Genomic DNA, 57671 nt, shown 5'->3' with positions numbered 1-57671 from the left:
CATGTGGCTGCGCTTTGAGTATTTCAGGTATCACTTCATCCAGTAAGCTTTGTAGGCGCTCTGAAAAAGAAAACCGATGTGTTTGTTGCTCTGCCACCAGTTCAACGTCTCCACTGATCAGAGCCTCATCAAAGTAAACCGGCACCGAAAATTCAGCTAAACGCGCATCATTAAAGCAGTGGCGATCAGCCCCTGAGATCATAACTTTTGTTACTACATCGCGATTGCTAAGCAAGGTAATGGCTTTTTCAATCAGCTGCGCGCGTATTTCGGGGCGTACTTTTAGCTCGCAGTCAATAACGTGCTCTGCTAACCTGCTTATCATCAAGGCAAGGTCTTGTTTAAACTCATCATTAAAGTTAAGTAGTTCGTTATTCGCTTTGTCGAATAAAGTGTTAAAACGTTCAATAAGCTGTGTTTTTTGCGCTTCAAGACACTCAGCAACACGCAACTCTATTTGTTGCTCCATTTGCTGCTCTAATTCGCTTTGCTTATTGGCAGCCCCTTGCGCGAGCCCTTCTTCATAGCCCTGCTGTAAACCAACACGCTGAGCAGCATCTAAACGCTCTTGCAGCGTTTGATGTTGCTCATTTTTATTTAAAGTGGGAAACCTAAATGCTTGACTCATAGTTAGCCTGCAGTCTCTTCTTCAAATAAGCGATATTCAATATCACCTTGTTTGCTCATGTCTCTGACAATCGACATAATTTCTTTTCTGGCGGCAATCACTTTGCTCAGTGGTTGTGCACTTAATCCGTCAATTTGCTGTTGGTACACTTGCGCTAAACGTTTAGGTAGTGCACCTAAAACACGCGCTAAAAACTCACTGTTTACACCCTTTAATGACATCGTCCATAACTCATCAGGAATGTCATTAAGCAACAAGGTTAATGTCTCGTCTGTTTGCTTAATTAAGCTGTCAAAATCGTACATTTTTTCTTGTATTTCATCAGCCACGTTAGTGTTATGTTTTTTCATTAGTTCGATAATTTGGCTCTTATTACCGTTGTAACGATTCATAATTTCAACTGCTTTATCGACGCCATTGACCTGCGCGCCAACTTGGCGGCCAACAAATTCAATACACGATTCAAGCGTTAAGCGCACATCATCAATAACGTGTTCACTCACTTCACGAAGACTCGCAATACGATAAAGTAAGTCATCGTGCTTGGATTCTGGAAACAGCACAATAATGGCAGAGGCTTGCTCTGGCGGTAAAAAAGCCAAAAACAGCGCCTGCATTTGCACGTGTTCTTGCTCTAAAAAGCGCACGATAAGTTCAGGCGGGATCCACTCTAAACGACGTAAATCGTCATTCATGGCACCACCATAAATATCATCAAGCATAGTTTTGGCAAGCTTTCTACCGACGGCTTTATCGAGTGCTCGCTCTAAATACACACGCGATGCACCATTGACGCCACTTTCATTGCGGTAGCAATCAAAAAATTCACTCAAGGTGCCTGCAACATCCTGTTGAGTAACGTTTGAAATTTTAGCCATACGCTCAGAAATAGCCTGCACTTCACGGCGGCCTAATTTACGAATGACACTGGCGGCATTTTCCTCGCCCATACTTAGCAATAAAATAGCGGCGCGATCTAGCGCCGGTAATTGTGAGCCTTTATCAAGCTTTTCTTGATTCAATTTCAACTCCTTGTTCTACCCAATATTTTATTACCGACGTAACACGCTCGGTTTCTTTGTTAGCAAGTAACTGCATGTGCGCTATTTGTTCTTCAAAGTCATTGCCTATTTGCGGTAACGACATATTTTGATGTTCGCCTGCGCCTTCTTTGGCGGTTAAGTTTTCTATTTGCGATTTAGCATTAATGGCGTCATCAAGCGGACTGCTTTGTCTTTCTGTTGTAGAGGCTGATTTAACCTCATTATCAGCGGTTGCCATGGCGTTGTTTGCTTCGTTACTTTTACCTTTTATTAAGTGATTAACTAAAGGGCGCACACCAAATAAAATCAGCAATAAACTAATTAAAGTACCCACAATATAACGGGCATACTCTTTAAGCTCAGGCATTTGCCACCATTCAAGACCTTCACCTGGGGCTAGTATTTTTTGTTCTACAAAGGCAAAGCTAGTGATGTTGAATTGATCGCCGCGTGCGTCGTTAAACCCCGTGGCCTTTTTTACCATTTCACCTAATGAAGCCAGCTTTTCTTCGCTCCAGCCATCAGCTGTTCCAGCTACTTGCTCATTAATAAGTACCGATAAGCTCATGTTTTTAATGCGGCCTACTTCAAATTGGGTATGAGTTACCGAGCGACCATTTTCAAACTGTCGTTTACTCTCATTTCGTTGTGAAGTTCGCTCGTTGTTTTCATCTTCAGCTTGTTCGTTAGGCACAGGTGGCTCATTAGCTAAAGAGCCCGGAATACCAGCCGCCAGCTGATCTAGGGTGCTATCAGATTTAATAAACTCTTGTGTTAATACATTTTGTGGGTCAACCATTTCACGTGTTTCTTCAACCACACTAAAATCAACATCACTAGAAACCTGAATTCTAAAATTACCTTCACCCAAAATTGGCAACAACATAATAGATGCGCGTTGCTCTATGTTGCGCTCAACTTTTTCAATAAAGGCGAGCTTTTTATCGGTTTCTTTGCCTACTGGAGTGGTATCAAATAAGTCGCCGCTGAGTAATTTACCACGCTGATCTACCACCGACACAGAACGAGAATCAAGCCCAGGCACACTGCCAATAATCAGTGCAATAATGGCTTCCACTTGCTCTGGTTTAAGTTCGTGTCCTGGCGCTAAATCAACCATCACAGACGCTGCGGTTTTTTGCTCAGTACGCCCAACAAATAAGCTGCGCTTAGGGACTGCCAAGTGCACCCGCGCATTGCGTATGCCTTGCATGTTAATAATGGTGCGTGCCAACTCACCTTCCAAGGCATGCTGGTATTGCATAGATTCGATAAATTGACTGGTGCCCATAGACACTTTGTCGCTAATATTCTCAATACCCTCAGGCATAGAGGCTTTTATTCCTCTAGCCGCAAGCGTGATTCGTGCATCAGCCAGTTTTTCTTGTGGCACTAAAATATTACCGCTATCGGTATCGATGCGGAACGTGATTTGTTCTTTATCTAAAATTTCTAAAATATTGGCTTTATCGTAGCTTTCTTGATTACCGTAAAGCGGTACGTAGTTTTTAGCCGAGGTCCATAAAATAAGGACTATAGTAGCCGCTACTAATGTCGCTAGTAGAGCAATGGTCGCGACACTTCTGTCACCTGAGTTGCCGAAGTTTAATTTGTTGGAGAGATTAACCACTCTTTCTTTTAGGTTGCTCTCATTTTGCTCAGGTACTTTTGCTAATTCTCCTTTCATATCAGCCTCTACAGTGACATGCGCATGACATCATCAATGCCATTGAGCACTTTATTGCGCATTTCCATCAGCATAGAAAAACTAAGCCCCGCTTTTTGACTGGCGATCATTGCGCCTACCACATCTTCACTTTCACCAGTATCAACGGCTTTAACCATTTCACCGGCAATATTTTGTTGGGCGTTGATAGAGCGAATAACATGCTTAAAGTCTTCACTAATATTTACATTTTGATTACTGATAGCAGCCGGCTCTATGCTCTCTGGACCTGCAAGTTTTTGCATATCCATCATTTTGCCCAGCATCATTTGTTGACTTTCAATTGGCGACATTCTTTTTTTCCTTCAAATTATGCAATTGCATCAATATCAATACCGCATTCACGCATAGCGGCAATTTTGTATCTTAATGCTCGGGTAGTTACGCCAAGCGCCTGTGCTGTTTGAGTACGATGACCTTTAAACCGACTCAATAAACTGTATATATAATCAAACTCCGCCTGCTTTTTATTCTCCTTTAACTGCGTGGCACAAAAAGCCGCCGCTGCAGGTGAACATTGCGGTAAATTTAAATCTTCAACCTGAATTTCAACACCTCTGGCCATAACTAATGCACGTTGAATCACGTTTTCAATTTCCCGTACATTGCCCGGCCAGTTGTAACAAAGCATCACATCTTCTGCTTGTTTACTAATGTGAAACTCAGAGTTACCATATTTTTTGATAAAGTGATGAGCCAATGGAATGATGTCATCAACACGATCCCGAAGTGCAGGCCAACTAAGCGGTAATACATCTAAACGGTAAAATAAGTCTTCACGAAAAGCGCCTTGCTCAACTTGTTCACGCAATATGCGGTTAGAGGCGGCAATAATGCGTATATCTAATTTTATTTTTTGATGACTGCCGAGTCTTTCAACTTCTCGCTCTTGTAATACCCGCAGTAATTTAGCTTGTAAATCCAATGGCAGCTCAGTAATTTCATCCAGTAAAATAGTACCGCCATTGGCCAGCTCAAATTTACCTGCCTGAGCATTCACCGCACCGGTGAATGCCCCCTTATTAAATCCAAATAACATGGCTTCGAGCATATTTTCTGGGATTGCAGCACAGTTAACTGCAATAAATGGCTTATCTTTACGGTCTGAGGATTTATGAATAAAGTGCGCTAACTTCTCTTTACCTGTTCCCGATTCGCCGGTAATTAACACCCCTGCCGATGTTTGGGCAGCTCGATTAGCTAAACGCAGTACTTGTTGTGACTTAGTTGAAACAGCGATTAAATCTTCAAACCCATGCTTCATTGAATCAGTGTTTCTGATTGTTTTTTTAAGCTGCTCAGCAAAGAAAGGTTTTAAGAGATAATCAACAGCGCCACCGTTATTAATAGTTTTTGAAGCAATTTCACTTTGTGAAGAATCGACTAACGTCACAATTTGCGAAGTGGGACATGTTTTACGCAGTAATTTTACTAATTCAACCAGTTCGAGTTGTTGAGTATCCGCATCAACAAACACAAGCTCTGGCTTACTTATAAGGCAGTGGCTAACCGCATCGCTGATGGAGTTTGTATGCAGAAACTTAAAATTTTCGGCAAATACAACTTGCTGAATCTCAGGCGTTGGCTGCTGCTCACTGATCCATAAAAGGTATCTTTGACTCATATTTTTCCTTTGCAGTGCAATTAACTTGAGTGTCGGAAAAGACGAACTAAAACACGGCGATTAGACGATGCGCCCTGCTCCGAGTTTTTTATAATGGGATAACGTTGACCATGCGCTCTTACTTCTAACATGTCTTTGGGTAAGCCAAATTCAATAAGTCTGGCAGCTACGTCATCTGCTCTTTCTTTTGAAAGCAACCGATTTGACAGCGGCGAGCCCGTATTATCTGTGTGGCCATCAACTAGCACTTTACTTACGCGACTGTCTAAAGAAATGTAACGCACTAAATCTTTTAAAAATTTAAGATCTTTAGCCGTTGTTACTGTGCGCTGCCCACTGGCAAACTGTAATTGATGATCGCGTGCTTGCTCCCAAGAAAGCGGCGATAAATTAGCTAAACACTGTTGATAATCGGCAACTATTTCATCGCTATGGGTATTAGTAAAGGTCAGGCGAAGTTGTTCATCACCAAAGCTTACTAGCGTGTCTAACCAACCGCCTTGTTTAATCACACGAAGTAATGCGGTCATATCGGCAGAAAATTGCACCTTGTTATCTTCGACATTAGAGGATACAAAGTTCACGGCAGTAAGAATGGTATCTGCAGATTGCCAATCTGCTTTACGAGATAAAACGTGTAAACCTACTATTGGTTTATCTTGTAAAAGCCAAGTAAATTCCAATTGTTGAGTTTTTGCTGGGAGGGTTTTTACTTCAAGTAACGCATAATTATCAAAGCGCTGTTTGAGTGAACACGCAAACGGGTTACTATTTACTGACCAAATAGAGTTTTCGTAGTTTTGCACCAGGTTTTGCTCTGATGTGTGTCCCTGCGAGGACATAAACACAGCACAGGGCAATGCAAATTTAATCAGCTGAGTTAATCTATTCATGTATATTCCGTATAAAGTTAAATAGAACAATTAAGTTTTTTAAATCAATAGCGAAATACAACAAATACAAACACAGTATTAATGAATATCACTAAGTTAATGTAACCCCACGATCGTAGCGATAGCCTTAGACTGGGAGCTTTGCGTCCTATGCTTTCGCATAGTTTGCCATTTAATTTACTTAAGCATTATTTTAAACCAATATAAAAACTAGTAACTATGTACAATAAAAACAACAGACTATAGTTAAATATCATTAAATGCAAATATTACTATATAAAATTCATAGCCAGTTCATTTTATGCTCATTTTACAATCATTCATCCCAACGAACCGAGTATATCTACCCGAATGGTATCTGGAATTTCATTATAAGAAAGAACAACTAAGCTACCCTTAGTAAAGGTTTTTGCGTAACGAGCTAATAGCGGCCGAAGCTGCGGCACCACAATTAATGTAGGCGTTACCCCTCTTGATTTCATGTCTTCGACTATCATCGGCATTGTGCGTTGAAATTGCCCTAGTAAATTAGGGTCTACCGCAAAACTATCTAGTACAACTTTGCCAGCCTGCATAGCTTGATCAAGTGAGCTTTGTAAGGTGCTTTCTAGTTTTTCATCTAAGCTATAGGCACTGAGTTCATCACGATTACCCATCACCTGTTTTACCAATACTTTTTGCAGTGCGCAGCGTACGTCTGAAACCAGTAAAATCGGATCTTTAGTTACCTCAATACTGTCTATTAATGTGCCGGCGATAGTAACTATGTCTTTAATACTTATGTGTTCTTTTAGTAGTAAACGAATCACTTTTAGCTGTAAATTAGTCGGTAATGCTTTTTCGAAGGTTTCGGCTAAGCTAGGTGAGATTTCTTTTAGTCGCTCATTAAGCTTTTGTACGTCTTCATAACTAAATAACTCATCTAAATGTTCTTTGATCACTTTGCCGGTATGAGTAGCAATAATGGTGCCTAAATCAACCACTGAGTAACCCATATTCAATGCTTGGGTTTTACTGTCATCTTTTATCCAAACAGCCTCAAGCCCATAAGCAGGATCAGTGGTTAATTCACCATCTAAGCTGCCGTATACATCGCCGGTGTTTAACGCGAGTAGTTCTTTGGCGTTTACATTAGCACTTGCAACAGGCACACCGGCTAAGTTTACTTTGTATTCTTGTGGGTTTAATTTTAGGTTATCTTTTATTCTGATCTCCGGTAATAAAAACCCAAGTTGCTCAGAGAGATTTTTACGCACACCTCTTAAGGTTTTTACCAGCTCTTCCCCTTTGTCTTTATCGGCTAAATAAACCAAACGAAAGCCAAGCTCAACCGACAACTTATCAACATGAGAAATATCTCCCCATTCTAAGTTAGCCTGTTGCTCACTTAAAATAGTGTCGGTCATTTGTTCGGCTTCAATTAAAGAGTTATCGGGGAGAGAGCGTTGTAATCGCCAAGCAACATAAAATAATGGCGCGGCAAACCCTAAAAAGGCGACAGTGGGCATCCCAGGCACAATACCAAGCGTAACCATAATTAAAGCAGCAGTAAAAATAACACGTGGAGAGGCAAGTAACTGCTTACCTACTGCTTCACTTACATCGCCTTCATCGTTCATACGCGTAACAATAATTGCAGCAGCAACCGCGAGTAATAACGAAGGAATTTGCGCAACTAAGCCATCACCTATGGTTAACAGTGCAAAACGCTGAAACGCTTCGGCTAAGCTTAAACCATGTTGAAAAGCACCTATTGAAACACCGCCCAACAGGTTGATCACTAATATAATTAAGCCAGCTATAGCATCACCGCGTACAAACTTAGATGCACCATCCATAGAGCCATAAAAATCGGCTTCTTGGGCTATAGTACTGCGTCGCTCTTTTGCTTGCTCAGGGCCAATTAATCCGGCATTTAAATCCGCGTCAATTGCCATTTGTTTACCGGGCATGGCGTCTAGAGTAAAGCGTGCAGCCACCTCAGAAATACGCTCACCGCCTTTGGTAATAACCACAAAGTTAATCACCATTAAAATAACAAACACCACAATACCAACGACGTAGTTACCGCCTATAACCACTTCACCAAACGCTTGAATAACGCGACCTGCCACATCTGAGCCTTCATGGCCATGCAGTAATACCACACGTGTTGAAGCAATGTTTAGGGTTAAACGCATCAAGGTGGCGACTAACAAAATAGTCGGAAATACAGAAAAATCGAGCGGCTTTTTAGTAGACACAGCGACTAACAATACAATCACCGACAATACAATGTTAAAGGTAAACAATGCATCTAATAGCCATCCTGGTAATGGCAAAATAACCATCGACAAAACAGCTAACAACAAAATAGGAATAGCGGTATAAGGTTGAGTAAAACTGCGCCAGTTCAAATTATAACTCCAACATCTAAGGTTTCTGTAAGTTTTTAGGGATTGTTAATTCAGGTAAAGCTGCAGGTGCTTGCCCACGTCCTTGCTTGTATGCTTTTAATTGCAATACATAGGTCAGTACATAGGCAACCGCACTGTATAAGCCGTTGGGCACTTCTTGGTCGACCCGAGTCGAAAAATAAATAGCCCGTGCTAATGCAGGGATTTCTATTATTTCTTTGTTATTCATACGGGCCACTTCGCGAATTCTCAGCGCCATTTCATCTACGCCTTTAGCGACAACATAAGGGGCTTTAGCCGCTTCTTCACTGTACTTTATTGCCACAGCATAATGAGTAGGGTTGGTGACAATCACATCGGCAGTGGGAACACGCTCTTCAATTTTTCTATTCGATTGCTGATATTGTATTTGCCGAATTTTATTTTTTATCTCAGGGCTACCGTCTGAAGATTTACGCTCTTCTTTTACTTCTTGGTGGGTCATTTTTATTTTATCGGCAATCTGTTTTTGCTGAAAAGGCACATCAATAACTGCAATAAAAAGTAGTAAAGTTACCGTGATCATTAACGATAAAAATAACAACTCAATGCCTTGGCCTATCGCCACTTTTATATCTAAGTTTTGTAACATCATCAGCTGCATCCACAGCTTAGTTAAAAAGGTATATAAGCAAATCGCCAGTAAGGTTATTTTTAGTATTGATTTAAGTAGCTCAACTAACGACTGTTTACCAAACATTTTGCCTAACCCGGTTAGTGGGTTGAGCTTGCTCATTTTTAGCGCCACGAGTTTTTTTGAAAACACAAACCCGCCAGGTAAACACCCAGTGATCCACATTGCGCAAAAGCTTAATAATAAAAACGGCGTAAGGGTTGATAGCATATTCATAATGGCCTCGCCCAACGCGATGGGCATCATTTTTTTATTATTTATAATCGTATGATCCAGCACCATAGTACTGTTCATTAAGTTAACAAATAAGCTGTAAAATAAATTGGCAAACCACAATAACCCAGCAATACTGACCATTAATAAAATAGCGGTATTGAGCTCTTTTGAGCGCGCGACTTGGCCGTCTTCTTTGGCTTTTTTTAGCCGTTTCTCTGTGGGTTGTTCTGTTTTTTCTTGCGAGCTATTTTCAGACATACCGCTACCTCATCGCTTGTGCAAAGGTTGTTAGTACATGATACGTTAGCCTTGAAAACGCACTTCCTGTGTACTCTAAGGTCATAAATACGCAGAAAAACCCCATCAATAGCGACATAGGGAAACCCAATACAAAAATATTTAATGACGGCGCCGCCCTACTTGCTACACCAAAGGTTAAGTTAACCAATAACATGGCGACTATCCCTGGTAGCGACAGCAATAAAGCAGAGGAAAACATCCACGCAAACAACATAATAATCGCCTGAATATCAAACTCATAAATACTGCGACCAATCGGAAAGCTATGAAAGCTCTCTACCATAACTTGTAGAGTTATTAAGTGACCATCTGCGGCAAAAAACAGTAATGCACACATAATCCAAAATAACCGTCCCAATAATGCCACTTGGTTACCACTACCGGGGTCCATAACAAGCGCCATTGATAAACCCATCTGCATGGATAAGATCAGCCCTATCATTGCCATTACTTCAAACAAAATACGCAGCGATAACCCCATCATTACCCCAAAAATAATTTGCTCGAAGGTTAAGATGGCGGCATCTAAAGAAAACAAGTCAATAGCAGGTGCAAGTGGTAACTGCGGAGCAACTAAAAAAGCCAACATCATAGACACTAAAATACGAGAGCGCGGCGTTACTGCCGGATTGTCAAATACCGGCATAGACCATAAAAGTGCAGAAAAACGTACAAATGGCCACCAAAGCGTGCCCATCCAGCTGACTAAGTCAGTAGACGTTAAAGCAAGTAATGAGCTCAACCAAATACTCCAGGTAACATAAATTTGAGCTTATCAAACCAATCAATCAAAATTTGTAGCATCCAATGCCCCGCAAACACTACCATTAATAAGGTTAATAACATACGTGGTAAGAACGTTAGGGTTTGCTCTTGAATAGAGGTCGCACCTTGAATAATGGCCACTACAATACCTAGAATTAAACCCGGCACAATTAAGACTAAAATCAGTTTTATTATGGTATAAACCGCGCTTGAAATAAGCTCTACCGACATTTCTGGGGTCATGGTGACATTCCAAATGTTGCTGCCAGCGTACCCGCTATCATTGACCAGCCATCGGCAAGTACAAACACCATGAGCTTGAACGGTAAGCTAATGATCAGCGGTGATAGCATCATCATACCCATAGACATCAGCACACTACTGACAACTAAATCTATAATTAAAAAAGGAATAAATAACATAAAGCCAATTTGAAAAGCGGTAGTAAGCTCACTTAGTACAAAGGCAGGCATTAATACTTCAAACGGAATCTCTTGCGCGGTGAGTGTGGTTGGCTCATTGGCAATTAATAACACTTGGCGTAATTCACTTTCGCGAGTTTGCCTAAGCATAAAAGCACGCAAAGGCTTTTCTGCGGTGAGTAAAGCTTCTTCTAACCCTATGGTTTGCTGCTGAAAAGGCGTATATGCATTTTGGTAAATATCCTGCCAAACTGGTCGCATAATCAACATGGTGAGCATCAGTGAGATGCCAATCAAAATTTTATTCGGTGGGCTTTGTTGTAACCCCATAGCTTGGCGCAAAATTGCCAATACAATGATGATTCTGGTAAACGACGTTAAAACCATCAGTAGCGCAGGTAATAAACTCAATACCGTCATTAATAAGAGTATTTGCAATTTAACGCTATAGTCTTGCCCGTCGGCCGTATCTTTTAGAGAAAACAGCGTAAGTTCTTCCGCATTTAGCCAGCTTGGTAAAAACATCATGATCAACAGTAGGCTAACTTTAAAAATTACGCGTTTATTCATTTGTTTATTGATCCTTTGCGGTATCTGTTTGAGCAAATTTCAAACCATACTGCCCTTCAACCATTACCACTTCTGCTTTAGCAAAAAATACCCCATTCACTTTTACATCAAGCGCTTCACCAGCTACTTTGTCTAGCTTAAGCACATCGCCTTCTTTGGCTTGGCTAAGCTCGCCTAAGGTAATTTCAGTACTTGCTACTTCAAGAGTGACGAGTAAAGGAACATCTTGAAAAAATGACATATTTCCTTCGTTAGTTTTGTTAACAGATTTATCATCAAATCCATCAAAAGCATCAAGCTCTAAGCCCGCCAAGGCGCTATCAAGGTTCTCGTTCATAATTTAGTTACTCGTTGTATTGTTTGATAATTGTGTGATTTGAAATGCTAAGCCAGTCTCTTGCTCAACAACTTGGCCTTTAAATATTTGTTTATGACCTAGGTTAAATAGTGCAGCTTCATTAAGTTCAATGGGTAATACCCCGCCGGCTACACAGGCCTTTAATTGCTTTAAAGTGACTTTTTTCTTCGCCATTTCAATCTGACCTTGCACCGCAAACTGTGTCCACATATCAGTATTGAGTGTTTCGTTATTTGCTGAATCTTGCTCGCTATCAGCTGCGCAAAAAAAGCTAATTGGCAGCCATAAAAACCAACTTATTACTTGGTTTTCTAATATAAACCGCACTTTAAAGGCTAAATATTGTAATGCTTCAGGTAAGGCATGAGACTTTTGTATCTCACCTAATAACGCTGAGCGTTCTCTAAATAATAAGCCTTGAATGCCCTGCACTTGGCGCTGTAGTAAGCGACCACAAATACGGCTTTCTGTTGAGCTTAATTCGTTATTCACCTCATCAGAGACTTGCTCTGTGCTGTTCACATTATTAAATTGCCCACCTAAGCATAAATCAGCTGTTTTATATGCACTTTGATAATCAAGCGCTAAATAGGCCTCACCTTGAGAAGGGGCAAATAAAGGGCAGGCAAGAAATATCCTTGAGGATTCTTTAAACCAACTGTTAATAACCGAATGCGAACAAGGCGAAATTTCTACATCAAAACGGCTGTCGTTAAATAATTGGGCTAGCTCTAACTCCAAAGTTTTACGAATATTAACGTTTATGTGCGCTGCTTTTTGTTGTGCTTGTTCATATGCTCTTTGCTCAAGCGTGAGTGCAAATGGCGTAATATGCTCAGAATCTTTCGCTTTAATTAACTTTGTTTTAGCGTTTAACGTTTTACTCATACCACTGTTTTTCCTGATTCATTTATATTCAGCTTATGTTCGTTTTTTTGCTTTTTTCAATTGGGCTTGTAGCTGTAAACGATTAACAATATCGCTGCGTAAGCGCTCATTTTTGCTTATCCACTCAACCCCTAAAAACATTAATTTTTCACTCACTGCACGGCGATACATCACTTTGCCAGCCAATCGATTGGTTTTATCAAACACCACAATAATTTTATTGGGGATCGTCTTTTCAGCAGGTACTAATAACCCCACACCGCCCACGCTAATATCTTTTGCCACACCATGGCATAGTGAAATATCAATAAAACAACGGCGTAATAACTGCACGCCCACCCCGCCAAGCTGAACTGACTCAGGCTCGTAATTATCTTTAAGGTTTAAGTTCCACCTTTTGTAACTTCGTTTAGTGTCTGATTGGTTACTCATAATTCTCTTCAAGGCGTAGCACGGGTTTGTTAGCCGTTGCCGCACCAGCCGCTTTTTTTATCGGATTGTTAATGTTGCTATCATCAAATAATTGGTTAAATTTATCCTGCGCATCTTTAGTTAAGATCAGCAATTCAACACGTCTGTTTTCGCTGGCTTTTTTATTTTCTTTGTTAATTGGCCGATTTGATGAAAACGCATTTACTTGAAGCACCTGACTGGATGGCATTCCGCCCATGGTCATTACTTTTCTTGCTTGCTGCGCTCTATCGCCAGAAATGTCCCAATTACGAGAGCTGCCATCAACAAATAAGCTGGCATCGCTGTGCCCAGAAATAATGATTTTGTTGTTAATGTCTTTAACTAATCCGCCAAGGTATAGAAACAGATCTTCAAAAAATGGAGTCATTTGCGACTTTGAGCGTTCAAACATTTGGTGGTGCTTATCGTCTCTAATGATCACTCTGAGCCCCAAGGGCACTTCTTCAACTAGTAAGTTATTTTTTAGTAACTCTTCTTTACTGAGTTCATCAATACTTTCCAGTAATAAGCTCAGCTCAGATGAAGCTTCAAATTGGCTATCAATCGCTGAATTTAACTTCTCGCCTTGCCCTGCTTTAGGCTCAACGGTGCCATCGGGCACTTGTAATACTTCACTCATTCCAGGTTTTGGAGAGTCCGGAGGCGTAATTCCCGACTCTAAGTGCTTAATTACAGAAGGAGATCCCCCTAAATCAACGGGGAATGGGCTGTTTTGAGGATCAAAAATAGCGGGGCCACCATCAAAAATTGAGTGAGTTCGCATATAGTGTGCTATTTCTTCACGCTCAGATTCATTGGTGATCGCCATGATCCACATCACCATAAAAAACGCCATCATCGCCAAAGTAAAATCGGCAAAGGCAACCTTCCAAGCACCACCATGAGGCTTTTCGGTTGCTCTTCTACGAGAGCGTTTGATGACGATTTCTTGATTTTTGTTTTCCATCATTAAGCCGCCTTGTTAGTGATCCACTCTTCCATGGTGGTAAAGGTCGGTTTAATTTCTTCATTAATTAATTTTCGGCCTGAATCAGTCGCCACAATAGGCACATGCCCTTTAGCATGCGCCACTAACATGGCACGCACACACTCAAACATTGCCACTTGTTTTTTTACATACTGCTCCATCGCTGAGGCAAGCGGTGCAATTAAACAGTAACAAGCAAAAATACCAATAAAAGTACCCACCAACGCCGCTGCTACATGGTAGCCAATTTCACTTAAAGGTCCATCAAGATGCTGCATGGTAATAATAATGCCGCCAACCGCTGCTAAAATACCAAAACCTGGCATAGCTTCAGCTATATTAGCAAGTGAATGAGAAGGTTTAAGACGTTGCTCTTCAATGGTATAAATCTCTTGCTCTAACATGGCATCAAAGTCATGAGAGTTGATTTTTCCCATACTAAATAAACGTAAGTTATCGCAAATAAAAGTAACTAGCTGTGGGAACTCATACACTTTAGGGTAGGCAAGAAAAATAGAACTGGTTTCTGGGTTTTCAACATGCTCATCTAATCCTTTAATGCCTTTCACTCTGGCTAAGTCTAATAAAGAGTAAATAACAAGTAGTAAGTCATGGTACAGCTCAGACGTATCGGTTCCTTTACCACTAATAAATTGATACTTTAATTGCGATAGCATTTCTGTCAGTACATACTTTGAATTACCCACAATTAACGCCCCAAAGCCTGCGCCAAAAATAATTAAAAACTCGTATGGCTGCCACATAGTGGCAATGTTGCCGCCCGCAAACGCAAAACCACCTAATACTGTTGCAAGTACTACTATTAACCCTATAACTCTTTGCATTCTTTATTCCTTAGGTATTAGATTTTTTGAAGCGCTTGTGTAAGCGCTTCAAGTGCTTGTTTATGAAGTTGGCAAACACGTGCCTCGGTTAAATCGAGCGTTAACGCTATTTCTTTCATATTCATTTCGTGCATGTAATATAATTGCAAGAGCAGCTTTTCTCGGGTATTGAGTTTGCTCATCGCCACTTTTAGCATGGCTGCTGTCTCTTCTTTGTCGTGTGTATGTGCAGAGGTAAGCGCTAAATTTGGGTTAGCTTCCAATAGCGCTTCAAGGCTATCAAATGCTTCAGCTTGCTCACTGTAATGCAGTTGAATAAGCTCTTTATGGTTAATTCCTAACGCCTCACACATTTCGGTGTCTGTTGCATCACGACCGAGCTTTTTTTGCAGTGAACGGCTCATATCACGAAGCTGATGAGACTGCTGCCTTAACTGTCGTGGGCGCCAATCGACACGCCTAAACTCATCTAACATAGCACCACGAATACGCTTAAACGCAAATGCAGCAAACTTCTCATCTAAATCCCGACCATAGCGACGAATAGACGACAGCAGCGCAATAATACCTATTTGATAAATATCATCATTATCGACAATAACACCCACTTGAGTGCGCATGTGCGCAGCCGCTCGATTCACCAAATAAGAGTACTGCGATAATAGTTGCGTCTCTTTTTGTGGCGTTAAGGTGACTGGTGGTTCTGTTATTAACTCGCCCCACTCTTCTTGCAGCATCATAGCGATGGCCTATTGAATGAAGACGTTCGTAATAAGTACGTTATCCAATCGAACAGATACCGTATTCGCTAACACTAAATTAAACTGCTCTAATAAGTTTTTTTGAACCGCATCTATATCTTTAAAAGCGGCTTTTGCTTGGCTATGACTCATATTGGCAAACTGTTTTACCAGTACATTTCTTACAAGCGGCTCCATCGCCTCTGTGCCTGTGTTGTATACAGATGGTGAAGTAACAAGTACCAAGTCGAGTACTAAATAGCGGGCAATTGAGTCCTCTGATACGCTTATAATAAAGCGCTCCATTTCGTGGTATTCAACTTTTGTTATATCTGCTTGCGGACCTTCTTTTGATGAATCACTGTCGTTAAAAAACTGTCCCGCAAAAAAGGCAGCCGCAATAAGTGCAATTACAGTTAGGGCTATTATTATTTTTTTCACTTTTATCTCTCTTAATCCAAGGTAGTTATACTAATAAATCCAACCAATCTAATGGCGATTTAGGCGTGCGAATGCTGTTGTCATCATCAATTGAAGGCATCTCAGTATGATTATTTGCAATGCCGCTATTGTCGCTTTGCTGTTGAGGTTGCTGCTGTTTATCACTCAAATTAACATCCACTGTACTGTTTGAGTTTTGCGACAAAGACTGACGTAACTGCTCTAAAGTTTGCGCTATGGCATCTCTAACCTGCGCATTACTCGTAGTTAAACTGACTGAGGTTTTATCCCCTTCGATATTAATAGATATTTCAATACTGCCTAGGTTTGGAGGATCTAATCTAATTTGCGCGCGCTGAAGTTGCTGGCCTATTTGCAGCTTTACCTTGTCGCCAAGTACATGCAATAAGCGCTGCCCCCATTCACTGGGAGCCTCTTTTAATTTTTCTTTTTGCCACTCAAATGTTTCTGGCGCGGTGGCGGCAGATGAAAAAGCATTCACTAATGCTGATTTTTGACTGCTGCCTTCACGAGATTCAACGTTGAGAAGTTTCGATTGCGTGTTTTGAGTCAGTGCAGCAAGCTCGAGCTTACTGAGCCCAATACTCGGTTGTGCAGCTAGTTGCTCATTGGTTGGGCTACTTGATTGCGCGTGTCTATAAGTATTCAACACTACCGAAGGTTGATTTAATCGATTCAAAAGCGCTTGCGAATACAATGTTTGTGGTACTTTGGCTAAATCGAGTGTATTTAATTCTTTATTAACGGGTGTATTCGCTGGCGTTACATTTATAGCTGCAGCAGGCACAGTTAAAACATCACTATGCACTGTCATATTTTGTACAGACGCAGTTTTAGCTGACTCTTGAGTTATAATGCCTTCTTCGTGCAGAGTCTCTAAAGGCTTACTCTTTAACTGCTCATCAATAACAAGTTGTGCTGGTGGTGTTTCCACTGCTGCAGTGCCGTTATCAAGAGCAAGGTTACTATTTGAGTTGAGTAAATTTGTGACAGGCGCGTTTATTTTACTGCTATCAAGATTATAATTTGCAGTGTTTAAAAAGTACGGGTTTATTATTTCTTGTGTTTCTGTAATGGCATCTTCTTGCACTAGTTGTTCTGAGCTTTCTTGAGGTTGTTCACCTTGCACATTTTGCTGTTTTGTTTGCTGTTGCTTTGAAGAAAGCGTAAACGGCTCAAGCTCGCTCTGTTGTTCTTGCGCATCTGCAGGTGTACTGCTCTTTAAGATGGTTGGTTTATTAGTGGCACTGCCAAAGTCAGTCTTTGTCGCCATAGTATTTGCTTGGATACTCATAGTGACTGTCCTTGTTGTACTTTTTTATACGCAATTAAACCTTCTTTATCTTCCTGGTGGCGCTGCATTTGTACTTTAATGGCCGCTTGTTTTTGGCTCACTAGGTCGATTAAGTCAACGTAACGTGCTTTTAAGTTATTTTGTTCAGCCTTCATTGAACTAAAGCAAGGCATATTTTGCAGCTCATTATAAAATGCAAGCAGCTGCTTATCGGCTGATTTAACCTCATACCAATTACTCTCATGGATAGCATCTTCCATGGTGCTAAGTAATTGTTCCATTTTTTGCGCTGCGTATTTTTGAGAGTGTTCCATTAGCAATACTAAATTCATTATAAGTTCATGTTTCATTTAGCAATAAACAAGCCAACTTTAAGCCATTGTTTTATAACAAAAAATAAAATAAAAACCCAAAAAGCGGAAGCGGAACTTCCACATCGGAAGGAAGTGATATGTTATTAATAATGAATTGAATAATTATTTAGGCAGTGGGGGGAGATATAAAAAAGCGGTGTTAAAAATGAAAAAACCAGCTATTGGTAGCTGGTTTAGATTTGTTTATTGTGTACCTAAGCCTTGCCACCCTTCTTGCAAGTTGGTCATCACTACACGGGTGGAGTCAATATAGCTCAAGTCATTTTTTATACTGGCTTGCAATAATGCTTGCCCACAATGCTGATAAAGGTTTTGCATGTTTTGCGCTACTTCACCGCCTTTTTCAAGATCTAATGAGGCCTCAAGCCCGCCTAAAATGCGCATTAGCTTTTCAATACTTTCGGCTTTTTTATCGTATCTTTTTTGTTTTATGTGGCCTGTGACTTTTTCAAGCTCATCTGAAAAACCATCAAATAACATCAATACTAATTTATGAATATCGGCACAGGCCGCTTTTGCATCTACTGATGTACTTTTATAGGCTGAAAAGCCATCATTTAAATCTAACATCTATGTTTAGCTCCCAAATTGACCCATTGTAGATTCTAATTGTGCAATAGTCTGTTGCATTTGTGTAAACTGCGACAAGTAGCGTTGGTACACTTGCTCCATAGACACTTCATGATCTTTTTGTTGCCTATTGACTATATTTAAGCTCGCTTGCAATGACTGCTTTTTATCCGTCATCAAACCATAGCTTTTAGTGAAAGGCTCAACGCGGGTTTCTAGCTTAGACAATAAACCGTTTTCACCTGTGAGCATGCTGGTTAACTGCTCAGGATTAGTAGCCATAGCTTCTTCAAGTTTTTTATTATCTATTTTTAAGTTACCGCTACGATCAAATTCAATACCCACAGAGAACAAGGTTTTACCTTCAAACGTACCCTGAAAATCGTTGCGTAAAGAGCGAGCAAGGCCGGCAGCCATATTATCTCGTTTTAAGTACTGGTTACTGGTAATGCCATTGGTGAGCGAATTAAATTTATCCACAAAACTTTGAATGTTTTCTTTAGAGCTTTCTTGATCTTGGGTAATTGATATATGAATTGGCTGATCGCCCAGCGACTGCGCCTGCGTTAAATCAATCGTTACCCCATCAATAACCGTATCGAGTTTATTACTGCTTGAAGTGATTGTAAGTGCTGAGTTAGCCCCTAGTTTGACAATCGCATCTTGCGCTAAGGTTAACTCTTGTTTGTTTGTTATAGCATTGGTGATATCACTGCCATTGGCATCCGTACCTTCAGTAAAGCTCACCCCCACCTGATTAGCAGCACCCGACTCAGCACTGGTTAAAGTTAAAAAGGTTTCTGTGCCAGAGCGCACAACAGAGGCTTTAACACCGCTATTATCAACATGTGAGTTGATGGCATTAGCAACATCAGTTAATGATGCATCGGCGCCAAGGCTTGCAAAGTCAACACTAAACGCACTGCCTGCCAAATCAATACTCAACTCACCATCCGTGGTTAAAGCTTTAGCCGGATCAAAACTCAATGCCACTTGGTGTGCTTGTGCTAATTGCTCGACAAATACATCGTACTCACCGCTGGCTGCTGTGCCGCTTGCTGTTACTGCTAATGCGGATGAATTGCTCACCGTAGCGGTGTTAGCAAACAAGCTACTGGTATCTTTAAGATTGGTTTGTAAGTCATCAAAAAAGTTTGATAAATTACTTTTCAGGCTATCAAACGCCTTAATTTGATTGCTAAAAAGGCTACTTTTAGTACTTAATTGCTGATCTTTAGCGCTACGCTCAATTTGTGTATATTGTGAGGCTAATTGCCCAGGATTTATTCCTATTGCAGAGCTCATTTTAATCTCCAAGCATTTTAGTTATAAGCAAAAAAATCTAAAGTAAATATTTTTACTTATGACTATAAACAATAATAGCTACACCTTAGGTGTAGCTATGCATACTTAATTGATTAATCACTATTAACGAAGTAGTGAACCAATCATTTGTGTTGTGCTGTTAGCTGTGCTCAGTACCGAGATACCAGAGTTCATTAGCAATTGTTGCTTAGTCATGTTTGATGTTTCAGCAGCAAAATCAGCGTCCATTAACGTACCTACAGCAGCTTGAGTGTTTTGCTTCATGTTAGATACGTTAGTCATTGTATGGTCAAGACGGTTCATTGATGCACCAAGCGTTGAACGTGCAGTACCAATTTCGCCAACTAAAGTATCAACAAATCCAATCTGCGCTTGTGCTGTAGCAACATCAGTGAATGCAGCAGCATTACCAATAGCTGTTGTCACATCGCCTAGCTCTGTAGAAATATCTACTGCCAAGGTTTCAGTAGTACTTGAGCCTACCTGAAAAGTAACCGCACCAGCAAACTTACCACCAGTAAGTAGCGCAGTGCCATCACCAAACGACGTATTAGTCATGATATTTGTAAGCTCAGCAGCTAGTGCTGTGTATTCTGCACTTTGTGCAGCCCACTCTTTTGCACCGTTTGTATCACTTGAACCTTGAGTAGCAAGTTCTTTCATGCGGTAAGCAATGTTAGTCATTTCATCAAACGCGCCTTCAGCTGTTTGCATCATAGACATGGCGTTGTTACCGTTATAAATTCCTGCTTCTTGGCCACGTACTTGTGCGTTTAGACGTGAAGCGATTTGTAGACCAGCCGCATCATCTTTTGCAGAGTTAATTTTAAAACCAGAACCTAAACGCTCAAGCGCTGTAGATAAATCGTTGTTGCTACGACCAAGTTGGTTTTGGATTGACATTGAAGCCATGTTTGATTGAATTGATAAAGCCATGTTTATTTCCTCTTTGAATGAATAGCTAAAGTAATTAGTGAACCTAAATCACCTTCTAATAACTAAGAGCGACCATATTTTTAATTACCTAAACTTTTTTCTAATTATTTTTATATTTTTTTAAGCAATGTGTTCAAAGCGGGTAAAATAGGCATTTCCGTTGGCTAAAAGCAGATAAGAGGAATCGCAGAAATAAAAAACGATGCAGCAATACTAGCTTGCTGCATTAAAAAATTAGGTGAGTGAGTATTGCACCATATTACGGGTAATGTTTGCCTGCGACATAATCGCAGCTACACTATTTACCCCAGGGTTTTGCATATGCTGTTTAACCCCTAGACTTAAAGCAAGTAGTTCATCAGTGTTAGCTAATGAACTAGCAGAGTCAAGCTGCTCTAGTTGGCTTTGTAATTGTTGTTTTTGTGCCTGAATTTTTATTAAATTCGCTTTTAAATGGCGCTGCGCAGTTTGGATTTGTTCACGATGCTGTGCAATAGTGGCATTTTTATCCGCTATTTTAGCAAGTTCATTTAGTGGGTTATCTAAATCATTAAGCTGCAACGAAATCGGATTACCCGCCGCAACGCGCACACCTTGACCACTCATAACCCAAGGCTCTAAAAGTGGGGATGCATTATCCTTTTGCGCACTAAAAAGCAGACGGTTTTCACGATTAAGCTCAACATTTATATGATGTGGTGCAAACGCATTTTGAATGGCAGTTAAATTGGTTTTTTCATCTTGATAGGCTGGTATCTTTAAGCTTAATGATTTGCCCGAGCGACCCATCACTAACTGGATATTTTCTTCATGTGGACGTGCGCTAAGCAGGTCTATATTTGCATTAAGCTGTTTGCTAATAGCGCGATTTGGATCCGTTATTTTCAGCTGGGTATCAAGTCCTGAGCCTTTTTTATTTGCTGTGTTTTGTAATGACGCTATTTGCACTTTAATTTGCTGTTGTTGCATAGGTTGTGGCTGAGTGTTAGCAGCTTGGGTATTTAATTGTTGTGCTAATTTTTCAAGCCCCATATACAAATTACGAATAGTGCTTTCGCTTTGTTCGGCTTTTGCTAGCGCTTGACTCAGTGCCCCGCGCTGCGCCCAGCCAGTCAGTACTTTAACTTGGTCCTCTCTGGCAACAATTTTGTTTTTCCACAAATTGTTAGCAGAATCCTTTGTTGATGTAACGAGTGCATCCGATTTATTGGTATTAACCAAGTCAATTGCTTGCGCTTTTTCGCTACTTTTAACCAGCATAGTTAGTTCCTGAAAGTATTATAATTTTAAATGTATGAAAACAATGAAAGTTTACTTACTGTCGAGTAAACCTGCATCGATGATTCATACGCCGCCATAGATTCATTCATCGAAATAAACGCTTCTGGATAATCTACAGCACTCAAATCGTCCTGCAAGTTAACCGTAAATGTGGTGATATCTAGATTACTGGTAGTAATCGAATCAAGCGACGCCATAGTAGAGCCTATGGTGGTCACTTGGCTACTAATAGTACCTAAAAAGTCAGCTAATTTATCTATCATCACCCGTGATTGATTGCCAACACCACCTGCTGGCGGATTATTTACATCAACAAGATAGTCTTGCATGGCATTTAAAAAACCTGCACCAGGATCTAAATCATTACCTACGATATTGTTTTTTACACTTGAGTCGTCAGATACAGCGACTTCTCTGACAATATCGTCACCGGCATAAACATAATTACCCGTCGCATCAATTTGAAACGGTTTTTCATCGGTTTTACTACCCGAAAAATAATATTGTCCATCGCTGTCGGTTGCATTTAGTAAATCAACAATTGCCGGAAAAGCCACACTCATTTCTTGGCCGAGTGCTTTAATTTCTGCCTCGCCCATTGAACCATCAGCTGCGGTGGTAATTAAACTTTGCAATGAATATATTTGGTTAACAATACCGGTTAGCTGTACTTCTTGTTGACCTAATGAAAAGTTAACTGCATCCATATTGGTTTTGTATTGCTCTAACGATTTTATTTCTGAACCTAGGTTCATGATCATTACAGTGCCAAGCGGATCATCTGAGGGCTTGAGAATACGCTTATTGGTTGCTAACTGAATTGATTTTTCGTTAAAGTTTTCAGTATTACTTTGAATGTTTTTGATTGAATTTAAATGAAACTGATGACTACTAACTCGCATAACATTGCCCTTTTAAAACATTTGCAGTAAAGATTTAAACATTTGATCTGCTGTGCTGATCACTTTGGCATTGGCACTGTACATTTGTTGAAAATGCATTAAGTTTGCCGCCTCTTCATCAAGGTTCACCCCGCTGTAGCTATCGCGCGCAGCAATGGCGTTTTCACTTAAATTAGTGGCGGTGGTAATGCTATTTAAGTTTTGCTTACTAGTAATAGCAAGATCCCCCACTAATAACGTAAACTTATCGCCTTTTCCTGCCATTGAAGCAACAATATTAGCAATATTAGAATTATCACCAGGTCCTGAGGTACTACTGTCTTTAAAACCAAGTTTATCAGTGGTGATCGCAGGGTTAATCTCAATCGTCCCTAATGGGTTTAATGGGTTGTATGTAAACAGTGCTTCACCGGAGTCGTTATTTAAATCAAAACCACTTTGTAATGCACCGTTCATATCATCGGCAAGGTCGGCAACTAAGCTATTTAAGGTTGCAAGAGTTGGTTTTATTACATCGTTATCAACGCTTATTAAACCACCAAATTGACCACCAACGTTTTTATCAAGGGTGAATTCTTGACCAATAAAGTTACTCGTTACTGTTGTTCCATTTACTGAGATTGATGCCGCTTTACTCCCTACCACCAGCGGGGCACCACTTAAGGTACTAATATCAATAAAGCCATTATCTCGCTCAACAATAGATACGCCAATATGCCCTGATAACTGGTTTACTAGGCGTTCTCGATTATCTTTTAACTCTGCGGTTGATTGCTTGTTTGCTGTTGCTAATCCAATGCTACTGTTAATTTCGGCTATTTGCTTAGTAATAGAAGACACATTAAGCGCCACATTACTCATTTGTGCATTTAACTTTGTTGCTTGTCCTGCCAAAGCGCCATTAATTTGCGCAATATCTTGCATAAAGCCCTCTGCAGAGGATAAAAATTGTTGCCTGAAAGCCTGTGAATCAGGCTTGGTTGCTGCAGCATTGAGTGCATCTGTTAGGCTTGCAAGGGAGTTATTTAAGTTTAAAGAGTCGGTACCAATGATTTGCTCAATAAAACCTAGGTATGACTGTTTGTTTTCATAATAAGTGGTATCAGAATTAGTGCGCCAAATATCGTCATTTAAAAAGGCGTCAACAACCCGATCAACAGACGCCACCTCAACCCCGCCTAAATATACATTAGAGGTTTTAAATTGAGCTTGCTGACGCGAATAACCCTCAACGGCTGCATTCGCGACATTTTGCCCTGACACAGTCAGCGCAATATTTGCAGCATTGAGGCCGCTTAACGCGTTATTTAACATAGACATAATTAACTACCTAATCGTATTAGCATTCAATGGCTGAACAAATGCCGATCCCGCATAAATATCATAGCTTTGGGTTGGCTCAACGCTTTCAGCACCTTTATGTTGATCATTAGCGACCAAACTTTGGCTATTCTTAAATGTATTTTCTATGGGGGCAATTTTCTCATCAAACTGCTTAACAATTGCTTCGGCTAAACCCAGTTGATGAGTTGACGCTAAATGCTGCGCGGTTTGAGCATTATGCATATCTCTAAATTGCGCTTGCTCGTTACTATTAAAAAAACCATTGTCACCGGCCATAGTTTTGGTGGTGCTATCCATACTTTTTAATACCAGCTGTAAAAAAATGGCTTCAAACTGCTCTGCTGCCTGTTTAACGCCAGCTTCACTATTGCCGGTAATATTTTCTAGATGAGTGGGGTCTATCGCTAATGACTGAGATAATTGGGTTGATGACTCTATTTTCATGGCTATTTCCTTTAAATAACTAATAGCTCGGCTTCTAGAGCCCCAGCATTATCAAGTGCAATTAATATCGACATAAGCTCGGCTGGCGTTGCGCCAAGTGCATTTACCGCTTTTACAATTTCATCTAATGAGGTGCCTTCAGGCCACAACAGCATATTTTTTTGTTGTTGATCTACCGTGATATCACTTGATTGCGTGGTCGTAGTTTGGCCATTTGAAAACGGCCCTGGTTGCGACACTTGCTCTTGTTCACTTATGGTAATGGTTAAATTGCCATGGTTAACCGCAGCCTGATTAACTCGCACTGTATTGTTCATTACGACAGTACCTGTGCGGCTATTAAATACAATTTTTGGGCGCTCAGAACCTTGCTCTACAGTAATATCTTGTAGCATCGACATAAACGTGTTGCGACTATTGGCATCGCTTGGCGCACTAACCACTAAGCGCGCCCAGTTTTCAGCAGTAGCTACATCAGGCCCAAATACTTTATTGATAGCACGTACAACATTGCGGGCAGTTTGATAATTTGGAGCTTTTAAATTAAGAATTACATCGCTTTGACTTTCATACATAGCCATAACACTGCGCTCAATAATTGCACCATTAGGAATAAGCCCTGAAGTAGGCACATTAACAGTCACCGAGGAGCCACTTTTACCGCTAGCATTAATGCCGCCCACCACTAAATTACCTTGTGCTAGCGCATACACTTTGCCATCAACCCCTTTTAACGGGGTCAACATTAAGCTGCCACCATGTAAGCTTTTTGCATCGCCTAATGAGTTCACAGTTACATCAATGGCTTGGCCTGGGCTTCCCATAGGCGGCAACGTAGCATGGACAGCAACAGCCGCTATATTTTTTGATTTTGGTAATCGCTCTTCATCTACAGAGACACCAAATTGCTTTAGCATATTACTTAGCGATTGGCCGGCAAATTTTACTTGGGCTTTATCACCCGACCCCGGCAAGCCCACTACTAAACCGTAACCCACCAGTTGGTTTTCTCGCACACCTAGCACATCAACAATATCTAATAATGGACGTGCTTTGGCGGTCACAGTTGCAGGCGCTAATAGGCTAAAAAAGCACACTAGCATTAATAGTAAATATTTCATTAAAACCTCAGTAATCCCTTAGAACGGGTTTAAGAATCGGGTAAATAAAGTGGTAAACCAACCTGGACGATTCGCATCTGCCAAAGTGCCTTTGCCGGTATAACTTATTTGTGCCTCTGCAATACGAAGCGACGAAACACGGTTACTTACATCAATATCGCCTGGGCGAACCAACCCTTCAATTTCAATGTATTCATCACCTTGGTTGAGCTTAATTTGCTTACGCCCTTTAATAACCAGCGACCCATTAGATAAAACATGATTAACCCGTACAGTAATAGCGCCACTGAGGAAGTTTTGCTGGCTGGCACTGCTTTCACCGTCAAACTTAGCACTCGAGCCTATACCCAAATTAAAATCAGCTACATTGAGTGCACCAGCTACTGGCACCGAAACATCCAAGTCGGTACTTTTATCTAAACTCGAATCGGCACTTTTACTCGATTGCGTGCGCTCGTTAAGCACCACAGTTAAAATATCGCCAACCCGGTAAGCACGTTTATCTGCATACAAAGAAAACATATAGTTATCTTGAAATAAGCTACCATCTTGCTGATTCAAACCCTGTGCATAGGCATCTTGGCTTATTTCATAGTCTTGAACTGATTTTTGAGTGGTGTTTTGTGGGCATTTCACTTCCCCATACACCACTTCGCATTCCACCATTTGGGTTTTTGATGGGGTATTGCTACAACCAGCAACACCCAAAAGCAGCAAAAATAATGTTAACTTATTCATCATAATCATACGTTTTGGTTTATAAAGCGCAGCATTTCATCTGCCGCAGAGACCACTTTAGCGTTCATCTCGTAAGCGCGCTGTACGGCAATCATGCTTACCATTTCATCAACAACGCTCACGTTTGAGCCTTCAATAGTAAATTGTTGCAAGCCACCAAAAGCATCTTCACCGGGGATCCCCTCAACAGGTTCACCGGATGCTGCTGTTTCGCGGTACAAATTGCCACCTAAGCTTTGTAAGCCTGCAGGATTTGCAAAGTTAACTGTTAACATTTGACCTAACTCAACCGCTTGCGCATCCTTACCCACTACCGCAGTAACGGTGCCATCGGTGCCAATACTTACTTTAGTGGTGCCCTCTGGTAGCGCAATATTTTGTGCCAATGGTAAGCCGTTGCTGTTTACCAGTAATGACTCGGAGTTAAGCTGAAACTGACCGTTACGGGTAAATAATAACTCGCCGTCAGGGCTTTCAATTTGAAAGAAGCCTTGCCCTGCAATGGCCACATCTAACTGGTTACTGGTTGTTTCAAAACTGCCTTCAGTAAATTGCTTTTGCGTACCGTTAATACGAACGCCGGTTCCCACCTGAATCCCAGATGGCAGCTGATTAAGCTCATCTACTTGCGCGCCAGGCTGTTTTTGTACTTGGTAAAATAAATCTTCAAATACCGCTCTGTCTTTTTTAAAACCGGCAGTGCTTACGTTCGCGAGGTTATTCGATATTGTTGTCATTCTTAAATCTTGCGCTGCAAGACCGGTTTTACTCACCCATAATGCTGAATTCATGTTTGGCTTCCTATTTATCCACGTCCGCTGATGAGTTTATTACCGCTGGTCGCTAATTCGTCAGCAGACTTCATCATTTTTACATTCATCTCAAATTGGCGGCTAATATTCATTGTTTTGATCATTTCAGCCACGGCATTCACATTAGAACCTTCTAAAGCACCGGTTCTTACTGTAATTGTTTCGTCGGCTTCAAGCGGCTGTAAATCGTTAGCTCTGAGTAAGCCATCAGCACCTTTAATTAAGTTTGCATCGGTACTGGCTAATTTAATTTGCGCATCTTCTGCAATTACACCGCCGCCAATGGGGGTTAGGTTGATCATGCCGTTTGAGCCAATTTCAATATCACCAAACTCAGGAAGTTGAATATCGCCACCGTCACCTTGCACACGTCGGCCATTAACAGTAATAAAGCCATCGGCATCAACCACTAAGTTACCCGCACGGGTATAAGCCGGTTCACCGTTGTCATCCATCACTTCTAAATAACCGCCGTTGCTCAGTGCTATATCAAGATTACGGCCAGTATCCATGATTGGCCCTGACGATAAGTCAGTAGTTACTGGTGTTAGTTGCGCGTGGTAACGAGTACGAAAGCCCTCGCCTTGTACCATCATTGATTGCGCTTGCTCTAAGTCGGCCTTAAAACCTACGGTGCTAACATTTGCTAAGTTATTTGCAGCAACGCGTAAGGCGGTATTATTAAGTTCAGCACCCGAAACGGCGGTATAAATTAACTTTTCCACGCTCAGCTTCCTTAGGTGTTACTAAATAAAATTTGCATCATTTCATCAGCACTGCTGATGGTTTTAGCATTGGCTTGGTAATTTTGTTGAAATGACATTAAGCCAACCAGCTGTTCACTAATATCAACATTTGAGCCCATAAATGAACCCGACAGTAATTTACCCAATGAGCCACTTTCTGGCTCGCCATAAAGTGCAGAGCCTGACTCTTCAGTTTGATACCACACGGTATTACTGCCTTGCTCTAAGCCATCAACATTCGCAAACGAGGCAAGTACAACCTGACCTTGTAATTTAGATTCACCGTTAGTAAATGTTGCAAATACACGGCCGTCGTCTTCAACTTTCACACCAGAAAACGCCCCTGAGGTATAGCCGTTGGCATCATTTTCGTTAACACTAAAACTTGAACCAAACTGCGTTGTACCATCGAATTTTAGGTTTATAGCTAAAGCGGCAGCACCAGTACTTATTTCAGCATTTGTTGTTGCAGCAGCGCCCGCAACACCAACAGATAAGTTGACAGCTTTTACATCCGGTGTTGTCGAATAAGGGATCATTTGACCGTCAGTATCAAACTTTATAGTTAAAGTACCAGCGGCCACTGTAGTAGCTGTACCTGTTCCATCATCAACCGATTGAGTTCCTATTGTTGCACCCGTTGCAGCTAATTGCGCTTGAGTTAAAGGCTTTCCATCTAAGAAAAACATCGCTTGCCATTCGTTGCTACCCGTATGGTTAAAATACTGAGTCATTACATGGCTGTTACCTAAGGAGTCGAATACTTCGGTAGATTGAGAAAAGTTATATTGGCTACCATCTTTAGGATCAAATAGCGCAGGAGCTGTTGGATAAGCAATCACGTCGCTAGAAGAACTTAAGTTACCGTTAAAGTTAATATTGGTACTGGCTTGTGCTTCTATGTTTGAGGCTTCAATTTTTAAATCAGTTAATACACCCGGTACAATTGTCGGATCACCACCATCAACCTGAGACACGCCAAAACCTTGCAGTTTGCCGCCGTTGGCATTAACAATATTTAAGTCGTTATCTAACTGAAACTGGCCTGCTTGGGTGTAAGCTGTTCGGCCGTTTTCTGATATGGCAAAAAAACCTTGGCCATCAATAGCAATATCCAGCGCATTACCGGTGCGCACAATTTCACCACCGGTGACAAAATCTTCTTTAACATTGGCAACTTTAACGCCGCCGCGTTGACTGCCGTTATACACTGCGGCAAATTCTGCGGTGTTATTTTTATAACCAGCAGTACCCGAGTTAGCAATATTATTACTGGTTACTTCTAATCCTGTTTGGGTACTTTTAAGACCACTTAATCCTATATTGAACATAGACATATTATTTATTCCTCTTATTTATGCCACTTGATTAATTTCAGTGATACCAAAATTACCCAAACCATCGACTTGTAATAAAATATCTTCTAACGACTTACCTACAGAAACACGCTCAACCTCACCGCTTAGCCAAGTATCAAGCTGCTTTGGTACCTCTTCAGTAGTGGCATACGCTCTCACTGCATACGCACCGGCTTCTTGGTTTTCAAATTCAAAACGCAATGAACCGACTCCAGAATAAGGCAGTTGTTTTTCTTCAACTAGCTCACCTTCTTGGTTATAAAGTTGCACAGTGACAGAGTCTGCCGCTTCCCCTAAATTAACCATGCCAGAGACACTGCCATCTTGTTCAAGGGCAATACTGCTTGCTTGTACATCAACCGTTTGGCCAACCATATTAGTGGCTTCAAGCACCGCTAAGCTGCTCACATAATCCAAACCATCGGCGGTGTTTTGGCGAATGCTTTGTAACGACTCAACATTAGAAAACTCCGCAAGCTGGCTCACATATTGGGTGCCGTCCATAGGTTGTAATGGATTTTGATTGCTGATTTGCGCAACGAGTAACTCTAAAAACATGGTCGACATTTCATCTGCTGAACTATTACCGGCAATATTCGTGGTGTTTTTTGCCCCGTCGGCTGCGCTTGGAACGGCTGAATTAACTTGCATAAAATTATTGTCCTAACTTAAGAATGCTTTGCTGCATGCTATTTACACGCCCCATAACTTCAACAGATGTTTGGTAGCTGCGACTTGCAGACATCATGTCGGCCATTTCTTCAAGTGCATTTACGTTGGAGTAAAATACATAACCATCGTTGTTAGCAATTGGGTTATTTGGCTCGTAGCGCTGCTCTACCGCACGATTTGACTCAGTGATCCCTAATACATCAACCGAGGCTGAAATTGATTGGCTGTCTTGTGTTTGTTTGTACAAAGCAGAAAATACTGGTTTAAGTGCCTTGTAAGCGTCGGCTTCTGAACCGGCTGCGGTATCGGCATTGGCTAGGTTAGATGCAATGGTATCGAGGCGAATAACTTGAGCGCGCATGGCGCTGCCGCTAGCGTCATAAATTGAATTAAAAGACATTATGATTTCCCTGAAATAACTTTATGTAAGCCATTTATTTTCATATTTAAGAAGGTCAAACTGGTTTGAAAATCCATACTGTTGCTGGCAAATTTTGCTTGCTCAATATTTAACTCAACAGTGTTGCCATCACTTGATGGTTGATAAGGAACGCGATATTTAAGTTCATCCGTTTGTACACCAGCAAAATCAACATCTCTGTTTTGCGAAAAACTGGATGAAACACTTTGCATAATTTGACGGTAATCTACATCTCGAGATTTAAACCCAGGCGTGTCAACATTAGCCAAGTTACTGGCAATGACTTCTGCTCTGTCTAACCTTAATTTCATTGAAAAAGGGTGAACACCTAACGCTTTATCAAATAGTTCCATTGTTGCCTCTAATTTTTGTTTCTTGTATGCTTTCGCGCTTCGCATACACTTTCTACCTTGTGTATAACAACCTTTATGCCAACTTTTAAAGGTATATTTTTTCAATGACTTACATAAAAAAAGAGCAAAAAACAGCCCAGCACACGGAAGCTAAACTTCCCCAAGGGAAGCGTTGGCTTTTCCGCTTACTTTTAACTATTGGACTTCTGCCAGCTCATGCTATGGCCATCCCCATTAATTTTGATAAAGAAATTCGGCAGTTTTTGCACAGTGAAATTAAGAGCTATTTGCGCTCAGTTAATTCGCAAAGTCAGCGACAAGATATAGAATTATTTATTCCTAAAGGCAGCGAAAATTTAAGCTGTGATGAATTGCAAATCACTCGCTCACAAAATCACACGCCACCTGCAGGCAGGGTGAGTATTTCTGTATCTTGCCCATCGCCTGCTTGGCGTTTTAGAGCCAGTGCCAAAGTAAGTGTGTGGATAAACCTAGTAGCTGCCAAGCACACTTTAAACCGAGGTAAAGTGCTTAATAAGCAAGACTTAGAATATAAAAGCGTGGATTTAGGTAAGCACCGCCACCAAGGCGAAACCGATATTGACCAGCTAGTTGGACTCACCGTTAAACGCGAGATTGATAAAGGCACGGTGGTCTCCACCCGATACCTAGAAAAGCAGTATTTAATCAATAAAAATGAGCATATTTCACTGCAAATAAATACCGCAACTTTCTCGGCCAATGTTAAAGCCATTGCTCTTGAAGATGGCCAGCTTGGTGAGGTTATTAATGTAAAAAATTTATCATCAAAAAAAGTTGTTCAAGGCAGAGTAATTGCGCAAGGTGTGGCAGAGGCGGCATTTTAAAAAATGTCGAAATAAAAGTTAAGTAATGCTTGTACTTGGTCGCTGATATAAACTAAGCAATATAAATTCGATAAACGAATTAGGTAATAAACAATGAATATAAGTGCAATAACAACCACTACGGTTGATCAAAGCCAAAAAACAAACCAGCGTTCTTCACTGGATGCAAAACCAGAGCAACAACCTGTAGCGACTAAACAAGAGCAAGCAAACTCAGTGAGTGCATTAAGTAAATCAATAGACTCAACATTTCAAGATTTAGCTGCAAAACCAGACGTTGATATGGATAAAGTAGCCATGATGAAAGCGGCAATTGCCAGTGGTGAATTTAAAATTAACATTGATGAAACCGTTAACGCTATGGTTGAACTTCATAAAAAATGAAAACTGTAAAAGAGTATATTGTAAGTCTGCAACAAGACATTACTAAGCTAGACGCGTTAATTGAATTACTTGAAACGCAATACGAATTGCTAAGCCAACGTAATGTGCAGCTAGAAACACATAATAAAAAAATGCTCGGCTTTTTAGAAAGCTTAAATGAATCGCACAACCAGCGCGATGGCTTTTTGGTGAGTTTAGGCTTACAAGGTGGCAAAGAAGGTTTAGCACAATTAACCGCGCTTCTACCTGTTGATATAAACACCCTTACTACTAAGCTATTGCATCAGCTTGAGCTAAAAACTAAAACCTGCAAAATAATGAATGAACGCTCAGGGCAATTACTCTCAAGCCAGCGTCGGTTGTTACAGCGCTTAACTGGCGGTGAAAACAAACAAGCTTACCCAGAAATGCCTTTATAAATACGTTACATAAAGGCATTTTCTTGTTTAGTCACTTTGCGCTATATTTTTACTTTACTCCTATTATTACCTTTTAAAACCCTATCTTGAGTCCAAAAATAGTTGTTCCGCTAAAACTTAGTATTATTAGCTTTTGTGCAACTTTGCGGCTAATTGTATTTATAATAAGCAAATAGCGGCTAACGTCACCTTTATTAGACTAAAGAATGATTGCTGCTGAATCTGCTGATTTTATGACCTTTTCGCTATTCTGCATGACAAGATCACACTGTAAAAACAAAACAATAAACCACTGAATTTAAAGACCTTTTAAATTTAACAAGCCAGTTACAACACATCCCTTTGCTATTTTTGTTAACATTTACAAAGCGTTAAACTGGGCTATGCACGACCTTTTGCCTAATTACAATATGTAGCAAGCTGTTTTACCCTGCGCACTCAACGTTCATTTGCTTTGTAAAAGCTGTATTTTTATTTTGAGTTAGCAACTAAGTTGCAGGAGAAGTCATGACCACCAAGCCGCTAGATGATAATTCATCTGATGCTATACCAGGAGCGGATACTCAAACCGCGTCCGATAGCTATGAAAATCTTCATAAACCCAGCTCTGAGTTTGAAAGCCGCGACGCTTATCTAGAGCACGAACTGCAAATTATGCAGCCAAAACGCTGGCGTCCAAATTTACCGTTTAGAGATTATCGCTTTGAATTTGAAGACACCATTCCAGCAATGGCCGCTACTATAGGTAAAGTTGTGATGGTTGCAGCCATTGCTGCCACGTTTGCAGGCCCTTTGGGGTTAAGTGATGGCTTTGTACTTGAAAACGTACGCTACGAACTTTTAATTGTTTCGTTATTTATTTTACTATTTTCTGGCTTTATTTTACCGACCGCTAACTTAGCGGGTACTCATGGCCCACTCATTCCATTAATTCCTATTGTGGTTGCCGCAGGCGGACACCCTATGGCCTTTGGTTTGCTCATAGGAGCCTTTGGATTGATATTAGCATTTAGTAAAGGCGGCAGTCTCATGGCCAAGCTCACCAGTAAAGGGGTGTGTGGTGGCCTACTCCTCTATTTAGGCTTTGTGGGTACCATTTCTCAGGTTAAAAAGCTGTTTGCATGGGCTGAAGAAATTCAAATGACCCATATTGCCTTTATTGTAATCTTAGCCACAATTTTACTTTATGCTTTACTGGAGCATTACAAAAAACGCTGGTTAGCCGTGCCACTGAGCTGTTTAATTGGTGGTTTTACTGCTTTTGCATTGGGCGCACCGTTTGAGTTTCATACGGCACCGGGCTTACCAAATATGAACCCTATGTACTGGTGGGGTGAAAACACTGGTTGGATGCTTGGCTTACCAACAGCAGAAAGCTTTGTAGTTGTTCTTCCTTTTGCAGTTTTAGCGGTTGCTATGTGGTCACCTGACTTTTTAGGCCATCAAGTATTTCAAAAAATTAGTTACCCAGAGCGTACTGAAAAAGTACAAATGAATATTGACGATACCATGCTTAGCGCATCAACAAGACAAACCTTTGGCTCGCTATTAGGCGGTGCTAACTTTGCGTCATCTTGGGGCACTTACATTGTTCCTGCTGCTATTGCAAAACGCCCTATTCCTGCAGGCGCAATTTTAACTGCGTTATTTTGTATTATCGCGGGTGTTTGGGGCTATCCAATGGACTTAGCTATTTGGCAGCCAGTATTGTGTGTTGCATTAATTGTAGGGGTGTTTATTCCACTACTTGAAGCGGGTATGGAAATGACCCGTGAAGGTAAAACCACCCAATCAGCCGCCATTGTGGTGTTTGCATCAAGCCTAGTAAACCCTGCATTTGGTTGGTCACTAACTATGCTACTTGATAACTTGGGCCTTATTGGCTGTAAAGAAAGAAGTGCTGATTTATCGCGAATGAGTCGCTGGGTCATCCCACTTATAATGTTTGTATTATTAACCGGTGTAATGGCAATGGTAGGTATGCTACCAGGCATTCCTGCGCTAATGCCAAGCTTTAGACATTAATTCCTTTATTAAACAGCAAAGCGAGCTTTAATAGCTCGCTTTTTTATTGTACTTATAAAAAACCAGCACAGTGTACTTGCAATAATCCCCCTTGAAGTAACAGCCCTGAAGTAACAGTCCCTGAAATAATTACAAGCCATCCTGCAGAATTTTTATAAAACTCGCCACCAGCTAAAAAACCTTATGTATCAAAAAACCATAACCAGTTGATATATAAATGAAATCAAACATTTCACTTTCTGGTATAGGCTTTGCACCCTTATAAGTGAACGTTAAAAATCATTTTATTAGTAACGCTTTTAAAATGAAAAATCATCACTTTTAATAAGGAGCTAACTATGAATAGCGATCGTATCGAAGGAAACTGGAAAGAACTTAAAGGTAAAGCGCAGCAAAAATGGGGCGATCTTACCAACGATGATTTAGATAAAATTGAAGGTAGCCGTACAGAGCTTGTTGGTAAAATTCAGCAAAAATACGGTAAATCCAAAGATGAAGCCGAGCGCGAAGTAAATGACTTTGAGAAAGGTCATTAATATAAAGCGTGTTAACAGCTTTACTTGCTAATAAAAAACCGCCAATTGGCGGTTTTTTTGTTATCTCAAGCTTAACTATTTTGCCAGCGCTAGTTTTACTGCTGCTTCGGCATGTATTTTGGTGGTATCGTAAAGTGGAACCTGTGTATGTTGTGGCTTTACCAACAAGGCGATTTCAGTACAGCCTAAAATAATGGCCTGTGCGCCTTGCTCAAATAAGCGCTCTATAATACGCACATAATCGGCTCGCGAATCGTCATCAATAATCCCTTGGCATAACTGCGAATAAATAACCTCGTGCACACGCTTTCGCTCATTAGGCTCAGGTATTAATACCTCAATGTTATGCTTATTGGTTAAACGCTCTTTGTAAAAGTTTTGCTCCATTGTAAATTGCGTTCCCAACAATCCTACTCGCGTAATGTTATCGTGCTTTAGTTGCTCGGCGGTGGCATCGGCGATGTGCAAAATAGGAATGGTAATATTATTGGCAATTTCATCGGCCACTTTATGCATCGTGTTGGTACAAATAAGTAAAAAGTCGGCACCACCAGCCTCTACAGATTTAGCCGCCTCGGTGAGAATATTGGCTGTTTGTTGCCAATCGCCCTGGTGCTGCATTGCTTCAATTTCAGCAAAATCAACACTCACCATACAAATTTTGGCACTATGTAGCCCACCCAACGAGTTTTTAACGCCTTCGTTTAAAGCTTTGTAATAGCTGGCTGTTGACTCCCAACTCATACCACCCAACATACCGATTGTTTTCATAAAATAGCCTTGTTTTTATTGTATCAAGAGGGCAACCGAAATACTGAAGCGATGTTCTAGATAAATCCTAAGAAAAAACATTATCTTTTCTACTTTAAGGCTTTAGCTGTCAGTATCGACCCATAGAGCTATAGGTTTTTTATCTAAAGTAAACTTTAGTAATGTTGATTAATGTATTAAAGTTAGATTTGCACCTTTTCTCTGTTATAAGCTCGTGACACCAAACTCTTTGCAGATATTCAAAAACTCATTATTATGCGTACTTGTTAATATTTTACTATCAGTGTGTGAACTGTAATCAAGAGCTGTAACTGCACCATAAGTCTCATATTTTTCAACAATATACTCTTCTTTTTTCAAAGTTGATGTAACAATCACTTGCTTATCTAAGTTCTCAAATATTTCAATCATTTTTAACTCTTTAAAGCTCGATAGTTCTCGATCTCTAAATGAATCTATAATAATTGGAAATTTATGTTTGAAAACAACATATAACGCATAGATTTTTGAGAAATAAAATTCTTGCTCTTCGCTTCCAGAATAATTCACTGAACGCTTAGTAAATAAACTTGTAAATGTTTGAACTCCGGTTTCATCTATTACAGAATAGATTTCGTTCATAATTTTAACGATCTTATCTACTAATTCTTTCTGCTGCTTAGAGAAACCTTCTTGCTTTGTACTAGAATCTTGTATTTTCTGAGTTAACAAACTAATCTCTTTCAGTGTATCTGAGCGCTCTTGATCCAATCCACCTGTATCTTTAAGCTCATCTTGAAATAATATTAAATCTCTTAGCTCTGGTGATACTTGAGTAAGTTCGTTATTCAATTCTTTCTGAATAACTGATATTTCATAATCGATTCGCGAGACAGCTTCTTTTTTCATTATAATATTATTTTCTAATGAAAGAAGAATTGACCGTCGAACTTCTTTATTACTGATATCAAAATTAACATTCTTTGATTTGTAAGTAATATTTTCACTACCACACTCATCACAATGTACTTTCCCAAGACTAATAGCTAGATTCAAAGAGTTTAGCTCTGCCTCTAAATTTTTATGGTTGTTCAGCCTAGTATTTTCGGAATACCTTTGTTTACGAAGCTTAACTACATTTTCATTTAGCTTTTTAAGGCGTAACTCTTGTTCTTTAAAGGCTTTGAAACTTTCAGAAGACTTAACATTCTCAAGAACAGCCTTATTAATATTAAAACGATCAATTTCTTTTGATAGTTTTGCTTCTTTAATTCTAAGCTGCTTTAAATCACCTTTAAATTTTTTTATTTCGTCACTAGATAGTTCAGTTCCAGCAATGCCATTAAGTGCATATAACATCTCAATAAAGTCAGATTTATTATAATATCCGCTATTAAAAATATTTGATGTATCTCGTTTATCTTGTCCAACAAAGAAAATTTGCAGGAAAAGGCTTAAGTCAACTATTTTGGGTAATCCTCGATGTACAATTTCTGGCAGTTTAAAAATATTTTTATCAAAAAAGTATTTAAACTCGGATGCAGACTCGAGAATATTTAATTGGCTATCGACTAAAACTGTAAATGTATTATTCCTTCTGAGAATTTTAAAGGTATTATTATCTAATTCAAATTCAAGGAAAAAGTAATAAGTTGAATTATCAAACCCTGCTGGAAAAATTGGCTCATTTCCTAGTGCATACATAATTCCCTGTAACACTAAGGTTTTCCCTTTGTTGTTATCGTTACTAAAAATAATGTTTAAATGTTCGCCAAAACGACTCTCAATAAAAGAAACCGAATCACTACCAAAAGCAAATTTCTTAATTTTCACTGATTAGACCATCCTTTATTATTGCAACAAGAAATTTGATTGAATCAACACTCATATGCTCTGTTTTTTGTATTAAGCTGGTATCAATCTCTCCGATTACATCTAAGACTTTTTTTGAGCGCTCTTTAGATAAAGAATCAAAAATAGCAGCGAATAATCGCCAAAAATACTTTTGGTTATTCTTATCAAAAAATGCTCGACTAAGCTCTGCATTTCTTTCAAAAACGTGGTCTTCTATATCATCCTCATCAATATATCTTGTAAACACAGCATAGCTACTAGGAAGACTTTTTCTAGTTGAAAATACATCCCCACCAACTAGCCTATTTAAAACGAATACTTGAAGATCTTGGCTTGTTAGGTGTCTTTTTAGCCCTAATACCTCGTTGGGTCTTTTAATTTCAATATTTTCGATATCAGAATTTTTGAGAGCGGTTTGCTTATCCCTAATTTCCTTGAATATTGCGGTGTAAAAATCATCCCCCTTTATATTAGAAGATTTAAACTTCATAATACCTTTTATGTAAGTACTTTCTTTAGATCTATCTTCAACAAATAGTACTTTTTCTAGAAAGTTATTTAGCTCTACATTTCCATCTAAGTTTGCCTTAGACCTTAGTCCTTCAAGTACTTTAATTCGTTGATTTTCTTTGAAATTACTGATTCCGTAATTTTTTAAAGATGTATTCTCAAGGTAACGCTCATGCAGCCTTGGCATGAAAAACACAAACTCTTGGAAGAAGGGACTAAATTTAGAAGTATAATTTTCGTATAGAGTTATTAAATAGGTACCAATTTTAAGAGGGGTTAAATTCTTTTCACCTTTCGATTGGACGTCCCATAGATTCTCTTTATCACACATACCTGCAACATCATTAAAACAATCAACGGTCAGTACGGTAATATCCGCGTACTTTTTTGTATTTGCAGCCAAATATAAAAGTGACTTTGTCTCAAAGACCGATGCTTTTAAATTGTTGCGCTCAGTTTTTGTAAATATATAAGTCACGTCAATGGACTCATATCAACAAGTGAGTATAGGTCTCGCATAAACTTAATAGTCCTTTCCAACGACATCATTCAATCCTTTTTTATTGTTTTTATAGCGAACAAAGACTTATCTTGAGTCTAACCTCTTAAATATAAAATTATAATAACCTAAAGGTATTATAATTATTTTACATCCACGTATAAAAACAATGTTAAGATAAATGTATAAACGATATGCCTCCTATTTCAGACCAAAACATTAACAAGTAACAATAACTGTAATAACTTCTATTGAGTAGAGCTGACAAACTTTTACAGATTAAAACGCATTTATTTACTGACGATAGGTACAGGTGGCCTATTTATTTCATCTATAGCCATGAAATAAATAGTCTCATACAAAAAACGAGCCTAATTTGGCTCGTTTTTCTTTTACTGATTGCTGACAGCTAAAAACTGACCGCTTCAACTTTTTACTGCTGCTCTTTTATTCTGGATCATACCCCAAGTTAGGCGATAACCACCTTTCGGCTTCTGCGAGCGTCATATTTGTTCGCTTAGCGTAGTCTTCTACCTGATCCTTTTGTACTGCCGCTACCGCGTAGTATTTCGCTTGTGGATGTGAGAAATACCAACCTGAAACAGCAGCCCCTGGCCACATGGCGTACGAGCTGGTGAGCTGCATACCAATACGTTCTTCGGTATCGAGCAACTGCCAAATTTTCTTTTTCTCGGTGTGCTCTGGGCACGCTGGGTAACCCGGTGCTGGGCGAATACCTTGGTAGTTTTCGCGAATTAGCTCATCGTTAGGCAGGTTTTCATCGGGTGCATATCCCCAATACTCTTTACGCACTTGCTCGTGCAGGTATTCGGCAAAGGCCTCAGCAAGCCTGTCGGCAACCGCTTTTACCATTATTTTATTGTAGTCGTCTTGCTTGGCATCGAACGCGTCAGCAAGATCGTCTTCTTCTAAGCCACCTGTTACCGCAAACGCACCAAAGTAATCTGGCGTACCTTTTGGCGCAATGTAATCGGCTAAACAGTAATTAGCAAAGTCGGTTTTTTCGGTTTGCTGGCGCAAATGGCACGAAGTAGTTAATAGCTCTTTGCGGGTTTCGTCGGTGTAAATTTCTATGTCATCGCCCACGCGGTTTGCAGGGAATAAACCAATTACACCTAGTGGTTGCAAAGTTCCTGATTTTTCAAGGTCGTCGAGCATATCGTTGGCGTCTTTAAACAAGCTCTGTGCTTGTTCACCCACTACTTCATCCTCCATTATGCGCGGATACTTACCGGCGATTGACCAGGTCATAAAGTACGGCGTCCAGTCTATGTATTTGCGTAAAGTCGCGATTGATACATTTTTAAACTCGGTCACGCCCAGCTTTTTCGGCACGGGTGGCGTGTAGTTATCCCAATCGAGCTTTGCTGCATTATCGCGGGCGCGCTGTATGGTAACCGGTTTTGAGCGCGGCTTTTTGCGTGCTTGTTGTTCGCGTACTTTGTCGTACTCGGCGGTGGTTTTAGCTAAAAATTCTGCTTTATACTCTTTTGATAATAAATTAGACACCACACCCACGGCGCGGCTGGCGTTATTTACATACACCACGCCTTTGTCGTACTGCGGCTCTATTTTAACTGCAGTATGCGCTTTTGAGGTGGTTGCCCCACCAATCATGAGTGGTAGCTCAAAGCCACGACGTTTCATTTCTTTGGCAACATGTACCATTTCATCAAGTGATGGGGTAATTAAGCCCGAAAGGCCTATAATATCGGCTTTTTCGTCAATTGCTGTTTGCAGTATTTTTTCGGTAGGTACCATTACGCCTAAGTCGATTACTTCGTAGTTATTACATTGCAGTACTACGCCTACAATGTTTTTACCTATATCGTGCACGTCACCTTTTACGGTAGCCATAACAATTTTACCGTTGGTCGCGCCTTCCTCTTTTTCGGCTTCAATGAATGGGTCAAGGTAGGCGACCGCGCGTTTCATTACACGGGCCGACTTAACCACTTGGGGTAAAAACATTTTACCCGCGCCAAATAAATCCCCAACCACGTTCATGCCATCCATTAATGGCCCTTCAATCACGTGAATAGGTTTATCAGCGCCAGCACGGCATTCTTCTGTGTCTTCATCTATAAAAGTGGTAATGCCTTTAACTAGAGCGTGTTCTAGGCGTTTTTCAACAGGCCATGTTCGCCACTCTAAATCTTCTACGCGTTCAGCTTGTGCCATGCCTGAATATTTAGGCGCAAGTTCAACAAGGCGCTCACCTGCACCTGGATCGGTATTAAGAATTACATCTTCTACGGCTTTGCGAAGTTCCTCGGGGATGTCGTCGTAAACCGCAAGCTGCCCTGCGTTTACTATGCCCATATCCATACCCGCTTTTATCGCATGATATAAAAATACCGAGTGAATCGCTTCGCGTACCGGGTTATTACCTCTAAACGAAAACGATACGTTTGACACCCCACCTGACACTTTACAATGGGGTAAATTTTGCTTAATACGGCGGGTGCCTTCAATAAATTCTACGGCGTAGTTGTCGTGCTCTTCTATGCCGGTGGCAACGGCAAATATGTTGGGGTCGAATATAATGTCTTCTGGCGGAAAGCCAATTTCGTCGACCAAAATACGGTAGCTGCGCTCACAAATTTCAAACTTACGATCGGCAGTATCGGCTTGACCTTCGGTATCAAACGCCATTACAACAGCGGCGGCGCCAAAGCGTTTTATAATTTTAGCTTGGCGAATAAACGGCTCTTCACCCTCTTTAAGTGAAATGGAGTTAACAATGGCCTTGCCTTGAATACACTTTAAGCCTGCTTCTATAACTTCCCACTTTGAGGAGTCGACCATTATAGGTACTTTAGAAATATCAGGCTCTGAGGCAATTAAGTTTAAAAACTTAACCATGGCGGCTTTTGAGTCCAGCATGGCTTCGTCCATGTTGATATCAATAACCTGTGCGCCATTTTCTACTTGTTCGCGAGCTACATTAAGGGCTGTTTCGTAGTCTTCTTCCATGATCAAACGTTTAAACATGGCCGAGCCAGTTACGTTAGTACGCTCGCCGACATTGGTAAATACTGCAATTTGTTGGGTCATTGGCGGCTCCTTAATTTAAGTTACAGGCTTCTAGGCCTGATAAACGCATACGCACTTCAAGCTCTGGTAATTTTCGTGGTGCTGCGCCTTCAAGCCCTTTGGCAAAGGCACGAATGTGCGCAGGCGTAGTGCCGCAGCAACCGCCAACAATATTAATAAAGCCCGATTTACCCCAATCTATGATCTCTTTTGCCATGTCGTCTGCTTCTAAATCGTATTCTCCAAACTCATTAGGTAAGCCCGCATTAGGGTGAACAGAGACAAAGGTTTCGCACACGCGCGATAGCTCTTCAACGTATTGGCGCAGTAAATCTGGCCCAAGAGCGCAATTTAAGCCAATTGAAAGCGGCTTAATATGGCGAATAGAGTTATAAAATGCTTCGGTGGTTTGCCCTGAAAGCGTGCGGCCTGAGGCGTCGGTAATAGTGCCTGATATCATCACTGGTAATGTACGCCCTGCTTGTTCAAACGCCTCTTCTACCGCGAATGAGGCGGCTTTTGCATTAAGCGTGTCAAATATGGTTTCGATAAGTATTAAATCAGCGCCGCCTTCCATTAATGCAAGAGTAGACTCTACATACGCAGTCACTAACTTATCAAAGGTGATATTACGATAGCCCGGGTCGTTTACATCCGGCGATAACGAACAGGTTTTAGATGTTGGCCCTAACACACCCGCTACATAGCGCGGTTTTTCTGGGGTTTTAGCGCTAAATTCATCACATACAGTACGGGCTAACTTAGCTGACTCTAAATTAACTTCACGGCTTATGCTCGCCATGTCGTAATCTTCCATCGAAATAGTGGTCGAGTTAAAGGTGTTAGTTTCGATAATATCGGCACCGGCGGCTAAAAAACTGCGGTGTATATCAGTAATAATTTCAGGCTTGGTTAGGCTTAATAAATCGTTATTACCTTTAATAAGCACGTGCCAATCTTTAAAACGTTCACCACGGTAGTCTTGCTCTTCAAGCTTATGCGCTTGGATCATGGTTCCCATTGCACCATCTAAAATTAAAATGCGCTGTTTGAGCGCAGCACTCAGCTCTTGATGCTTATTGTTTTGAGAATTATTCGGCATAGTTGTTAGTCCTTACGTCTTGGCTAACTAAGTTAATATCATAGGGTGTGGTTTGGTAAACGTAATAATTTAACCAGTTTGAAAACAGTAAAAACGCGTGGCTTTGCCATGTTTTAGACGGTTGTTTGCTGACATCGTCATCAGGAAAATAGTTTTCGGGCTTTGGCGCATCGGGACTTTTTTGTAAATCGCGCTCATATTCGGCTTTTAAACTGTCGGCATCATATTCGGGGTGGCCGGTAATAAACACTTGGCTGCCCGATTTATTTTTAAGTAAATACGCCCCTACTCGTTCAGAGCCTGCTAATACCACCAGCTCTTCACAGGCGTTTATTTTATTAATATCTATGTGGCCATAGCGTGAGTGGGGTACTAAAAAGGTATCGTCAAAGCCGCGGGTAAGTGCACCATGGGCAAAGTAGCATTGGTGGGTAAACACCCCACAGAGTTTATTGTCTTTTAAATTGCGCTTTAAATTATAACGGTGGTATAAGGCCGCGTGGGCAGCCCAGCACGAAAACAAGGTAGAAGTTACATGTTGCTCGGCCCAATCAATAATTACTTTGAGCTCTTCCCAATACGCTACTTCTTCATACTCTAAATGTGCGAGCGGTGCACCGGTAATTAACAGTGCATCGTAGTTGTTGTTTTTTACTTCTGAGAAATAACGATAAAAAGTATCTAAGTGTTGCTCTGAGTTGCTACTACTGCGGTGCGTGTCTAGGCGCAATAGCTCAACATTTACTTGCAGCGGAGAGTTAGCCAACAAGCGAATAAACTGTACCTCGGTTTCTACTTTATTAGGCATAAGATTAAGAATAGCCAAACGCATAGGGCGTATTTCTTGGGTTTTTGCACGCGTTTTTGGCATTACAAACACGTTTTCATGACGTAAACGTGCAATAGCTGGCAATTCGTCTTCTACTGTAATTGGCATTCTTAAAGCTCCTGCTCATAAAAACCGAGAGTTAATACGCTCTCATTATGAACAGAATGCCAAAAATATCAACCTCTAGATGTATAGATGTCTAAATGAAATTTATTCACGCAGCTTATATAAATTGAATATGTACTTTAAAACAGTGCCATTCGTTGACTGTTTCACCTGTGAGCCACTACAATACAGCATTGAAATTTTTATTATTATTTGAAGGCTTCTTCCATGGTTTTACCTGATAAGTTTATATTCTCGATGAGTCGAGTATCTAAGGTTGTGCCACCAAAACGCACTATCTTAAAAGATATTTCGTTGCATTTTTTCCCAGGCGCAAAAATTGGTGTGCTAGGTTTAAATGGTTCTGGTAAATCATCACTACTTCGCATTATGGCGGGTGTTGATGAAGAGTTTGAAGGTGAAGCTCGCCCTCAACCAGGCACTAAAATTGGTTACTTACCGCAAGAGCCTGTTTTGGACGAAAGCAAAACAGTTCGTGAAATTGTTGAAGAAGCTGTAGGTGAAGTAAAACATGCCCTTAACCGCCTTGACGAAGTGTATAACGAATACGCAATGGAAGGTGCTGACTTTGACGCACTGGCTAAAGAGCAAGGTGAATTAGAAGCGGTTATTCAAGCCCACGATGGTCATAATATCGATAACGTATTAGAGCGTGCTGCCGATGCACTTCGTTTACCTGAGTGGGATGCTAAAATTGAGCACCTATCGGGTGGCGAGCGCCGTCGTGTTGCTATTTGTCGTTTGTTACTTGAAAAACCAGACATGCTGATTCTCGATGAACCAACTAACCACTTAGATGCTGAGTCGGTTGCCTGGTTAGAGCGCTTCTTACATGACTACGAAGGCACTGTTGTGGCAGTAACGCATGACCGTTACTTCCTTGATAATGTAGCAGGTTGGATTTTAGAGCTTGACCGTGGTGAAGGTATTCCGTGGGAAGGTAACTACTCGTCTTGGCTTGAGCAAAAAGATGCCCGCTTACAACAAGAGCAAAAATCTGAAAAAGCACGTCAAAAATCAATTGCACAAGAACTTGAGTGGGTGCGTTCAAACCCTAAAGGTCGTCAAGCTAAGTCAAAAGCACGTATGGCGCAGTTTAGCGAGCTACAACAGTCTGATTACCAAAAACGTAACGAAACCAACGAATTGTTTATTCCACCTGGCCCACGTTTAGGTGACCAAGTATTAGAAGTAAACAACTTACGTAAAAGCTTTGGCGACCGCGTTTTAATTGATGATTTAAGCTTTAGCATGCCTAAGGGCGCTATTGTGGGTATTATTGGTGCCAATGGTGCAGGTAAATCAACGCTATTCAAAATGTTAAGCGGTGAAGAGCAGCCAGATAGCGGCAATATTAGCATTGGTGAAACAGTAGAACTGGCAACTGTTGATCAGTTCCGTGGCAACATGGACGAAAGTAAAACGGTATTCCAAGAAATCTCTGACGGCCAAGATGTACTAAAAATTGGTAACTTTGAGTTCCCAAGCCGTGCTTACGTTAGCCGTTTTAACTTTAAAGGTAACGATCAGCAAAAGTTTGTTAAAGACTTATCTGGCGGTGAGCGCAACCGTTTACACCTAGCTAAGCTGTTAAAAGCAGGCGGCAACGTGGTGCTTCTGGATGAGCCAACTAATGACTTGGACGTTGAAACATTACGTGCTCTTGAGAATGCTATTTTAGAATTCCCAGGTTGTGTAATGTGTATCTCGCATGACCGTTGGTTCCTTGACCGTATTGCTACACACATTTTAGATTACCGCGACGAAGGCCAAATTAACTTCTTTGATGGTAACTACACTGAATACGAAGAGTGGCTTAAAAAGACTCTTGGCGCAGAAGCTGCACAGCCTAAGCGCATAAAGTATAAAAAAATTGGCTAACAGCCACAGTGAATAAGTTAAAAGCCCTGCATTTAATGCGGGGCTTTTTTATGCGAGCTATTTTTATCTTTAAGCAAATTGGCGTGTTGGGCATTACCAGCTATGCTTATTATAAATAACAGCTTTATAAGATTATTATGCAAAACCGTCGGCAATTTTCTCGTATTATGTTCTCTACTGCAGCGCAATTAGTTATGGCTAGCAGCCAGTATGAATGCACTCTATTAGATATCTCTTTACATGGTGCGCTTATTACTAAAAGCGATACATTTACTGGGAACAAAAATGACGAAGCAGTACTACGTTTTACTTTGCCACAAAGCGATATTGAAATAAAAATGCCGGTGGTTATTCGTCACATAGAAGAAAACCATATTGGTCTTAAATGCCATAGTATTGATATAGACAGTATCACGCATTTAAAGCGTTTAGTTGAGCTAAACCTTGCTGATGAAACATTATTACACCGCGAGCTTGAAACGCTTATTCACCAAACATAAATAGACGCACTGCGTGAAGTTGATTACCATAATCAAAAATAATTAAACGACGCAGATATGAGTTTAAACCCCAATCTACCTTTAGTTTATCATCCTAACTACTCGTTTAGTTTTGATCCCAAGCATCGCTTTGTAATGAGTAAATTTGCTCAGCTACACCAGCATGTTAAAACCCTTGGACTTGCTGGCAGTAATATCATAGAGCCACCACATGGTAGTGTAGAAGAGCTAGAAATAGTACATTGTGAAAATTACATTCACGATTTATGGCATAACCGCCTAGACGAAAAAGCCATGCGCCGTATTGGCCTGCCTTGGTCACAAGCACTAATGAACCGCACATTTACCGCCCCGCTAGGAACACTGCAAACCGCGCGTTTAGCGCTTAAAAATGGGCTTGCGTGCCATTTAGCGGGCGGCACTCACCATGCCCACAGTGATTTTGGATCGGGTTTTTGTATGGTGAACGATTTAGCTTTTACCGCACAAACGTTAATTCAAAATCGTGAAGTGACCAACGTACTGATTTTTGATTTAGATGTTCACCAAGGCGATGGCACCGCAGCTATGTTGTCCCATCAACCTTATGCGTTTACCTGTTCAATACACTGTGAAAAAAACTTCCCATTTAGAAAGTCCCCTAGCGATTTAGATATTGGTTTAGCCAATAATATGCAAGATGCTGAATATTTAGGTATTGTTGACGATACGCTGCAATTTTTATTAAACGAGCTTAACCCGGATCTTGTTTTATACGATGCTGGCGTTGATATTTGGCAAGAGGATGGCTTAGGCAAACTGGATATTAGTTGGCAAGGGATAGAAAAGCGCGATCACTTAGTGCTTAAACGCTGCCTTGCAAATAATACTCCTGTTGCCACTGTGATTGGTGGAGGCTATGACAGAGATCATCAGCGCCTAGCAAAGCGCCATGGCATTGTTATAGAGCAAGCGGCTAGTTTTTAATTATATTTTTAACTGACTTGGCGTAATGCCGGTCCAACGCTTAAATGCTCGGCGAAAGTTAGGAATATCATAAAATGCAAGCCGATCAGCCACACGTTCATTACCTTGCTGGCACACCCCCAGTAAATGCAGAGCTTTTAGTTTATTTTGCTCATCTTGTAATTGAGAGTAACTGACACCGTGTTGTTTTAACTTACGTTTAAACGTAGCAGAGCTCATGGCAAAATGCTCAGCACTGTTAGCAAGGCTGTTGTTTTTATCACGGTAAATGCGCTGGCACACAGCCTCAACAAAAGACTGTGATACATTCTTATGTAACTCACTTTGCGCTATGCACTGCTGCCACCTAAGCTGACTAGCCTCTGGGTTTGTGCACTTAAGTAGTTGTTTATTAAAGTGCCAACGGGTATAGGGTTGTTCAAACCGTATTCGTAAGCCTAAGTGCTGCTCATATTCTTGAATATGCCGCGGGCGTTTACAGGTAAAGTCAAAATAACAATGTGGATACACATTACATACTCGTTTTAGTAAGCTCATTAACGCAGCGCTGTATATTTCAAAACAATAATTTTTTAATGACTCGTCAATACCGATACTCGGTTGCAAGTACAGATATAAATCGTCTTTAAATATATGCCTACGGGTAAATAATAAAGGGGCAATAACGGTACTAATTTGTTGTAATTGCTTCAAAGCCATACCTAAACTGGGGCTTAAACGCACACTTTGCACTGCTGGGCTAACGTCATTAACCAATTGATGACCCAGTAAAAAGCCACTATCATTACTCTTCATTAAGGCTTTAAACTGGCTAATTAAAGCCAATAACTGCGATAAACTAAAGCGCTGTGATAGATCATATAAATCTTGCTCAAAAATACCCGTACCACGCAGCAATTTATGCAGCGGGATCCCTCGTCCTTGAGCAAGCTCCACCAGCGCAGTGATCATTCCCTCCGCGCTGAGGTATTTATCATCTAGGCTAATATACTGCTGCACCTACAAGCGCCTTTTCTTGTTGTAATTGTTGATGTAACTGGCTGGTTTGCTGCACTGGATCTTGCGCTAAATCCATTGCCATGGTGGCGGTTAAAATATGCTGAAACTGTGCGCCTTTGCTTTTTGCGACTTTAAACGCACAATGGTTAAGCGCCGCTTTCATTTGCGCTAGTAATTCTTTGGCTTGGCTTTGGCTGGTATTCGGCATAAGCACAATAAAGCAATCTCCGGCATAGCGACAAAGCACATCATTTAACCGGCAATTCATTACTAATAAATCACTAATTTCTCTTAGTAACCTATCACCTTCACTAAAACCAAACTGCGCATTAAACTTTGCAAAATCACGAATATCAATAACACCTAAAGTACCCCCTTGCTGCTCTGTTTGTTGTTGCTGCATGAGTGAATGTAAGTAGTTAACTCGGTATAACCCTGTTACCGGACAGACCTTTTCATGTTCGCGAAGATGCGCTTCACGACGACGCAATTGACGATTTAAAACAAATTGCTCTTGATGCCAATAATAAAGCCCTGCGCTGGTAAGCGACATACCAAACGGCGCTGGTAGTGACTCAAACCAGGTGAGCCATAATTGTGAAGGTTGTTTTAACCACTCATCAAGTAAATCGAGTGTAGCTGAGAACATAAACAAACCTAAACCTAACACTAATAAGGTAGTTACTTTGCCTGGCGGACGTGAAATAAGTAACGCAACTATCCAGCTGAGGGTCATCAACACAATACCGCCCTCACCAACAATATCGAGCCACGCAATTTCTTGCCATTGCTTAAGTTCGCCAAAGTAAGCGCATATTGCTACAGCAATAACTAATAATAAAATGATGGTATTAGTTAATTTTGCATGGCTGGTAAATGGGTTATATCGCATTGTTTAAGTCTTCTAAGATTTACACTATTACGTATGCTAGCGCGGTACTGATTTATTAGGCAGAGTCATTTTGGCTCATTGATATGACATTGAGATTAAAATTTATAAGTATTTAACCTAGTAATAACCATTTTTAGTGCGCTGGAGCCGTGTTTAAAAAGCTCAAATGTCTGTTTGAAAAGTACTAAGTTGGCGTTTTGTCAGGAATTAACTGTAAAACTGTCACATTAGCGTCATTAACTTTTTTTAGTTTGCTCACCAAACCAAGGACAACCGGAGCAAATCAATGAAACAATTTAAGTTAAATGCTGTTGTGGCGGCATTAGCACTGAGCCAATTTAGTGTTAGCGTGAATGCAGAGGAACAAACATCGCCAAGGGAACCTGAAGTAAAGGTTTCTGAAGAGCTTGTGGTCTATGGCGAGATTGGTTATCGCAACCGCTCGCAAGAACTAGCGCCCACGCTGGAATACTCACAAGAATACTTTCAACGCTTTGAGCCACTTACCGCCGGTGATGCGCTAAAGCGTGTTCCTAGTGTGACTTTTTTATCTGACGTACTTGAATCAGACGGCGCACGTATGCGCGGCTTAAGCCCTGCTTACACAAAAGTACTTATTAATGGCGAAGAAGTTCCGGGCGCCGGTGCTGACCGTTCATTTTTTGTGGACCGTATTCCAGCAGAATTAATTGAGCGTGTAGAAATTATTCGTTCATCTAGTGCCAACCGCTCTGCCGATGCCATAGCAGGCACACTTAATATTGTACTTCGCGATGGCTACAGCTTAGACGGTGGTTATATTCGCGCTGGTGGCTTACGTTACGATGACGGCGAACTAAAAGAAAGCTTTGCGGGCGTTTACGGTACTGAGTTTGCAGGTGGCCGTTTACTAGTAGGTGCCAATTTACAAGGTCGTTATAACCCAAAACAAAAATCAAGCAGACGTTATGGCGATAGCCCTGAAAATAACCCTAATTACGCAACAGACGATTTTGATAACCGTGAAGATCAATCTGATATCCGTGATGGTGATGATACCTCTTTAAATGCCAGCTTTGAAAAGGTGTTTGATAACGGTGGCAAGTTTGATATTAGCGCCATGTGGGTTGATACCGATCGTACCGAAGATGAGCGCTCTTTTGAATACGACGACGCATCTGCAACCTCAGGCTCTGTCGTTGAGGGTGGTAATTTAATCTCAGATAACGCAAACGTTTCGTTTATTGATCAAACCAACTACAACATTAATTCTGGCTATGAATTACCACTACTGGGCGGTACCAGCAAATTTAAAGTAGGCTATGCCAGCTTTGAAGAGTCTGTTTACGAACAAGAAGTTGAGCTTGATACCTCAGAGCTCCCAATGGTGTTTGAAGAAGCAGAAGAAACCGTTGATATCGATGATAAAGAATGGTCATTACAATGGCAGCACAGCTTACTGGTAGGTGACTCGAAAGAAGTTCAATTTGGTGCTTTTGTGCAAGGCAAAGAGCGCGATACCGCCATTTTTGTCGCTGAAGATGAGCTGGAAAAAGACTTTACCAATTGGGAGCAATTCTCTCAGAATCCACTGACTCTTGCCGGTTTTAATAACGAATTTGAACCAGTAGACGGCGGTGTTAATAAACTTGAAGAAGACCGTTTTGATTTATTTGCGCTAATCAAGCATGAAGCGGATGTGTTCTCATGGGAGATGGGTGTGCGCTGGGAGTCAACTGACTCAAGCATTACCGATACAAATGAAGGCGTTACTGCCGAAAATGATTATGACTTTTTCTTACCGTCGGCTCACTTTCGTTACAGCGTCAGTGATAACGGACGAGTCAGCGCCTCTGTTGCTCGCAGCTTACGTCGCCCTGACTTTGACTACATGACACCCGCCCTACTTGAAGAAGAGCTCGCTGATAATGACTTTTTAGGCAACCCAAGCCTTAAACCAGAATCATCTTGGGGTATCGATTTAGGTTACGAATACCGTTTAGGTAAAAGTGGCGTTGTAGGTGTAAACGTATTTTACCGTGACGTTAGCGACCTTATTGAAATTGCCAGTACCGGTGTTGAAGGCTCAGAAGGCGAAGGCACATTTGTACTGCAACCACAAAATACCGGCGACGGCACAGTTCAAGGTATTGAGTTTGATTTATCAACCCCACTTAGCGCCTTGAACATGCCTAATACAGGTATCTTCTTAAATTACTCTTGGCTCGACAGTGAAGTTGAAGACAGTTTTGGTAAGCGTAAATTTAACGACCAGTCTGATTATGTTTATAACGTTGGCTTTATCCAAGATTTACCAACACTACGCGCATCATTTGGGGCAACGTACCGTAACCAAGGTGATGCATACGGGCGCTTCGTGGGTGAAGAAGTGACAACTTCTTACGGAGCTGATTTAGAGCTTTTCGTTGAAAAGCGCTGGAATGACATCACTCTTCGCCTTGTAGGTTCAAACTTACTGGATGCCAGTAAAGATGAAGTCTTCAACAAGTTTGACTCGCTTGATGATCAAAACAATCGTGACTTTGATGAGTACGAGCTTGAATCGGAAGAAGCAGGCCCAGTGATTCAAGTAATGTTGCGTTACGCATTCTAATCACACGTATTGTCATTTTAAGCACGTATTGGCAAACCATCGCGTGCTTTTTTGGAGTTAGAACATGTTTAAATTGTCTTTCATAATGGCTGCGCTACTGTGCTCATCAGCGCTTAGTGCAAACGAGCCTGTTATTTATAAAGATGCACTATACCAGCAACAAAAAATAACCAAGTTAACTACGCTACCCGACAGCCTTAACTTTATGGTTATTGGTGATTGGGGACACAACGGCCACTTTTATCAAAAAGAAGTGGCTCATCAGCTAGAAATTGCCATGTACCAAACCGATGCCGATTTTATTGTCTCGACCGGCGATAACTTTTACCCAAATGGTGTGGCAAGCGTGAACGATCCTCTTTGGCAATCAGCCTTTGAGAACATATACCATGGCCCGCACACATTTGAAGATTGGTATATTGTGTTAGGTAATCACGATTACTTGGGTAATGCCCAAGCACAAATTGACTACACAGAAAAAAGCCAGCGCTGGCAGTTACCTGCAAGGTACTACAGTAAAACATTTTCGCTTGAAAACAATGAGCAAGTGTTAATGGTTTTTTTAGATACCAATCCAATTCAGCCTGAATATAAAGATCGTGATAAATACCGTTCAACCCAAGGGCAAGGCTATAAAACCCAACTTACTTGGCTTGAAACCCAGCTTGCTGGCAGTAAAGCAAAATGGAAAATTGTGGTAGGCCATCACCCGCTTTACTCAAGCGGCAAACGCTTTGGCCGCAACCAAGGGCTTCGCGACATTTTAGAACCTATTTTGGAGCGTCATAACGTGCACGCTTATATCGCAGGGCACGAGCACGACTTGCAATACAATCAACCAAAAAATAGCAAGGTGGCTCACTTTGTCTCTGGTGGTGGCAGTGAAGCACGGTTTGTAAAACAACGTGAGTTTACCCGCTACGCAGAAGCAACACCGGGTTTTTTAAGTATCTCTATCAATGGCGAAACTCTCAGTGTAAGCGCGATTAATCACCTTGGTGAAGTACGTTTTAGCACTGAAAAGCACATAGATAAGTAAAGGATAAAATAATGAACTTTGAACTAAATACAATTTTAGCGGTACTATCAAGTGCTGTGCTTTTAACTGCGCTTGGCGGTTGTACAAGTAATGACGATACCCAAAACACGACAGAAATAGCAAAGCCGGCTGTTGAGGCTAAGCTATTTGGCCCACAACAAAACATGCAAGGCTCACAAGCAGCTGCACTTGGTAATAATCAATGGCTAATGGCGAGCGAAAGCCAGGGCTTATTACTTACCGATAACGAGAAAAGCAGTGTGTTGTTAGCCGGTAACTTTGAGTCAATTTCACTAAAACAATTATCAGCGCAGCAATTTATATTAGCCAGTCTTGATAAAAGCCAAGACAACGTAGCTATTTTTAAGCTTACAAAAAATGGCCAAACTTGGCAGCTTAATGAACTCACTCGTATTAGTCCGCCTCAAGCTCAACCTGATGCTGTGTGTTTATTTAAAAACAGCAATACCGAGACTGTATCAGCATTTGTGCCAGATGTTCGCGGCCTGATCAGCGAAACGGTTATATATGATTTAGCAACTAACCAAGCTAAAAATATCGCAGTACGTGAATTTCCTGCGGTCACTGAGGCTTCAGGTTGTACAGTAAATGACGACACAAAAACCCTGTATGTGGGTGAGGCAGAGCTCGGAGTGTGGGCCATTAATGCTGATGCAGAATCAGATGCCAATAAGCAACCTGTGGCTTTAGTACAGCCATACGGCGAATTAAAAACTGAAATCGGAGCTTTATCAGTATCACAAGACGGTACTTTATGGCTCAGCGCCACTGACGATAGTATGGTTTATGCTTACCAAGCTCAAACAGACACGCTTAGCCAATGGTCACTGTCAGGTGAGTACACTATTGAGTCTGTTGCAGCAAGCTTTATTAATGACAATCAAGCGCAGCTAGTTTTGTTTGATGATGAAACCGGCGCTTACATTCAAGCAAACGTTAACTACGCAGCGCAAACTTCTGTCTCAAATAGCAAAGTTGCTATGACTCACCTTCATGCCAGCGCACAAACCACACCGGTTGCAGCGTTTGGTGATGCAGCAGATGACCCAGCAATTTGGATAAATGAGCAAGACGCTAAAAACAGCTTAATTTTAGGCACAGATAAACGCCGCGGCTTGATGGTTTATGACCTTGCTGGCAACAAAGTACAGTCGCTCAATATAGGGCGTTTAAATAATGTTGATGTGCGCCAACATCAAGGTATAAACAACGAAACCCATACGTGGATCACTGCCAGCAACCGTACGCTTAACAGTATTAGCGTATTTACTGTTGATGGCGATAACAAACTAAACCATGTAACAGAGGTCGCGACTAACCTACCTGAGATTTACGGTATGTGTATGTATTCGTCTGATTCTGGCCATTACGTATTTGTTAATGATAAATCAGGTTTATTTCAACAATACAAATTAACTGGTAATGCTAATTCCGTAACAGGTGAATTGGTCAGAGAATTTACCCTACCTAGTCAGCCAGAAGGCTGTAGTGCTGATGATAAACTAGGCCAATTATTTGCAGGTGAAGAAGATGCTGGTATTTGGTATATCGGCGCAGAGCCTACCGCTGGTAACAAAGCAGTAAAGCTACAAAGTGTGAATGAACAACTGGTGGCAGATGTAGAAGGTATGGAAATTTATCATGCTAATGATGGGCGCTATTTAGTGGTATCAAGCCAAGGCGATAATAGCTATGTGCTTTACAAAATCTCAGATGATACACAGCCTAGCCTCAGTTTTGCAGGTAAGTTTAATGTGATTGCTAACCTAGATAAAGGCATAGATGGCGTAGGTGAAACTGACGGTTTAACCGTTACAGCAAAAGCTTTACCAGGTTATCCTGAAGGCATGCTTATAGTGCAAGACGGCTACAACCGTATGCCACTGCAACCGCAAAACTTTAAAGTTATTGACTGGCGAGAAGTGAAAAAAGCAATTAAATAATAGCTAACTCTAAATATACTGATACACACTAAAGCTTTAGTGTGTATCACGTTTAAGCCTTACTAAAATTTAACTAAAGATAATTTTTTATAAATGTATACTACACTTTATATCTATAAATTAATTGAGGTTATTATGCGGCTACCCTACTTCGTATCTTTATTTATCAGCATTGTATTTTGTACCAGCTCGCTTGCTAATGCCGAAGAGCCACCAGAACTTCCGCCATTAAACCCCAAATATGAAGCAGAGCATGCCATGGTATTGGTTAATAAAGGCTCAAGTGTATACGCCATTAACATTCCAAGCTTTGAGCTTCCCTTTGATATGCATGTTATGTACAAGGTAGATGTATCTGATATTCCATTTTTAGATTTAGTACGTGATGCTGAGTTAGTTACAGTAAAATCAAAGCCGTTTAATATTCAACGCTTAATGCGAGGCGAAGAAGTCGCGATTACCGCAGATGTGTATCTTGGAGATTATAGACAAGGAGGTAGCTTAGTTTACAGCGATAAATTAATAGAGCTTAGCGAGCAGTTATTTACTCGTGAGCTAACTGATTTAAGCCCAGCCTCAAAATGGCAACAGTACGACATGGTTACGCTAAAAAATAACGAGCGTATTTACATTCACCAAATAACTCAACCACCAAGCTATCATCATATTATGTTTGTTGATTTAAGTGGTGCCTGTTTACAAAAGTTTCGCACCTCAACTGAAGTGCCCTCTGCTGGTGAGCTAAATTATAAGTTTATAAATTGTGGCACATTGAAACCGATGTTTTATGATGCTGAAAGCTTAAGTAAATAAGCTTTATTTGAAAACGTGTTCAGCAATCAATTTAAGCCCAGCTTGCATCGCCAAAGTTGATTGCCCAGCAAATCCTAAACGTACATAACTATGTTGCTTAGGTATTAAGCTACGTTCTGAGTCTTTAAAGTAAAATTCAGGCTCAACCTGTATATACACACCTTTACTTTGTAGTACTTGCTTTAATTGATCCACCGGTTTATTTAAATTAACCCACATAGCCATACCACCATCAGGTTTTATATATTCAATTGGATAGCCTGATAATTGCAGCTGCGTTAGATAATCACCCATCGCTTCATAGCGCTGCTTATAGAGCTTTGTCATACGCTTTAAATGGCGTTCAAAACCACCTTCTTTCATCCAGTGTGCGACAGCTAATTGCATAACCACATCATTTTTATGGTTCATTAGCTGCTTCCATGCGGTTAATTGTGCGATTACCCCAGGCGCTGCACAGATATAACCAATCCTTGCTGCTGAAAACATAATTTTTGAAAACGTTGATAGATATATCACAATGCCTGCGGGGTCATCGGCAGCCATGGGTTGCAAAGGCTGGCAACGGTAGTGAAATTCATGGTCGTAGTCATCTTCAATAATCATCACATTATGGGCATAACACAGCTGATAAATTTGTAAGCGCCGGGTGGGTGATAAGGTCACAGTCGTTGGGTATTGATGCAGTGGCGTTAAATACAGAAGTTTAATGGGATAGCGTTCAAGCTGAGTTTTTAAATCATCAACACACAACCCTTCATCATCTTGTTTTATATCTATAAGCTGCGCGCCACATGCTGCAAATGCTTTACGAGCAGGCGGGTAACCTAAGGTTTCGGTTGCAACATAATCGCCTTTATTAATAAAGGCTTTTGATACTAAAAAAAGCGCTTCTTGAGAGCCATTACACATAAGAATATCGGCTGTTTTTAGGTTTCGTACTTTGTGTAAATAATGACTAATTTGCGATTTTAAATTAGGCTCCCCAGCCACATTACCATAGTGAAATTGGCTGGTATCTAAATGATTAAACACATGACTTACAGAGCGTTTAAATTCTTTATAGGGAAAGCATGTTAAATCGGGTAAGCCTCCAGCAAAGTTATAAGCATAGTGATTTAAGTCCATTGTAGGTTCTGACACCGTAAGCGTGGTAGCAAATCGATACGGCTTAGGATCCAATGCTTGAGACTGGGCAGTGTTTATACTGTTTTGAATAGGCAATGTATTGGTAACGCTGTAGCCTGATCGTTCATAGGATTCCAACCATCCTTCTGCGACAAGAAGTTGTAGGGCATTCATTATTGTATGACGGTTTAATCCGTATGCTTGTGCCATATCGCGTGCAGAGCTGAGTTTGCTGCCAGCGAGAATGTCCCCTTTTATAATCGACTCCCTAAGTGCATCTGCTATTTGCAGGTATTTAGCTTTACTCTGGCTAGTGAGCTTTATATTAAGTGGCTGCATAAACACCTTCCAAACTGGTATAGGTAAAAATTAAATTTTGGTTGTTTTTAATAAACCAATAAAGCGTACATTTGTTATGAATAAATAGCAAAATATGGGGCTTATAATGTTCACAACGCAAATTCATCAAACCAACAAGGTTGCCTTAGAGCCACTTAAACTCAAACATCTCGAGGGTCTATATCAAGCAGGTAAACACCCACAAATTTGGCAGTGGGTATTAAGTAATTACGCACAAACTCAAGTTAAGTTGGAGCAATGGTTTACACATAGCGCGCAGTTTAATCAAAACGAGCAAGTGGTATTTGCCATTATTGATAAACATTCACAGCAAGTTGTTGGCACAACCCGTTTATTTAGGTTAGACAGTGACAACTTAAGCGCCGAAATTGGCCATACCTTTATCAGCTTCACTGCACAGCGGACATACGTAAATACGCATGCAAAATATTTACTTCTGAGATATGCATTTAATCAGCTTAATTTAGTACGGATTAGCTTTAATACCCATGAGCACAATCAACAATCACGCAATGCCATTGCCCGTTTAGGCGCTAAGTTTGAAGGAATCGCCCAAAAAGACCGACGCCTAGAAGATGGTTCATATCGCAACACCGCAAAATTCAGCATTATTGACGAACAATGGCCAGCTATAAAGCTACGACTTGAGGAGCAATTATAATGTACCCACCCGAGCACTTTATGCAAAAAAATACCGAGCAATTGCATGCGCTTATTAATAACTTTCCATTAGCAACTATTTTTATGCCCTGCTCAAATAGTCAATTAAATAACATTTGTCATGTACCTATGTTATTCAACTCTTTAGAAAATATGTTTATTGCACATGTAGCAAAGCATAATCCACTATCAAAGCTTGATAATAAACAGGTGAATTTACTCTTTAATAGTGACAAT

The 57671-nt window shown here is 40.7% G+C and carries 59 protein-coding genes and 1 riboswitch (3 of these 60 running past the window's edge); of the genes, 14 read left to right on the top strand and 45 right to left on the bottom strand.

Annotated elements, in window-relative coordinates; genetic code table 11:
* Positions 1–3: the start of a FliI/YscN family ATPase gene (locus MTF66_RS17200; RefSeq protein WP_036956811.1), read on the bottom strand. It extends 1347 nt beyond the left edge of the window; only the first 3 of its 1350 coding nucleotides appear in the window; it begins with the start codon at positions 1–3; the stop codon falls past the left edge of the window.
* On the bottom strand, positions 1–628 hold the 5' portion of the coding sequence (locus MTF66_RS17195; protein ID WP_036956808.1) for a FliH/SctL family protein. 5 nt of this gene lie to the left of the window's left edge; the window shows 628 of its 633 coding nt (coding positions 1–628); its start codon is at positions 626–628; the stop codon falls past the left edge of the window. Before MTF66_RS17195 ends, MTF66_RS17200 begins: the two co-directional genes overlap by 8 nt.
* 2 nt (positions 629–630) lie before the next feature.
* Complete coding sequence (locus tag MTF66_RS17190) at positions 631–1650, bottom strand: FliG C-terminal domain-containing protein (protein WP_064663153.1); 1020 nt, start codon at positions 1648–1650, stop codon at positions 631–633.
* A complete protein-coding gene (fliF, locus tag MTF66_RS17185) occupies positions 1631–3358 on the bottom strand; it encodes a flagellar basal-body MS-ring/collar protein FliF (RefSeq protein WP_138620886.1) in 1728 nt (575 codons plus the stop codon). The genes MTF66_RS17190 and fliF overlap by 20 nt, the downstream gene beginning before the upstream one ends.
* 8 nt (positions 3359–3366) lie before the next feature.
* The gene (locus tag MTF66_RS17180; RefSeq protein WP_248527698.1) at positions 3367–3690 is read right to left on the bottom strand and encodes a flagellar hook-basal body complex protein FliE; all 324 of its coding nucleotides are present in this window, start codon (positions 3688–3690) and stop codon (positions 3367–3369) included.
* A 17-nt stretch (positions 3691–3707) separates the two neighbouring features.
* The gene (locus MTF66_RS17175) at positions 3708–5021 is read right to left on the bottom strand and encodes a sigma-54 dependent transcriptional regulator (RefSeq protein ID WP_138620884.1); all 1314 of its coding nucleotides are present in this window, start codon (positions 5019–5021) and stop codon (positions 3708–3710) included.
* 20 nt (positions 5022–5041) lie between these two features.
* A complete protein-coding gene (locus MTF66_RS17170) occupies positions 5042–5914 on the bottom strand; it encodes an OmpA family protein (protein WP_138620882.1) in 873 nt (290 codons plus the stop codon).
* A gap of 97 nt (positions 5915–6011) precedes the next feature.
* A riboswitch (cyclic di-GMP riboswitch) is annotated at positions 6012–6094 on the bottom strand.
* 140 nt (positions 6095–6234) lie between these two features.
* Complete coding sequence (flhA, locus tag MTF66_RS17165) at positions 6235–8310, bottom strand: flagellar biosynthesis protein FlhA (protein ID WP_138620880.1); 2076 nt, start codon at positions 8308–8310, stop codon at positions 6235–6237.
* A gap of 16 nt (positions 8311–8326) precedes the next feature.
* The gene (gene flhB, locus MTF66_RS17160; protein WP_138620878.1) at positions 8327–9457 is read right to left on the bottom strand and encodes a flagellar biosynthesis protein FlhB; all 1131 of its coding nucleotides are present in this window, start codon (positions 9455–9457) and stop codon (positions 8327–8329) included.
* A 4-nt stretch (positions 9458–9461) separates the two neighbouring features.
* Positions 9462–10241, bottom strand: coding sequence for a flagellar biosynthetic protein FliR (gene fliR / locus MTF66_RS17155; RefSeq protein WP_138620876.1), 780 nt, complete (start codon positions 10239–10241; stop codon positions 9462–9464).
* Positions 10238–10507, bottom strand: coding sequence for a flagellar biosynthetic protein FliQ (locus MTF66_RS17150; protein ID WP_010391187.1), 270 nt, complete (start codon positions 10505–10507; stop codon positions 10238–10240). The genes fliR and MTF66_RS17150 overlap by 4 nt, the downstream gene beginning before the upstream one ends.
* Positions 10504–11256 carry a flagellar type III secretion system pore protein FliP gene (gene fliP, locus MTF66_RS17145; protein ID WP_010391186.1) on the bottom strand — a complete coding sequence of 251 codons (753 nt, stop codon included), beginning with the start codon at positions 11254–11256 and terminating at the stop codon, positions 10504–10506. Before fliP ends, MTF66_RS17150 begins: the two co-directional genes overlap by 4 nt.
* Before the next feature lie 4 nt (positions 11257–11260).
* Positions 11261–11593 carry a FliM/FliN family flagellar motor switch protein gene (locus tag MTF66_RS17140; protein WP_054202067.1) on the bottom strand — a complete coding sequence of 111 codons (333 nt, stop codon included), beginning with the start codon at positions 11591–11593 and terminating at the stop codon, positions 11261–11263.
* A 3-nt stretch (positions 11594–11596) separates the two neighbouring features.
* Positions 11597–12502 (bottom strand): FliM/FliN family flagellar motor switch protein, encoded by a 906-nt coding sequence (locus MTF66_RS17135; protein ID WP_081374121.1) that lies wholly within the window; start codon positions 12500–12502, stop codon positions 11597–11599.
* Positions 12503–12535: 33 nt separating this feature from the next.
* A complete protein-coding gene (locus MTF66_RS17130; RefSeq protein WP_075170637.1) occupies positions 12536–12934 on the bottom strand; it encodes a PilZ domain-containing protein in 399 nt (132 codons plus the stop codon).
* Positions 12927–13925, bottom strand: coding sequence for a flagellar motor protein MotB (locus tag MTF66_RS17125; RefSeq protein ID WP_081374122.1), 999 nt, complete (start codon positions 13923–13925; stop codon positions 12927–12929). The genes MTF66_RS17130 and MTF66_RS17125 overlap by 8 nt, the downstream gene beginning before the upstream one ends.
* Positions 13925–14788 carry a flagellar motor stator protein MotA gene (gene motA, locus MTF66_RS17120; protein WP_138620872.1) on the bottom strand — a complete coding sequence of 288 codons (864 nt, stop codon included), beginning with the start codon at positions 14786–14788 and terminating at the stop codon, positions 13925–13927. Before motA ends, MTF66_RS17125 begins: the two co-directional genes overlap by 1 nt.
* Positions 14789–14805: 17 nt before the next feature.
* On the bottom strand, positions 14806–15528 hold the full coding sequence (locus tag MTF66_RS17115) for a FliA/WhiG family RNA polymerase sigma factor (protein ID WP_138594183.1): 723 nt from the start codon (positions 15526–15528) through the stop codon (positions 14806–14808).
* Positions 15529–15537: 9 nt separating this feature from the next.
* Entirely contained in the window at positions 15538–15969 is a 432-nt protein-coding gene (locus MTF66_RS17110; protein WP_013464390.1) for a flagellar basal body-associated FliL family protein, read from the bottom strand.
* Positions 15970–15994: 25 nt separating this feature from the next.
* On the bottom strand, positions 15995–17284 hold the full coding sequence (locus MTF66_RS17105) for a flagellar hook-length control protein FliK (RefSeq protein ID WP_138620870.1): 1290 nt from the start codon (positions 17282–17284) through the stop codon (positions 15995–15997).
* Complete coding sequence (locus MTF66_RS17100) at positions 17281–17616, bottom strand: hypothetical protein (RefSeq protein WP_010391175.1); 336 nt, start codon at positions 17614–17616, stop codon at positions 17281–17283. Before MTF66_RS17100 ends, MTF66_RS17105 begins: the two co-directional genes overlap by 4 nt.
* A 225-nt stretch (positions 17617–17841) precedes the next feature.
* Positions 17842–18228: a flagellar export chaperone FliS gene (fliS, locus tag MTF66_RS17095; protein ID WP_138620868.1), complete on the bottom strand. Its 387-nt coding sequence runs from the start codon at positions 18226–18228 to the stop codon at positions 17842–17844.
* Between the two features lie 6 nt (positions 18229–18234).
* A complete protein-coding gene (fliD, locus tag MTF66_RS17090) occupies positions 18235–19533 on the bottom strand; it encodes a flagellar filament capping protein FliD (protein ID WP_138569971.1) in 1299 nt (432 codons plus the stop codon).
* A 123-nt stretch (positions 19534–19656) separates the two neighbouring features.
* Entirely contained in the window at positions 19657–20490 is an 834-nt protein-coding gene (locus MTF66_RS17085; protein ID WP_138569970.1) for a flagellin, read from the bottom strand.
* A 234-nt stretch (positions 20491–20724) separates the two neighbouring features.
* Entirely contained in the window at positions 20725–21750 is a 1026-nt protein-coding gene (locus tag MTF66_RS17080) for a flagellin (protein WP_138620866.1), read from the bottom strand.
* 26 nt (positions 21751–21776) lie between these two features.
* A complete protein-coding gene (gene flgL, locus MTF66_RS17075) occupies positions 21777–22673 on the bottom strand; it encodes a flagellar hook-associated protein FlgL (RefSeq protein ID WP_013464386.1) in 897 nt (298 codons plus the stop codon).
* A gap of 12 nt (positions 22674–22685) precedes the next feature.
* Positions 22686–23993 (bottom strand): flagellar hook-associated protein FlgK, encoded by a 1308-nt coding sequence (gene flgK, locus MTF66_RS17070; RefSeq protein WP_138620864.1) that lies wholly within the window; start codon positions 23991–23993, stop codon positions 22686–22688.
* A 6-nt stretch (positions 23994–23999) separates the two neighbouring features.
* The gene (locus MTF66_RS17065; RefSeq protein WP_055011657.1) at positions 24000–24461 is read right to left on the bottom strand and encodes a rod-binding protein; all 462 of its coding nucleotides are present in this window, start codon (positions 24459–24461) and stop codon (positions 24000–24002) included.
* An 11-nt stretch (positions 24462–24472) separates the two neighbouring features.
* The gene (locus tag MTF66_RS17060) at positions 24473–25582 is read right to left on the bottom strand and encodes a flagellar basal body P-ring protein FlgI (protein ID WP_138620862.1); all 1110 of its coding nucleotides are present in this window, start codon (positions 25580–25582) and stop codon (positions 24473–24475) included.
* An 18-nt stretch (positions 25583–25600) separates the two neighbouring features.
* Positions 25601–26323 (bottom strand): flagellar basal body L-ring protein FlgH, encoded by a 723-nt coding sequence (locus tag MTF66_RS17055; RefSeq protein ID WP_013464383.1) that lies wholly within the window; start codon positions 26321–26323, stop codon positions 25601–25603.
* A gap of 2 nt (positions 26324–26325) precedes the next feature.
* Positions 26326–27111, bottom strand: coding sequence for a flagellar basal-body rod protein FlgG (gene flgG / locus MTF66_RS17050; RefSeq protein ID WP_010391154.1), 786 nt, complete (start codon positions 27109–27111; stop codon positions 26326–26328).
* A gap of 14 nt (positions 27112–27125) precedes the next feature.
* A complete protein-coding gene (locus tag MTF66_RS17045; protein ID WP_075170645.1) occupies positions 27126–27857 on the bottom strand; it encodes a flagellar basal body rod protein FlgF in 732 nt (243 codons plus the stop codon).
* 11 nt (positions 27858–27868) lie between these two features.
* Entirely contained in the window at positions 27869–29215 is a 1347-nt protein-coding gene (locus MTF66_RS17040; RefSeq protein WP_075170646.1) for a flagellar hook protein FlgE, read from the bottom strand.
* An 18-nt stretch (positions 29216–29233) separates the two neighbouring features.
* Positions 29234–29887, bottom strand: a complete 654-nt coding sequence (locus MTF66_RS17035; RefSeq protein WP_138620860.1) for a flagellar hook assembly protein FlgD — start codon at positions 29885–29887, stop codon at positions 29234–29236.
* Positions 29888–29891: 4 nt separating this feature from the next.
* Positions 29892–30308, bottom strand: coding sequence for a flagellar basal body rod protein FlgC (gene flgC / locus MTF66_RS17030; protein WP_010391144.1), 417 nt, complete (start codon positions 30306–30308; stop codon positions 29892–29894).
* Positions 30308–30727, bottom strand: coding sequence for a flagellar basal body rod protein FlgB (flgB, locus tag MTF66_RS17025; RefSeq protein ID WP_010391142.1), 420 nt, complete (start codon positions 30725–30727; stop codon positions 30308–30310). Before flgB ends, flgC begins: the two co-directional genes overlap by 1 nt.
* Positions 30728–30786: 59 nt before the next feature.
* Here flgB and flgA point away from each other — a divergent pair, with 59 nt between their 5' ends.
* The 5 genes from flgA to MTF66_RS17000 all read left to right on the top strand — a co-directional run bounded on the left by flgA (position 30787) and on the right by MTF66_RS17000 (position 34912).
* Positions 30787–31548 carry a flagellar basal body P-ring formation chaperone FlgA gene (gene flgA / locus MTF66_RS17020; RefSeq protein ID WP_138620858.1) on the top strand — a complete coding sequence of 254 codons (762 nt, stop codon included), beginning with the start codon at positions 30787–30789 and terminating at the stop codon, positions 31546–31548.
* 93 nt (positions 31549–31641) lie between these two features.
* On the top strand, positions 31642–31932 hold the full coding sequence (flgM, locus tag MTF66_RS17015; RefSeq protein ID WP_138620856.1) for a flagellar biosynthesis anti-sigma factor FlgM: 291 nt from the start codon (positions 31642–31644) through the stop codon (positions 31930–31932).
* Complete coding sequence (flgN, locus tag MTF66_RS17010) at positions 31929–32351, top strand: flagellar export chaperone FlgN (protein WP_010391136.1); 423 nt, start codon at positions 31929–31931, stop codon at positions 32349–32351. Before flgM ends, flgN begins: the two co-directional genes overlap by 4 nt.
* A gap of 507 nt (positions 32352–32858) precedes the next feature.
* Positions 32859–34376, top strand: coding sequence for a DUF3360 family protein (locus tag MTF66_RS17005; protein WP_138620854.1), 1518 nt, complete (start codon positions 32859–32861; stop codon positions 34374–34376).
* A gap of 338 nt (positions 34377–34714) precedes the next feature.
* Positions 34715–34912, top strand: coding sequence for a CsbD family protein (locus MTF66_RS17000; protein WP_008111942.1), 198 nt, complete (start codon positions 34715–34717; stop codon positions 34910–34912).
* 75 nt (positions 34913–34987) lie between these two features.
* On the opposite strand, the gene MTF66_RS16995 is transcribed toward MTF66_RS17000, so the two are convergent.
* From MTF66_RS16995 to metA, 6 genes are all read right to left on the bottom strand, one after another.
* The gene (locus MTF66_RS16995; protein ID WP_138620853.1) at positions 34988–35683 is read right to left on the bottom strand and encodes an aspartate/glutamate racemase family protein; all 696 of its coding nucleotides are present in this window, start codon (positions 35681–35683) and stop codon (positions 34988–34990) included.
* Positions 35684–35887: 204 nt separating this feature from the next.
* Positions 35888–37495 (bottom strand): hypothetical protein, encoded by a 1608-nt coding sequence (locus MTF66_RS16990; protein ID WP_138620851.1) that lies wholly within the window; start codon positions 37493–37495, stop codon positions 35888–35890.
* Positions 37485–38504: a hypothetical protein gene (locus MTF66_RS16985; protein WP_138620848.1), complete on the bottom strand. Its 1020-nt coding sequence runs from the start codon at positions 38502–38504 to the stop codon at positions 37485–37487. The genes MTF66_RS16990 and MTF66_RS16985 overlap by 11 nt, the downstream gene beginning before the upstream one ends.
* A 468-nt stretch (positions 38505–38972) precedes the next feature.
* Complete coding sequence (gene metH / locus MTF66_RS16980) at positions 38973–41603, bottom strand: methionine synthase (protein ID WP_248527697.1); 2631 nt, start codon at positions 41601–41603, stop codon at positions 38973–38975.
* A 10-nt stretch (positions 41604–41613) separates the two neighbouring features.
* The gene (locus tag MTF66_RS16975) at positions 41614–42684 is read right to left on the bottom strand and encodes a homocysteine S-methyltransferase family protein (RefSeq protein ID WP_138620844.1); all 1071 of its coding nucleotides are present in this window, start codon (positions 42682–42684) and stop codon (positions 41614–41616) included.
* A complete protein-coding gene (metA, locus tag MTF66_RS16970; RefSeq protein WP_248527696.1) occupies positions 42674–43621 on the bottom strand; it encodes a homoserine O-succinyltransferase in 948 nt (315 codons plus the stop codon). The genes MTF66_RS16975 and metA overlap by 11 nt, the downstream gene beginning before the upstream one ends.
* A 225-nt stretch (positions 43622–43846) precedes the next feature.
* Between metA and ettA the strand changes: the two genes are divergently transcribed.
* From ettA to MTF66_RS16955, 3 genes are all read left to right on the top strand, one after another.
* Entirely contained in the window at positions 43847–45520 is a 1674-nt protein-coding gene (gene ettA / locus MTF66_RS16965) for an energy-dependent translational throttle protein EttA (protein WP_008111928.1), read from the top strand.
* A 137-nt stretch (positions 45521–45657) separates the two neighbouring features.
* Positions 45658–46020: a PilZ domain-containing protein gene (locus MTF66_RS16960; RefSeq protein WP_054202042.1), complete on the top strand. Its 363-nt coding sequence runs from the start codon at positions 45658–45660 to the stop codon at positions 46018–46020.
* A gap of 57 nt (positions 46021–46077) precedes the next feature.
* Entirely contained in the window at positions 46078–46986 is a 909-nt protein-coding gene (locus tag MTF66_RS16955) for a histone deacetylase (protein WP_138620840.1), read from the top strand.
* Here MTF66_RS16955 and MTF66_RS16950 read toward each other — a convergent pair whose 3' ends face one another.
* Both MTF66_RS16950 and MTF66_RS16945 read right to left on the bottom strand, forming a co-directional pair.
* Positions 46987–47985, bottom strand: a complete 999-nt coding sequence (locus tag MTF66_RS16950) for an AraC family transcriptional regulator ligand-binding domain-containing protein (RefSeq protein ID WP_248527695.1) — start codon at positions 47983–47985, stop codon at positions 46987–46989. It lies immediately after the preceding gene.
* Positions 47969–48877, bottom strand: a complete 909-nt coding sequence (locus tag MTF66_RS16945) for a GGDEF domain-containing protein (protein WP_010391112.1) — start codon at positions 48875–48877, stop codon at positions 47969–47971. The genes MTF66_RS16950 and MTF66_RS16945 overlap by 17 nt, the downstream gene beginning before the upstream one ends.
* 286 nt (positions 48878–49163) lie before the next feature.
* On the opposite strand from MTF66_RS16945, the gene MTF66_RS16940 reads away from it, so the two are divergent.
* The 4 genes from MTF66_RS16940 (at position 49164) to MTF66_RS16925 (ending at position 55286) form a co-directional block, all read left to right on the top strand.
* Positions 49164–51470 carry a TonB-dependent siderophore receptor gene (locus MTF66_RS16940; RefSeq protein WP_248527694.1) on the top strand — a complete coding sequence of 769 codons (2307 nt, stop codon included), beginning with the start codon at positions 49164–49166 and terminating at the stop codon, positions 51468–51470.
* A 64-nt stretch (positions 51471–51534) separates the two neighbouring features.
* Entirely contained in the window at positions 51535–52509 is a 975-nt protein-coding gene (locus MTF66_RS16935; protein ID WP_248527693.1) for a metallophosphoesterase, read from the top strand.
* An 11-nt stretch (positions 52510–52520) separates the two neighbouring features.
* Positions 52521–54473 carry a phytase gene (locus MTF66_RS16930; RefSeq protein ID WP_248527692.1) on the top strand — a complete coding sequence of 651 codons (1953 nt, stop codon included), beginning with the start codon at positions 52521–52523 and terminating at the stop codon, positions 54471–54473.
* A gap of 135 nt (positions 54474–54608) precedes the next feature.
* Positions 54609–55286 carry a hypothetical protein gene (locus MTF66_RS16925; RefSeq protein ID WP_055011764.1) on the top strand — a complete coding sequence of 226 codons (678 nt, stop codon included), beginning with the start codon at positions 54609–54611 and terminating at the stop codon, positions 55284–55286.
* 3 nt (positions 55287–55289) lie between these two features.
* Here MTF66_RS16925 and MTF66_RS16920 read toward each other — a convergent pair whose 3' ends face one another.
* The gene (locus MTF66_RS16920) at positions 55290–56753 is read right to left on the bottom strand and encodes a PLP-dependent aminotransferase family protein (protein WP_248527691.1); all 1464 of its coding nucleotides are present in this window, start codon (positions 56751–56753) and stop codon (positions 55290–55292) included.
* 106 nt (positions 56754–56859) lie between these two features.
* On the opposite strand from MTF66_RS16920, the gene MTF66_RS16915 reads away from it, so the two are divergent.
* Both MTF66_RS16915 and MTF66_RS16910 read left to right on the top strand, forming a co-directional pair.
* A complete protein-coding gene (locus MTF66_RS16915) occupies positions 56860–57435 on the top strand; it encodes a GNAT family N-acetyltransferase (RefSeq protein ID WP_138620827.1) in 576 nt (191 codons plus the stop codon).
* Positions 57435–57671, top strand: partial view of an FMN-binding negative transcriptional regulator gene (locus tag MTF66_RS16910; protein ID WP_138620825.1) — the 5' portion only. 351 nt of this gene lie beyond the right edge of the window; only the first 237 of its 588 coding nucleotides appear in the window; it begins with the start codon at positions 57435–57437; the stop codon falls past the right edge of the window. The genes MTF66_RS16915 and MTF66_RS16910 overlap by 1 nt, the downstream gene beginning before the upstream one ends.

It is taken from the genome of Pseudoalteromonas sp. 2CM39R, from assembly GCF_023161845.1.
The sequence above is the reverse complement of the archived record's forward strand: the minus strand, read 5'-3'. Positions and strand labels throughout refer to the sequence as shown.

Bases quoted from the DNA above. Each gene is read 5' to 3' on its own strand.
- fliP (WP_010391186.1), bottom strand. From the start codon at position 11,256: ATGAATAAACGCGTAATTTTTAAAGTTAGCCTACTGTTGATCATGATG.
- MTF66_RS17005 (WP_138620854.1), top strand. From the start codon at position 32,859: ATGACCACCAAGCCGCTAGATGATAATTCATCTGATGCTATACCAGGA.
- MTF66_RS17060 (WP_138620862.1), bottom strand. From the start codon at position 25,582: ATGAAATATTTACTATTAATGCTAGTGTGCTTTTTTAGCCTATTAGCG.
- MTF66_RS16955 (WP_138620840.1), top strand. From the start codon at position 46,078: ATGAGTTTAAACCCCAATCTACCTTTAGTTTATCATCCTAACTACTCG.
- MTF66_RS17150 (WP_010391187.1), bottom strand. From the start codon at position 10,507: ATGACCCCAGAAATGTCGGTAGAGCTTATTTCAAGCGCGGTTTATACC.
- MTF66_RS17140 (WP_054202067.1), bottom strand. From the start codon at position 11,593: ATGAACGAGAACCTTGATAGCGCCTTGGCGGGCTTAGAGCTTGATGCT.
- flgM (WP_138620856.1), top strand. From the start codon at position 31,642: ATGAATATAAGTGCAATAACAACCACTACGGTTGATCAAAGCCAAAAA.
- metA (WP_248527696.1), bottom strand. From the start codon at position 43,621: ATGCCAATTACAGTAGAAGACGAATTGCCAGCTATTGCACGTTTACGT.
- MTF66_RS17130 (WP_075170637.1), bottom strand. From the start codon at position 12,934: ATGAGTAACCAATCAGACACTAAACGAAGTTACAAAAGGTGGAACTTA.
- flgC (WP_010391144.1), bottom strand. From the start codon at position 30,308: ATGTCTTTTAATTCAATTTATGACGCTAGCGGCAGCGCCATGCGCGCT.
- MTF66_RS17055 (WP_013464383.1), bottom strand. From the start codon at position 26,323: ATGATGAATAAGTTAACATTATTTTTGCTGCTTTTGGGTGTTGCTGGT.
- MTF66_RS17035 (WP_138620860.1), bottom strand. From the start codon at position 29,887: ATGCAAGTTAATTCAGCCGTTCCAAGCGCAGCCGACGGGGCAAAAAAC.
- flgK (WP_138620864.1), bottom strand. From the start codon at position 23,993: ATGTCTATGTTAAATAACGCGTTAAGCGGCCTCAATGCTGCAAATATT.
- MTF66_RS17085 (WP_138569970.1), bottom strand. From the start codon at position 20,490: ATGGCTTTATCAATTCAATCAAACATGGCTTCAATGTCAATCCAAAAC.
- MTF66_RS16935 (WP_248527693.1), top strand. From the start codon at position 51,535: ATGTTTAAATTGTCTTTCATAATGGCTGCGCTACTGTGCTCATCAGCG.
- flgL (WP_013464386.1), bottom strand. From the start codon at position 22,673: ATGCGAGTTAGTAGTCATCAGTTTCATTTAAATTCAATCAAAAACATT.
- MTF66_RS17040 (WP_075170646.1), bottom strand. From the start codon at position 29,215: ATGTCTATGTTCAATATAGGATTAAGTGGTCTTAAAAGTACCCAAACA.
- MTF66_RS17065 (WP_055011657.1), bottom strand. From the start codon at position 24,461: ATGAAAATAGAGTCATCAACCCAATTATCTCAGTCATTAGCGATAGAC.
- MTF66_RS17115 (WP_138594183.1), bottom strand. From the start codon at position 15,528: ATGATGCTGCAAGAAGAGTGGGGCGAGTTAATAACAGAACCACCAGTC.
- MTF66_RS16925 (WP_055011764.1), top strand. From the start codon at position 54,609: ATGCGGCTACCCTACTTCGTATCTTTATTTATCAGCATTGTATTTTGT.
- flgN (WP_010391136.1), top strand. From the start codon at position 31,929: ATGAAAACTGTAAAAGAGTATATTGTAAGTCTGCAACAAGACATTACT.
- flgA (WP_138620858.1), top strand. From the start codon at position 30,787: ATGACTTACATAAAAAAAGAGCAAAAAACAGCCCAGCACACGGAAGCT.
- fliD (WP_138569971.1), bottom strand. From the start codon at position 19,533: ATGAGCTCTGCAATAGGAATAAATCCTGGGCAATTAGCCTCACAATAT.
- MTF66_RS17105 (WP_138620870.1), bottom strand. From the start codon at position 17,284: ATGAGTATCCAAGCAAATACTATGGCGACAAAGACTGACTTTGGCAGT.
- MTF66_RS16915 (WP_138620827.1), top strand. From the start codon at position 56,860: ATGTTCACAACGCAAATTCATCAAACCAACAAGGTTGCCTTAGAGCCA.
- MTF66_RS16975 (WP_138620844.1), bottom strand. From the start codon at position 42,684: ATGCCGAATAATTCTCAAAACAATAAGCATCAAGAGCTGAGTGCTGCG.
- MTF66_RS17180 (WP_248527698.1), bottom strand. From the start codon at position 3,690: ATGTCGCCAATTGAAAGTCAACAAATGATGCTGGGCAAAATGATGGAT.
- flhB (WP_138620878.1), bottom strand. From the start codon at position 9,457: ATGTCTGAAAATAGCTCGCAAGAAAAAACAGAACAACCCACAGAGAAA.
- MTF66_RS16920 (WP_248527691.1), bottom strand. From the start codon at position 56,753: ATGCAGCCACTTAATATAAAGCTCACTAGCCAGAGTAAAGCTAAATAC.
- fliS (WP_138620868.1), bottom strand. From the start codon at position 18,228: ATGTTAGATTTAAATGATGGCTTTTCAGCCTATAAAAGTACATCAGTA.
- motA (WP_138620872.1), bottom strand. From the start codon at position 14,788: ATGCAAAGAGTTATAGGGTTAATAGTAGTACTTGCAACAGTATTAGGT.
- ettA (WP_008111928.1), top strand. From the start codon at position 43,847: ATGGTTTTACCTGATAAGTTTATATTCTCGATGAGTCGAGTATCTAAG.
- MTF66_RS17125 (WP_081374122.1), bottom strand. From the start codon at position 13,925: ATGATGGAAAACAAAAATCAAGAAATCGTCATCAAACGCTCTCGTAGA.
- MTF66_RS16940 (WP_248527694.1), top strand. From the start codon at position 49,164: ATGAAACAATTTAAGTTAAATGCTGTTGTGGCGGCATTAGCACTGAGC.
- MTF66_RS17175 (WP_138620884.1), bottom strand. From the start codon at position 5,021: ATGAGTCAAAGATACCTTTTATGGATCAGTGAGCAGCAGCCAACGCCT.
- MTF66_RS16930 (WP_248527692.1), top strand. From the start codon at position 52,521: ATGAACTTTGAACTAAATACAATTTTAGCGGTACTATCAAGTGCTGTG.
- metH (WP_248527697.1), bottom strand. From the start codon at position 41,603: ATGACCCAACAAATTGCAGTATTTACCAATGTCGGCGAGCGTACTAAC.
- MTF66_RS16995 (WP_138620853.1), bottom strand. From the start codon at position 35,683: ATGAAAACAATCGGTATGTTGGGTGGTATGAGTTGGGAGTCAACAGCC.
- fliF (WP_138620886.1), bottom strand. From the start codon at position 3,358: ATGAAAGGAGAATTAGCAAAAGTACCTGAGCAAAATGAGAGCAACCTA.
- MTF66_RS17000 (WP_008111942.1), top strand. From the start codon at position 34,715: ATGAATAGCGATCGTATCGAAGGAAACTGGAAAGAACTTAAAGGTAAA.
- MTF66_RS17170 (WP_138620882.1), bottom strand. From the start codon at position 5,914: ATGAATAGATTAACTCAGCTGATTAAATTTGCATTGCCCTGTGCTGTG.
- MTF66_RS16960 (WP_054202042.1), top strand. From the start codon at position 45,658: ATGCAAAACCGTCGGCAATTTTCTCGTATTATGTTCTCTACTGCAGCG.
- MTF66_RS17100 (WP_010391175.1), bottom strand. From the start codon at position 17,616: ATGAATTTAGTATTGCTAATGGAACACTCTCAAAAATACGCAGCGCAA.
- MTF66_RS17135 (WP_081374121.1), bottom strand. From the start codon at position 12,502: ATGAGTAAAACGTTAAACGCTAAAACAAAGTTAATTAAAGCGAAAGAT.
- MTF66_RS16945 (WP_010391112.1), bottom strand. From the start codon at position 48,877: ATGCGATATAACCCATTTACCAGCCATGCAAAATTAACTAATACCATC.
- flgB (WP_010391142.1), bottom strand. From the start codon at position 30,727: ATGCGAAGCGCGAAAGCATACAAGAAACAAAAATTAGAGGCAACAATG.
- MTF66_RS17080 (WP_138620866.1), bottom strand. From the start codon at position 21,750: ATGCTGGTTAAAAGTAGCGAAAAAGCGCAAGCAATTGACTTGGTTAAT.
- flgG (WP_010391154.1), bottom strand. From the start codon at position 27,111: ATGAATTCAGCATTATGGGTGAGTAAAACCGGTCTTGCAGCGCAAGAT.